At 68.3% G+C, this 54,817-nt stretch carries 64 protein-coding genes (2 of these 64 cut by a window edge); 15 read left to right on the forward strand and 49 right to left on the reverse strand.

The genetic code is table 11. The features are described from left to right. The 6 genes from A5688_RS13185 to secY form a co-directional block, all read right to left on the reverse strand. Positions 1 to 381 carry the beginning of an FAD-dependent oxidoreductase gene (locus A5688_RS13185; protein WP_067833866.1) on the reverse strand. It extends 831 nt beyond the left edge of the window, so 381 of the gene's 1,212 nt are visible here — the first part of the coding sequence; the start codon lies at positions 379 to 381; the stop codon falls past the left edge of the window. A gap of 16 nt (positions 382 to 397) precedes the next feature. Continuing rightward, the gene (locus A5688_RS13190; RefSeq protein ID WP_120312154.1) at positions 398 to 1,108 is read right to left on the reverse strand and encodes an anti-sigma factor family protein; all 711 of its coding nucleotides are present in this window, start codon (positions 1,106 to 1,108) and stop codon (positions 398 to 400) included. A gap of 39 nt (positions 1,109 to 1,147) precedes the next feature. Beyond that, a complete protein-coding gene (locus tag A5688_RS13195) occupies positions 1,148 to 1,690 on the reverse strand; it encodes a sigma-70 family RNA polymerase sigma factor (protein WP_082951200.1) in 543 nt (180 codons plus the stop codon). A 171-nt stretch (positions 1,691 to 1,861) separates the two neighbouring features. Continuing rightward, positions 1,862 to 2,665, reverse strand: coding sequence for a type I methionyl aminopeptidase (gene map / locus A5688_RS13200; protein ID WP_067908890.1), 804 nt, complete (start codon positions 2,663 to 2,665; stop codon positions 1,862 to 1,864). 2 nt (positions 2,666 to 2,667) lie between these two features. Then, positions 2,668 to 3,213 carry an adenylate kinase gene (locus tag A5688_RS13205; protein ID WP_067833854.1) on the reverse strand — a complete coding sequence of 182 codons (546 nt, stop codon included), beginning with the start codon at positions 3,211 to 3,213 and terminating at the stop codon, positions 2,668 to 2,670. Further along, positions 3,210 to 4,535: a preprotein translocase subunit SecY gene (secY, locus tag A5688_RS13210; RefSeq protein ID WP_067833851.1), complete on the reverse strand. Its 1,326-nt coding sequence runs from the start codon at positions 4,533 to 4,535 to the stop codon at positions 3,210 to 3,212. The genes A5688_RS13205 and secY overlap by 4 nt, the downstream gene beginning before the upstream one ends. A gap of 281 nt (positions 4,536 to 4,816) precedes the next feature. Here secY and A5688_RS13215 point away from each other — a divergent pair, with 281 nt between their 5' ends. Beyond that, on the forward strand, positions 4,817 to 5,731 hold the full coding sequence (locus A5688_RS13215) for a class I SAM-dependent methyltransferase (RefSeq protein ID WP_067833848.1): 915 nt from the start codon (positions 4,817 to 4,819) through the stop codon (positions 5,729 to 5,731). Between the two features lie 3 nt (positions 5,732 to 5,734). Here A5688_RS13215 and A5688_RS13220 read toward each other — a convergent pair whose 3' ends face one another. Beyond that, positions 5,735 to 6,403 carry a GNAT family N-acetyltransferase gene (locus tag A5688_RS13220; RefSeq protein ID WP_067833845.1) on the reverse strand — a complete coding sequence of 223 codons (669 nt, stop codon included), beginning with the start codon at positions 6,401 to 6,403 and terminating at the stop codon, positions 5,735 to 5,737. A 9-nt stretch (positions 6,404 to 6,412) separates the two neighbouring features. Beyond that, a complete protein-coding gene (locus A5688_RS13225; protein WP_067909000.1) occupies positions 6,413 to 7,774 on the reverse strand; it encodes a xylulokinase in 1,362 nt (453 codons plus the stop codon). Positions 7,775 to 7,804: 30 nt separating this feature from the next. Between A5688_RS13225 and A5688_RS13230 the strand changes: the two genes are divergently transcribed. Genes A5688_RS13230 through A5688_RS13245 form a run of 4 tightly spaced genes read left to right on the forward strand, consistent with a single transcriptional unit; the run spans position 7,805 to position 11,417 of the window. Further along, positions 7,805 to 8,785 carry an NAD(P)-dependent oxidoreductase gene (locus A5688_RS13230; protein WP_067908891.1) on the forward strand — a complete coding sequence of 327 codons (981 nt, stop codon included), beginning with the start codon at positions 7,805 to 7,807 and terminating at the stop codon, positions 8,783 to 8,785. Beyond that, positions 8,782 to 9,435 carry an L-fuculose-phosphate aldolase gene (locus A5688_RS13235; protein ID WP_067833840.1) on the forward strand — a complete coding sequence of 218 codons (654 nt, stop codon included), beginning with the start codon at positions 8,782 to 8,784 and terminating at the stop codon, positions 9,433 to 9,435. Before A5688_RS13230 ends, A5688_RS13235 begins: the two co-directional genes overlap by 4 nt. After that, positions 9,435 to 10,352, forward strand: coding sequence for an MBL fold metallo-hydrolase (locus tag A5688_RS13240; protein ID WP_067908900.1), 918 nt, complete (start codon positions 9,435 to 9,437; stop codon positions 10,350 to 10,352). Before A5688_RS13235 ends, A5688_RS13240 begins: the two co-directional genes overlap by 1 nt. 27 nt (positions 10,353 to 10,379) lie before the next feature. After that, entirely contained in the window at positions 10,380 to 11,417 is a 1,038-nt protein-coding gene (locus tag A5688_RS13245) for an NAD(P)H-dependent amine dehydrogenase family protein (protein WP_067908903.1), read from the forward strand. A gap of 3 nt (positions 11,418 to 11,420) precedes the next feature. On the opposite strand, the gene A5688_RS13250 is transcribed toward A5688_RS13245, so the two are convergent. After that, complete coding sequence (locus A5688_RS13250; RefSeq protein WP_067908906.1) at positions 11,421 to 12,653, reverse strand: zinc-dependent alcohol dehydrogenase; 1,233 nt, start codon at positions 12,651 to 12,653, stop codon at positions 11,421 to 11,423. A gap of 165 nt (positions 12,654 to 12,818) precedes the next feature. Between A5688_RS13250 and A5688_RS13255 the strand changes: the two genes are divergently transcribed. From A5688_RS13255 to A5688_RS13265, 3 genes are read left to right on the forward strand one after another with little or no spacing between them, the layout of a single operon-like run. Then, on the forward strand, positions 12,819 to 13,769 hold the full coding sequence (locus tag A5688_RS13255; RefSeq protein ID WP_067908909.1) for a class I SAM-dependent methyltransferase: 951 nt from the start codon (positions 12,819 to 12,821) through the stop codon (positions 13,767 to 13,769). Between the two features lie 12 nt (positions 13,770 to 13,781). Next, positions 13,782 to 14,696: a class I SAM-dependent methyltransferase gene (locus A5688_RS13260; RefSeq protein WP_067833825.1), complete on the forward strand. Its 915-nt coding sequence runs from the start codon at positions 13,782 to 13,784 to the stop codon at positions 14,694 to 14,696. Between the two features lie 23 nt (positions 14,697 to 14,719). Continuing rightward, a complete protein-coding gene (locus tag A5688_RS13265) occupies positions 14,720 to 15,634 on the forward strand; it encodes a class I SAM-dependent methyltransferase (RefSeq protein WP_067908912.1) in 915 nt (304 codons plus the stop codon). Between the two features lie 2 nt (positions 15,635 to 15,636). Here A5688_RS13265 and sppA read toward each other — a convergent pair whose 3' ends face one another. Further along, on the reverse strand, positions 15,637 to 17,421 hold the full coding sequence (gene sppA, locus A5688_RS13270; RefSeq protein ID WP_067833820.1) for a signal peptide peptidase SppA: 1,785 nt from the start codon (positions 17,419 to 17,421) through the stop codon (positions 15,637 to 15,639). A gap of 38 nt (positions 17,422 to 17,459) precedes the next feature. Between sppA and A5688_RS13275 the strand changes: the two genes are divergently transcribed. Further along, positions 17,460 to 18,386 carry an LLM class flavin-dependent oxidoreductase gene (locus tag A5688_RS13275; protein WP_067908916.1) on the forward strand — a complete coding sequence of 309 codons (927 nt, stop codon included), beginning with the start codon at positions 17,460 to 17,462 and terminating at the stop codon, positions 18,384 to 18,386. Here A5688_RS13275 and rplO read toward each other — a convergent pair whose 3' ends face one another. The 10 genes from rplO to rplN form a co-directional block, all read right to left on the reverse strand. Further along, positions 18,387 to 18,830 carry a 50S ribosomal protein L15 gene (gene rplO / locus A5688_RS13280; RefSeq protein WP_066869416.1) on the reverse strand — a complete coding sequence of 148 codons (444 nt, stop codon included), beginning with the start codon at positions 18,828 to 18,830 and terminating at the stop codon, positions 18,387 to 18,389. Further along, complete coding sequence (rpmD, locus tag A5688_RS13285; protein WP_067833815.1) at positions 18,827 to 19,045, reverse strand: 50S ribosomal protein L30; 219 nt, start codon at positions 19,043 to 19,045, stop codon at positions 18,827 to 18,829. Before rpmD ends, rplO begins: the two co-directional genes overlap by 4 nt. After that, the gene (gene rpsE / locus A5688_RS13290) at positions 19,042 to 19,725 is read right to left on the reverse strand and encodes a 30S ribosomal protein S5 (RefSeq protein WP_067833812.1); all 684 of its coding nucleotides are present in this window, start codon (positions 19,723 to 19,725) and stop codon (positions 19,042 to 19,044) included. Before rpsE ends, rpmD begins: the two co-directional genes overlap by 4 nt. 37 nt (positions 19,726 to 19,762) lie before the next feature. Next, entirely contained in the window at positions 19,763 to 20,131 is a 369-nt protein-coding gene (gene rplR / locus A5688_RS13295; RefSeq protein ID WP_083093559.1) for a 50S ribosomal protein L18, read from the reverse strand. A 41-nt stretch (positions 20,132 to 20,172) separates the two neighbouring features. Next, entirely contained in the window at positions 20,173 to 20,712 is a 540-nt protein-coding gene (gene rplF / locus A5688_RS13300; protein ID WP_067833806.1) for a 50S ribosomal protein L6, read from the reverse strand. A 23-nt stretch (positions 20,713 to 20,735) separates the two neighbouring features. After that, on the reverse strand, positions 20,736 to 21,134 hold the full coding sequence (rpsH, locus tag A5688_RS13305) for a 30S ribosomal protein S8 (RefSeq protein ID WP_066869401.1): 399 nt from the start codon (positions 21,132 to 21,134) through the stop codon (positions 20,736 to 20,738). An 85-nt stretch (positions 21,135 to 21,219) separates the two neighbouring features. Continuing rightward, positions 21,220 to 21,405 (reverse strand): type Z 30S ribosomal protein S14, encoded by a 186-nt coding sequence (locus A5688_RS13310; RefSeq protein ID WP_003873499.1) that lies wholly within the window; start codon positions 21,403 to 21,405, stop codon positions 21,220 to 21,222. A gap of 4 nt (positions 21,406 to 21,409) precedes the next feature. Further along, positions 21,410 to 21,982: a 50S ribosomal protein L5 gene (gene rplE / locus A5688_RS13315; protein ID WP_067833803.1), complete on the reverse strand. Its 573-nt coding sequence runs from the start codon at positions 21,980 to 21,982 to the stop codon at positions 21,410 to 21,412. Between the two features lies 1 nt (position 21,983). Continuing rightward, the gene (gene rplX / locus A5688_RS13320; RefSeq protein WP_067908920.1) at positions 21,984 to 22,301 is read right to left on the reverse strand and encodes a 50S ribosomal protein L24; all 318 of its coding nucleotides are present in this window, start codon (positions 22,299 to 22,301) and stop codon (positions 21,984 to 21,986) included. Further along, positions 22,302 to 22,670, reverse strand: a complete 369-nt coding sequence (rplN, locus tag A5688_RS13325; RefSeq protein WP_003403649.1) for a 50S ribosomal protein L14 — start codon at positions 22,668 to 22,670, stop codon at positions 22,302 to 22,304. A gap of 328 nt (positions 22,671 to 22,998) precedes the next feature. Here rplN and A5688_RS13330 point away from each other — a divergent pair, with 328 nt between their 5' ends. Then, the gene (locus tag A5688_RS13330; RefSeq protein ID WP_067833800.1) at positions 22,999 to 24,315 is read left to right on the forward strand and encodes an adenylate/guanylate cyclase domain-containing protein; all 1,317 of its coding nucleotides are present in this window, start codon (positions 22,999 to 23,001) and stop codon (positions 24,313 to 24,315) included. On the opposite strand, the gene A5688_RS13335 is transcribed toward A5688_RS13330, so the two are convergent. The 16 genes from A5688_RS13335 to A5688_RS13410 form a co-directional block, all read right to left on the reverse strand. Further along, positions 24,312 to 25,784, reverse strand: coding sequence for an HNH endonuclease signature motif containing protein (locus tag A5688_RS13335; protein ID WP_067908924.1), 1,473 nt, complete (start codon positions 25,782 to 25,784; stop codon positions 24,312 to 24,314). The two genes, A5688_RS13330 and A5688_RS13335, sit on opposite strands and share 4 nt — an antisense overlap. A gap of 102 nt (positions 25,785 to 25,886) precedes the next feature. Then, positions 25,887 to 26,777 carry a formylglycine-generating enzyme family protein gene (locus A5688_RS13340; RefSeq protein ID WP_067833794.1) on the reverse strand — a complete coding sequence of 297 codons (891 nt, stop codon included), beginning with the start codon at positions 26,775 to 26,777 and terminating at the stop codon, positions 25,887 to 25,889. Positions 26,778 to 26,861: 84 nt separating this feature from the next. Continuing rightward, positions 26,862 to 27,788: a DUF4436 domain-containing protein gene (locus tag A5688_RS13345; RefSeq protein WP_067908927.1), complete on the reverse strand. Its 927-nt coding sequence runs from the start codon at positions 27,786 to 27,788 to the stop codon at positions 26,862 to 26,864. 128 nt (positions 27,789 to 27,916) lie between these two features. Further along, positions 27,917 to 30,286, reverse strand: coding sequence for an arylsulfatase (locus A5688_RS13350; protein ID WP_067908930.1), 2,370 nt, complete (start codon positions 30,284 to 30,286; stop codon positions 27,917 to 27,919). A gap of 52 nt (positions 30,287 to 30,338) precedes the next feature. Next, positions 30,339 to 30,686, reverse strand: a complete 348-nt coding sequence (gene rpsQ, locus A5688_RS13355) for a 30S ribosomal protein S17 (protein WP_067833783.1) — start codon at positions 30,684 to 30,686, stop codon at positions 30,339 to 30,341. Continuing rightward, positions 30,686 to 30,919, reverse strand: a complete 234-nt coding sequence (gene rpmC, locus A5688_RS13360) for a 50S ribosomal protein L29 (RefSeq protein WP_007773580.1) — start codon at positions 30,917 to 30,919, stop codon at positions 30,686 to 30,688. The genes rpsQ and rpmC overlap by 1 nt, the downstream gene beginning before the upstream one ends. After that, complete coding sequence (gene rplP, locus A5688_RS13365; protein WP_007773582.1) at positions 30,919 to 31,335, reverse strand: 50S ribosomal protein L16; 417 nt, start codon at positions 31,333 to 31,335, stop codon at positions 30,919 to 30,921. The genes rpmC and rplP overlap by 1 nt, the downstream gene beginning before the upstream one ends. Positions 31,336 to 31,338: 3 nt before the next feature. Next, the gene (gene rpsC, locus A5688_RS13370; RefSeq protein ID WP_067833779.1) at positions 31,339 to 32,178 is read right to left on the reverse strand and encodes a 30S ribosomal protein S3; all 840 of its coding nucleotides are present in this window, start codon (positions 32,176 to 32,178) and stop codon (positions 31,339 to 31,341) included. After that, on the reverse strand, positions 32,178 to 32,732 hold the full coding sequence (gene rplV / locus A5688_RS13375) for a 50S ribosomal protein L22 (protein WP_067833776.1): 555 nt from the start codon (positions 32,730 to 32,732) through the stop codon (positions 32,178 to 32,180). Before rplV ends, rpsC begins: the two co-directional genes overlap by 1 nt. After that, on the reverse strand, positions 32,729 to 33,010 hold the full coding sequence (gene rpsS / locus A5688_RS13380) for a 30S ribosomal protein S19 (protein ID WP_007773585.1): 282 nt from the start codon (positions 33,008 to 33,010) through the stop codon (positions 32,729 to 32,731). Before rpsS ends, rplV begins: the two co-directional genes overlap by 4 nt. 17 nt (positions 33,011 to 33,027) lie before the next feature. Next, positions 33,028 to 33,870, reverse strand: coding sequence for a 50S ribosomal protein L2 (gene rplB / locus A5688_RS13385; protein ID WP_067833773.1), 843 nt, complete (start codon positions 33,868 to 33,870; stop codon positions 33,028 to 33,030). 28 nt (positions 33,871 to 33,898) lie between these two features. Beyond that, positions 33,899 to 34,201, reverse strand: coding sequence for a 50S ribosomal protein L23 (rplW, locus tag A5688_RS13390; RefSeq protein WP_007773589.1), 303 nt, complete (start codon positions 34,199 to 34,201; stop codon positions 33,899 to 33,901). Continuing rightward, positions 34,201 to 34,881: a 50S ribosomal protein L4 gene (rplD, locus tag A5688_RS13395; RefSeq protein WP_067833771.1), complete on the reverse strand. Its 681-nt coding sequence runs from the start codon at positions 34,879 to 34,881 to the stop codon at positions 34,201 to 34,203. Before rplD ends, rplW begins: the two co-directional genes overlap by 1 nt. Continuing rightward, the gene (rplC, locus tag A5688_RS13400; protein ID WP_067833768.1) at positions 34,881 to 35,534 is read right to left on the reverse strand and encodes a 50S ribosomal protein L3; all 654 of its coding nucleotides are present in this window, start codon (positions 35,532 to 35,534) and stop codon (positions 34,881 to 34,883) included. The genes rplD and rplC overlap by 1 nt, the downstream gene beginning before the upstream one ends. A 13-nt stretch (positions 35,535 to 35,547) precedes the next feature. Further along, on the reverse strand, positions 35,548 to 35,853 hold the full coding sequence (rpsJ, locus tag A5688_RS13405) for a 30S ribosomal protein S10 (protein ID WP_003873519.1): 306 nt from the start codon (positions 35,851 to 35,853) through the stop codon (positions 35,548 to 35,550). Positions 35,854 to 36,210: 357 nt separating this feature from the next. Beyond that, positions 36,211 to 36,780: a TetR family transcriptional regulator gene (locus tag A5688_RS13410; RefSeq protein WP_242660217.1), complete on the reverse strand. Its 570-nt coding sequence runs from the start codon at positions 36,778 to 36,780 to the stop codon at positions 36,211 to 36,213. A gap of 193 nt (positions 36,781 to 36,973) precedes the next feature. On the opposite strand from A5688_RS13410, the gene A5688_RS13415 reads away from it, so the two are divergent. Both A5688_RS13415 and A5688_RS27565 read left to right on the forward strand, forming a co-directional pair. After that, complete coding sequence (locus A5688_RS13415; protein ID WP_067908932.1) at positions 36,974 to 38,557, forward strand: MFS transporter; 1,584 nt, start codon at positions 36,974 to 36,976, stop codon at positions 38,555 to 38,557. Between the two features lie 152 nt (positions 38,558 to 38,709). Then, entirely contained in the window at positions 38,710 to 38,988 is a 279-nt protein-coding gene (locus A5688_RS27565; protein WP_131811904.1) for a hypothetical protein, read from the forward strand. 240 nt (positions 38,989 to 39,228) lie between these two features. On the opposite strand, the gene mftG is transcribed toward A5688_RS27565, so the two are convergent. From mftG to mftA, 7 genes are all read right to left on the reverse strand, one after another. After that, positions 39,229 to 40,668, reverse strand: coding sequence for a mycofactocin dehydrogenase MftG (gene mftG, locus A5688_RS13420; RefSeq protein ID WP_067908935.1), 1,440 nt, complete (start codon positions 40,666 to 40,668; stop codon positions 39,229 to 39,231). An 8-nt stretch (positions 40,669 to 40,676) separates the two neighbouring features. After that, positions 40,677 to 42,095, reverse strand: coding sequence for a mycofactocin biosynthesis glycosyltransferase MftF (gene mftF, locus A5688_RS13425; protein ID WP_067908938.1), 1,419 nt, complete (start codon positions 42,093 to 42,095; stop codon positions 40,677 to 40,679). Then, on the reverse strand, positions 42,092 to 42,823 hold the full coding sequence (gene mftE, locus A5688_RS13430; protein ID WP_067908941.1) for a mycofactocin biosynthesis peptidyl-dipeptidase MftE: 732 nt from the start codon (positions 42,821 to 42,823) through the stop codon (positions 42,092 to 42,094). Before mftE ends, mftF begins: the two co-directional genes overlap by 4 nt. Positions 42,824 to 42,987: 164 nt before the next feature. Next, positions 42,988 to 44,175, reverse strand: a complete 1,188-nt coding sequence (mftD, locus tag A5688_RS13435; RefSeq protein WP_067908944.1) for a pre-mycofactocin synthase MftD — start codon at positions 44,173 to 44,175, stop codon at positions 42,988 to 42,990. 2 nt (positions 44,176 to 44,177) lie between these two features. Then, the gene (gene mftC, locus A5688_RS13440; protein WP_067908947.1) at positions 44,178 to 45,383 is read right to left on the reverse strand and encodes a mycofactocin radical SAM maturase; all 1,206 of its coding nucleotides are present in this window, start codon (positions 45,381 to 45,383) and stop codon (positions 44,178 to 44,180) included. Beyond that, positions 45,380 to 45,706: a mycofactocin biosynthesis chaperone MftB gene (gene mftB, locus A5688_RS13445; RefSeq protein WP_207546661.1), complete on the reverse strand. Its 327-nt coding sequence runs from the start codon at positions 45,704 to 45,706 to the stop codon at positions 45,380 to 45,382. Before mftB ends, mftC begins: the two co-directional genes overlap by 4 nt. Beyond that, on the reverse strand, positions 45,691 to 45,780 hold the full coding sequence (gene mftA / locus A5688_RS13450) for a mycofactocin precursor MftA (protein ID WP_007773607.1): 90 nt from the start codon (positions 45,778 to 45,780) through the stop codon (positions 45,691 to 45,693). The genes mftB and mftA overlap by 16 nt, the downstream gene beginning before the upstream one ends. Positions 45,781 to 45,879: 99 nt before the next feature. Between mftA and mftR the strand changes: the two genes are divergently transcribed. After that, positions 45,880 to 46,476: a mycofactocin system transcriptional regulator gene (gene mftR, locus A5688_RS13455; RefSeq protein ID WP_165607474.1), complete on the forward strand. Its 597-nt coding sequence runs from the start codon at positions 45,880 to 45,882 to the stop codon at positions 46,474 to 46,476. Further along, positions 46,473 to 47,516, forward strand: coding sequence for a DUF2332 domain-containing protein (locus tag A5688_RS13460; RefSeq protein WP_067908953.1), 1,044 nt, complete (start codon positions 46,473 to 46,475; stop codon positions 47,514 to 47,516). Before mftR ends, A5688_RS13460 begins: the two co-directional genes overlap by 4 nt. Positions 47,517 to 47,574: 58 nt before the next feature. On the opposite strand, the gene A5688_RS13465 is transcribed toward A5688_RS13460, so the two are convergent. Further along, on the reverse strand, positions 47,575 to 48,417 hold the full coding sequence (locus A5688_RS13465) for an aldo/keto reductase (protein WP_067908956.1): 843 nt from the start codon (positions 48,415 to 48,417) through the stop codon (positions 47,575 to 47,577). Between the two features lie 502 nt (positions 48,418 to 48,919). Here A5688_RS13465 and A5688_RS13470 point away from each other — a divergent pair. Next, positions 48,920 to 49,747, forward strand: coding sequence for an inositol monophosphatase family protein (locus tag A5688_RS13470; RefSeq protein ID WP_067833735.1), 828 nt, complete (start codon positions 48,920 to 48,922; stop codon positions 49,745 to 49,747). A gap of 30 nt (positions 49,748 to 49,777) precedes the next feature. On the opposite strand, the gene A5688_RS13475 is transcribed toward A5688_RS13470, so the two are convergent. The 5 genes from A5688_RS13475 to tuf form a co-directional block, all read right to left on the reverse strand. Further along, positions 49,778 to 50,965, reverse strand: coding sequence for an NAD(P)/FAD-dependent oxidoreductase (locus tag A5688_RS13475; RefSeq protein ID WP_067833732.1), 1,188 nt, complete (start codon positions 50,963 to 50,965; stop codon positions 49,778 to 49,780). Positions 50,966 to 50,990: 25 nt separating this feature from the next. Further along, entirely contained in the window at positions 50,991 to 51,818 is an 828-nt protein-coding gene (locus tag A5688_RS13480) for a mycofactocin-coupled SDR family oxidoreductase (protein WP_067833730.1), read from the reverse strand. A 90-nt stretch (positions 51,819 to 51,908) separates the two neighbouring features. After that, on the reverse strand, positions 51,909 to 52,745 hold the full coding sequence (locus tag A5688_RS13485) for an SHOCT domain-containing protein (protein WP_067908959.1): 837 nt from the start codon (positions 52,743 to 52,745) through the stop codon (positions 51,909 to 51,911). 91 nt (positions 52,746 to 52,836) lie between these two features. After that, positions 52,837 to 53,604 (reverse strand): PE family protein, encoded by a 768-nt coding sequence (locus A5688_RS13490; protein ID WP_067908962.1) that lies wholly within the window; start codon positions 53,602 to 53,604, stop codon positions 52,837 to 52,839. A gap of 161 nt (positions 53,605 to 53,765) precedes the next feature. After that, positions 53,766 to 54,817, reverse strand: partial view of an elongation factor Tu gene (gene tuf / locus A5688_RS13495; RefSeq protein WP_044483827.1) — the 3' portion only. 139 nt of this gene lie beyond the right edge of the window; 1,052 of the gene's 1,191 nt are visible here — the last part of the coding sequence; its start codon lies off the right edge, out of view; the stop codon is at positions 53,766 to 53,768.

Raw genomic sequence — 54,817 nt, forward strand, 5'->3', positions numbered from 1 at the left:
GCAGTTGCACCGGATGCGCTCCGCGTCAAACCCTTCGAGGAGCCGATCCAGCAGAACGCGACGCGGAACCATCCGGACGGGCGCGCCCAGGCGGCGCACCATCGCGGTGACGTCCAGGGTGGCGACCCGGCGACCCGTCGACGTCACGGCCCGCACGGTCGCCAGCAGCCTGCCGGCGCCGCCCATGTCGACACCGAGCTGGTTGAGCACCGTCTCGCCGTTGGACCAGATCGTCACCGCGCCGCCGGCCGCCCGCACATCCGGCCGCCGCTCGAACACGGTGACGTCATGTCCGTCGCGCAGCAATCCCCGGGCGACAGAGATCCCGGCGACACCGGCGCCCACAACGAGCACCCGAAGCGGACGCGCGTAGCCGGACACGCTGGCTCCGATCGTTCTACAAAGAGCGTTGCAACAGCACCTGGCCGCTATCGGCGGAAACCACCTGCACGGCGGCGATCTGGTCGACCGGGGTCGAGATGGCGCCCGCGGGCGTCGCGGTGTGGCCGGGCACGGCCACCCACGTCGCCAACCGGGTCTGGCTGCCGTCACGGCCCACCACCACCATCGCGAGCGTGTCGTGGTGCGCGTTCAGCGGAGCCAGGCACACGCAGCGCAGGTTGATGGACGTCCCCCAGTGCTGGCTGCTGACCGCGACCGTCGAGGTCAGCAGGCTGGTGCCCACCTGCGCCATCGGCTCCGACGACGCGGTCACCTGCTGGGACGGAGTCGACGACCACCCCTCGAGACCGACGAACACCCCGATAGCCAACACCGCGGCCGCGGCGGCCGACGCCACCCAGGTCACCACCCGGGTGCGGCGCCGGCGCCAGCGAACCGTCGCCAGCAGGGACGGCAGCAATTCCGGAGACATCTCCGGGGCCGGACCGGATTGGTCGATCGCGGCCACCTCGTCACGGTCGAGCTGTGACAGCAGGGCGGGCACACCGCTGAGATCGGCGACGGCCGCCCGGCACGTCGGGCAGTGGGCCATGTGCGTCTCGAATTCGCGGCGCTCCGCGGCCGACAAAGATCCCAACACGTATGCGGCATCCCACATCGCGTAGCGGTCTTCGGGAGGGCCGAGATCCTGCACCGGCGTCCTCATTTCATCCATTCTGCTCACCCCTCAAGCGTCCGGAGCCCCTCATCGGGTTACTCCGAGTTCCTGCAGAGTGAGTCGCAACGCCCGCACGGCATAGTGTAGTCGCGACTTCACTGTTCCCTCGGCGATGCCGAGGTCTGCGGCAATCTGTGTGGTGGTCCATCCGCGGTAGTAGGACCGTTCGATCACTGCTCGGTGTTCGGCGGACAACTGGGCCATCGCGTCCGCTATCAGCAACCGGTCCAGCGCCGCGTTGACCTCATCCGGCGTGGACTGTTCGGGCGCCCCCGATACGTCTGTGGAGCCGACGACGTTGCGGAACCGCGCGCTGCGGCGGTCGTCGATGATCATGTTGCGGGCCACGGTGAACAACCACGCCCGCGCCGAGCGCTCGGTGTCGCCGACGACTTCGGGATGCTGCCAAGCCCGCAGCAACGTCTCCTGCACCACATCCTCGGACTGGCTCGCGTCCCCGGTCAGCCGCAGCGCGTAGCGCCACAGCACCGCGGCGTGTTCGTCGTAGAGCCCCTTCATCAGAGCGGCCTCGGCAGCGCCGGACGCCCTGGTGCCAGCCACACGAGCCACTCGATCACCTCCGACTACTGAAACGAGGCGAGTGGGTGCTGGGTTCAATTGGCCCCGACCCGCTACACCCGGCTTCGCCGCGCTTGCGATCGCGGCCAGTTCAATTGGCCTCGACCCGCTACACCCGGCTTCGCCGCGCTTGCGGTCGCGGCTGGTTCAAGGCTAGCCCGACTACAAAGCCGAGGTCAGGATGCGTGGCCCGGCGTCGGTGACGGCGACGGTGTGCTCCCAGTGCGCGGCGCGCGACCCGTCGACGGTGACGACCGTCCACTGGTCGTCGAGCACCGCGGTCTTGCCGGTTCCCAGCGTCAGCATCGGTTCGATGGCCAGCACCGACCCGGCGGCCAGCAGGGGGCCGCGTCCGGGAGAGCCCTCGTTGGGCAGGAAAGGGTCCATGTGCATCTGCCGGCCGATGCCGTGGCCGCCGTAGCCCTCGACGATCCCGAACGCGCGCGAATGGCGGGCCGCGGCGTCGCGCGTGCCCATCTCGATGGCGTGCGAGACGTCGGTCAGCCGGTTACCGGGCACCATCGCCGCGATCCCGGCCTCCAGCGACTCCCTGGTCGCCTGCGACAGCGCTTCGTCGGCCGCACTCAGCGTCCCGACCCCGAAGGTGACCGCGGCGTCACCGTGCCAGCCGTCCAGCACCGCGCCGCAGTCGATGGACACCAGGTCACCGGACGCCAGGATCTCGGCGGCCGAGGGAATCCCGTGCACCACCCGCTCGTTGACCGACGCGCAGATCGACGCGGGGTAACCGTGATAGCCCAGGAACGACGGCACCGCGCCGGCGTCCCGGATCACCGATTCGGCGATCTCGTCCAGGCTGAGCGTCGACACCCCGGAACTCGCGGCCGCCCGGACCGCCCGCAGCGCGGCGGCCACCACCGCGCCCGCCGCGGCCATGGCGTCGAGTTCGCCGGCAGTGCGCTGCGCGACCACCTTGCGACTCCGCAGCCGCGCCAGCGGGTTCATTCCTACTTGCCCAGCGCCTGCAGCGCGCGGGCGAACACTTCGTCCATGGTGCCGATGGCGTCGACCGTCTTGAGTTCGTGGCTGTAGTAATCCAGCAGCGGTGCGGTCTCGTCCCGGTAGACCTTCATCCGGTTCAGGATGACGTCCTCGGTGTCATCGGCACGGCCGCGGCCCTTGAGACGTTGCAGCAACTCGTCTTCGGACACCCGGAACTCCAGCACCGCGTCGATGTCGGTGCCGCGGCGTCCGAGCATGTCGTGCAGCGCCTTGGCCTGCTCCGCCGACCGCGGAAAGCCGTCCAGAATGAACCCCTTGGCCGCGTCCGGGTCGCTCAGCCGGTCGTCGACCAGCTGGTTCGTCAGCTCCGAGGGCACCAGGTCGCCCGCGTCCAGATAACGCTTGGCCTCCAGGCCCAGCTTGGTGCCGTTCTCGATATTGCTCCGGAACAGCTCACCGGTGGAGATGTGCGGGATCCCAAGTTTTTCGGAGAGCTTCTCGGCCTGCGTCCCCTTGCCCGCCCCCGGCGGACCCAGCAAAACGACTCTCACTTGAGGAACCCTTCATAGTTGCGCTGCATGAGCTGGCTCTCGATCTGCTTGACCGTATCCAAGCCCACGCCAATCATGATCAAAACCGCGGTGCCGCCGAACGGCAAGTTCTGGACCGCTCCGCCATTGCCGATCTGCAAGAACAAGTTGGGCAGCACCGAGATGGCGCCGAGGTAGATCGAACCCGGCAGCGTGATCCGGCTCAGCACGAAACGCAGGTAATCGGCCGTCGGCTTGCCCGGCCGGATGCCGGGAATGAACCCGCCGAACTTCTTCATCTCGTCGGCACGCTCGTCGGGGTTGAACGTGATCGACACGTAGAAGTACGTGAAGAAGATGATCAGCCCGAAGTAGATGCTGATGTAGATGGGGTCGCTGGGGTCGGACAGATAGCTGCCGACGAACTTGTCCCACCAGCTGTTGCCCACGCCTCCGCTGCCGCTGCGGATCAGCTGGGTGATCAAGTGCGGGATGTAGATCAGCGAGGACGCGAAGATGACCGGGATAACACCGGCCTGGTTGACCTTGAGCGGCAGGTACGTCGAGGTCCCGCCGTACATGCGCCGGCCGACCATGCGCTTGGCGTACTGGACCGGGATCCGGCGCTGGCCCTGCTCGACGAAGACCACGCCGACGATGATGACCAGCGCGGCGACCAGGACGGCGGCGAAGATCATCCCGCCGCGGCTGTCCAGGATCGACTTGCCCTCGGCGGGGATGCGCGCCGCGATGCCGACGAAGATCAGCAGCGACATGCCGTTGCCGATGCCACGCTCGGTGATCAGCTCACCCATCCACATCACCAGCGCCGCGCCGCTCGTCATCACCAGGACGATGACGACGAGGGTGAAGATGCTCTGGTCGGCGATGATGTCCAGCGAGCAGCCCTGCAGCAGGCCGCCGTTGGCCGCCAGGGCCACGATGCTGGTGGCCTGCAGGATCGCCAGCGCGATGGCCAGGTAGCGGGTGTACTGCGTCATCTTGGCCTGGCCGGATTGGCCTTCCTTGCGCAGCTCCTCGAACCGCGGGATGACCACCGTGAGCAGCTGCACGATGATGCTGGCGGTGATGTAGGGCATCACCCCGACCGCGAACACGGTGAGTTTGAGCAGCGCACCACCCGAGAACAGGTTGATCAGCGAATAGATCTGACCGGCGGCGCCGCCGCTGGCCTCTTTGATGCACTGCTGGACGTTCGGATAGTTGACGCCAGGGGACGGTAGCGCGGCGCCGACCCGATACAAGACGACGATGCCAAGCGTGAAGAGGATCTTCCGTCTCAGGTCGACTGTCCGCAGCGATGAGATGAAAGCGGAAAGCAACTCTTCCTCCTGCGCAGCCGGGGGTTTCTCGCATCACGCGCCCAACACCCGCAGGCCAGGACGTACGGCGTCGCGCGTCAAACCGTGTACGAGACTAACAGCTGGTTTGCCCGCATCTGGTCAGGGCCATTGCGGCGGCCCCGGGGAAGCCCCCTCGGGGTGCCGTTAACCGGGTGTTCGCACCCCCGCCGCAACGCGCCCGGAGAAACACAGGAAGCCGTAAGCCGCGCGGCGTAGAGTTCCCCTGACTCGTTGCATTTGCTAAATAACTTGGGAGCAGCATGACACGCACTGACCAAGACAGCTGGGACTTGGCCTCGAGCGTCGGTGCGACGGCCACGATGGTCGCCGCGGCGCGCGCACTGGCGAGCGAGGGCACCCACCCGATCATCAACGACCCCTTCGCCGCGCCCCTGGTGCGCGCGGTCGGGCTGGATTTCTTCCGGCGGCTGGTCGACGGCGAGGTGACCGAATCCGAGTCCCTTGGGGGCGGCGGGAAGGACCTGGGGCTGGAGACCGACTCCATCGCCGTGCGCACCCGCTTCTTCGACGACTTCTTCCTCAACGCCGCCCGCGACGGGGTTCGCCAGGCGGTGATCCTCGCGGCCGGCCTCGACGCCCGCGCCTACCGGCTGAGCTGGCCGCCCGGGAGCGTGGTCTACGAGGTCGATCAGCCCGCCGTCGTCGAGTTCAAGAGCACCACCATGTCCGACCTGGGTGCCGCCCCGGCCGCGGAACGGCGCACGGTGAGCGTCGATCTGCGCGACGACTGGCCGGCCGCGTTGCGCGACAGCGGCTTTGACGCCACACAGCCGACGTCGTGGAGCGCCGAGGGCCTGCTGATGTACTTGCCGCCGGACGCCCAGGACCGGCTCTTCGACAACATCACCGAGCTCAGCGCCCCCGGCAGCAAGTTGGCCACCGAATACCACCCCGCCACCGCCGGCACGACGATGGCGCAACGCGCCCAGGAGTTCAGCGACAGGTGGGCCAAAGTCGGCTGCGACATCGACCTGTCGGGCCTGTTCTTCGACGGCGAGCGCAGCAACGTCGTGGACTACCTCACCGGTAAGGGCTGGCAGGTGGCGTCCCGGCCGCGCCGCGAGCTGTTCGGCGAGTACGGCCTGCAATTCCACGATGACGAGGCGATCGCGCAGTTCCGCAACATCGTCGCCGTGACCGCCGTCCGGCAGTAGCGCTCAGCTGGGATTGGCCGCCGGCGCGCGCACCACCATCGGCACCGCGGGGAAACACCACGCCATCTCCGAGCGCGACTTGCGCAGCGCGGCGGTGCCGTAACCCCGCTTGCGGTAGTCGGGGTGAATCCAGATCCGGACATCGACCTCGCCGCGCACCAGCTCGCCGAACACCATGCCGACCTTCTCGCCGGAGTCGATGGCGACGAACCACGCGGCCTCTTCGTCGTCGACCCGGGCCAGCGCGGCTTTGATCTCGTCGTCGAGGTTGCCCGCCTGCCCACCGGATCCGTCGCCCGAGACGCCACCCATGTCCTCGGTGCGCACGCCGAAAATGTCGCGGTCCTCGCTCGCGGAGAACGGCCGGAGCTCGAGGGTGTCCCCCGAGCTCGCCGGACGCTCGCCCAGGGTGAAGCTCAGCTGCTTGTTCAGGTCCTCCAGCTCGGCCTGGATCGTCCTGCGCGAATCCTTGGTGAGTCGGTCGAAGGACAAGCCGAACACCGCTTCGGCACCCGTGTGCGACGTGCCGAGCAAACCGGCGATGGCCTCGACGGCCTCCGCGTTGTTGTCGGCCTCCACGATCAGGTCGAGCACTTCGTGCCGTCGTTCGAGGGCTTTCAACAGTGCGTCGGCGATTTCGCGGCGAGCGGCTTTGCGGTCCTGGTCGGTCATTGCACCAGCCTAGAACGCCGGGGGTCCGACCGCGCTACATCTGCGGTTTCCCAGCTCCAGGAAGCGCTGGTACCGGTCGGAGACCGCGCTCGCCCAGGCGGGGTCGGGCTCGACGGTCCGTTCGGTGCGCACCCATCGGGCGGCGTCGGCGATCGTCGTCTCGAGGCCGGCCGCCATCCGCGCCAGAAAGGCCGCCCCCAGCGCGGCCCCCTCCGCCACCCCGGACACCTCGACGGGGCGCCCGGTGGCGTCGGCGATGGCCTGCAGCCACGGCCCCACCCGGGTGCCGCCGCCGGTGGCCACGACGCGCGACACCGGCGACCCGCTGAGTTCGATGAGCTGGCGGACCACGAATCCGGAGGCCTCGTAGGCGGCCCGCCGCAGCGCGGCGGCGTCGTGGGTCAGGTCCAGCGCCTCCAGCACGCCCCTGCGGTCCGGGTCGTGGTACGGGGTGCGCTCGCCGCGCAGATAGGGCGACCACACCGGGACGCGCCCGGGTTCGACGACGGCCGGATCCGCCTGTGCCACAACGCGATCCACCCAGCCCAGGAACAGCCCGCCGGCGTTGCTGGCCCCGCCGATCTGGCTCTTGCCCGGCGTGGTGTGCGGAATGGTCCACAGGCCGGGCATCTGCCGGGCCTCGGCGATGGTCGTCCACACGATCAGCGTGGTGCCGCACATCACCAGCACGTCGCCGTCGTGGTCGGCACCGGCGACGATCTGTTCGCACAGCGCATCGATGGCGCCGGTGGCCAGCGCGGCATCGGTGCCGCGCACCTGCCCGACGAGGGCCCCCATGCTCTCTACCCGCGGCATCTGCCCGACGGTCGCGCCGCGCTCGGCGCATGCGTCGGGATTCCAGCCGGTCCCGTCGAACAGGGGGAACGCCGTGGCGGCGGTCGCGATGTCGATCACCGCCTCGCCCGCCAGCGCGTGGTTGGCCACCGCCGGCGCGGGCCAGTAGCCGGCGGCGCCCGGGGCCTGCGCGGCCGTCCAGCGCAGGAACTCGGCGGCCTCGCCCAGGGCGGGCAGCGGCTGTGTGTCACCGCCGGGCGTGCGGCCCCGGCCGTCGCCGTAGAGCAGTCCCGGCGTGATGGGCGTGCCGGTGTCGTCGACGGCGGTCATCGACGGCACCATCGCCGAGACGGCCACCGCCGCGACGCCGGGTTGGTCGATCAGTTCGTGCAGGGCCGCGGCCGGCCCACGCCGCCATGCCGCATCGGCGTCGTGCTCCAGCCGGTCGGGTGCCGGCACCCGCAGCTCGTGGGGGATGCGCACGCGGGCAGCCACGTTGCCGTCGGCGTCGGCGGCTATCGCCTTGACCGCGGTGCTGCCGACGTCGATGCCGATTGTGACGTCTTTGCGTGACACGGGCGTCACCGTACGCCAGCATTGGCTTTCGTGACGTCCAAACCACGCGCCTTGGTGACCGCCCCGTTGCGGGGGCCGGGCTTCGCCAAACTGCGAGAGCTGGCCGACGTGGTGTACGACCCCTGGATCGAGCAGACCCCGCTGCGCATCTACAGCGCCGAGCAGCTGGCCGAGCGGATCACCGGCGAAGCCGCCGAAATCGTGGTAGTGGAAAGCGATTCGGTGCGCGGCCCGGTGTTCGAGCAGGGCGTGCGGGTGATCGCGTCCACCCGCGGCGATCCCAACAACGTCGACATCGCCGGTGCCACCGCGGCCGGCGTCCCGGTGCTGAACACCCCGGCCCGCAACGCCGATGCCGTCGCCGAGATGACGGTCGCCCTGCTGCTGGCCGCCACCCGTCACCTGCTGACCGCGGACGCGGATGTGCGCAGCGGCAACATCTTTCGCGACGGCAGCATCCCGTATCAGCGGTTCCGCGCCGCCGAGATCGCCGGGCTCACCGCCGGGCTGGTGGGCCTGGGTGCCGTCGGCCGCGCGACACAGTGGCGGCTGTCCGGGCTGGGCCTGCGGGTCATCGCGCACGACCCCTACAACCCCGATGCCCGGCACAGTCTCGACGAGCTGCTGAGCGAGGCCGACGTGGTCTCGCTGCACGCCCCGGTGACCGACGACACGGCCGGCATGATCGGCGCGCGGCAGTTCGCGGCCATGCGCGACGGCGTGGTCTTCCTCAATACCGCCCGCGCCCAGCTGCACGACACCGATGCCCTGGTCGACGCCCTGGCCGCGGGCAAGGTGGGCGCGGCCGGGCTGGACCACTTCGTCGGCGAATGGCTGCCGGCCGATCACCCGCTGATCAGCATGCCCAACGTGGTGCTGACGCCGCACATCGGCGGCGCCACCTTCGACACCGAAGCGCGCCAGGCGCAGATGGTGGCCGATGACCTGGAGGCGCTGCTGGCCGGCAGCGCCCCCGTGCATATCGTCAACCCGGAGGTGCTGGGGTCATGAAGTTCGTCGACAACCCGGAAACCGCGGTGCTGGACGCCGCCAAGGACATGTTGCGCCGCGGCCTGGTCGAAGGCACGGCCGGCAACATCTCGGCGCGGCGCGCCGACGGCGGCATCGTCATCACGCCGTCGTCGGTGGACTACCGCGACATGCGGCTCGACGACCTCGTGCTCATCGACCCGGACGGCGCGGTGCTGCACGCCGCCGAGGGCCGGGCACCGTCGTCGGAGATGCAGCTGCACCTGGCCTGCTATCGGGCCTTCGACGACATCGGCAGCGTCATCCACAGTCATCCGGTGTGGGCGACCATGTTCGCCATTGCGCACCAACCGATTCCGGCATGCATCGACGAGTTCGCGGTGTACTGCGGCGGGGACGTCCGGTGCACCGAGTACGCCGCGTCCGGCACCCCCGACGTGGGCGCCAACGCCGTGAAAGCGCTCGACGGCCGGGGCGCCGCGCTGATCGCCAACCACGGGCTGGTGGCGGTGGGACCGCGCCCCGACAAGGTGCTGCACATCACCGCACTGGTCGAGAGGACCGCCCAAATCGTCTGGGGCGCACGTGCTCTCGGCGGCCCGGTGCCGATCCCCGAGGACGTCAACCGAAACTTCGCGTCCGTCTACGGCTACCTGCGCGCCAACACCTGATGCGCCCGGTCCGGTTCGGCCACGCGGGCGTGGCCCGGGTGGTCGAACTTCAATTCGACCTGGGGACACGCCTTTTCCCGCAGACGCCGCCATCCGGTTGGCAAGACAATGCCGACCTGCTGGTGCCGGACTTCTTCGACCCCTCGACCGATCAGTGGCACATCGCGATCCAGAGCTGGGTCATCGAGGTCGACGGGCTGACCGTCGTCGTGGACACCGGAGTCGGCAATGACCGCCAGCGCCCGCACATGCCGGCCCTGGACCACCTGGACACCGCATTCCTGGCCGCGCTGCGGTCCGCGGGCGTCGACCCCGACGCCGTCGACGTGGTGGTCAACACCCACATCCACTCCGACCACGTCGGGTGGAACACCATGCTGCGCAACGACATCTGGGTGCCGACGTTTCCCAACGCCCGATACCTGGTGCCGGCCGCCGACCACCGCCACTTCGCGCCCGATGGCCCCGCCGCGCGGCGGACGCCGCGCAGCGAAGAGGACGCCGCCCAGCAGCGCGGCGACCAGCTGGTGTTCGCCGACAGCATTGCGCCCGTCGATGCGGCCGGGCAGCTCGTGCAATGGTCCGATGACTATGAGCTCAGCCGGTCGCTGCGGCTCCGGCCCGCACCCGGACACACGCCGGGCTCCTCGGTGCTGTGGCTGGATGCCGGCGAGCCGGCGGTCTTCGTCGGCGACCTCACCCACAGCCCGCTACAGCTGCGCCGGCCCGCCGACGCCTGCGCCTTCGACATCGACGCGCCGGCCGCCGCGGTCACCCGCCGGCGGATATTCACCGAGGCCGTCCGGGCGAAGGCCGCCGTGATCCCGGCGCACTACCCCGGTCGCGGCGGGGCGACCATCCGCGGCGTCGCCGACCGATTCGACGTCGATGAATGGCTGGATTTCGAGCCACTCTGAGCATCGCCGGGCGTTACGGTTGACGCCATGCCGCCCTATCGCGTGGTCCAGTGGTCGACCGGCAACATCGGCCGTCGGGCGCTCGGCGTCCTGCTGGACCGCGACGACTTCGACGTGGTGGGCGTCCACGCATTCGGTCCGGACAAGGTGGGCCGCGACGCCGGGGTGCTGGCCGACCGGCCCCCGATCGGTGTGGCCGCAACCTCCGATGCCGACGCGTTGATCGGGTTGCGACCGGACTGCGTGAACTACATGCCCCGCGCCATCGACTACGAGCTGGTGGAAAGGATGCTGCGCTCCGGCATCAACGTCGTCACGACCGGAGACTTCCTCACCGGCACCCATCACCCGGCCGAACTCCCGGCGCTCGAGGAGGCGGCGCAACGGGGCCAGGCCACCTTCCTGGGCACCGGCTTCGAGCCGGGCTTCATCAACGTGGTCGCCGGGTTTCTCACCGGCGCGTGCCGGGAGGTCCGCAACGTCAAGCTCGTCGAAACCTTGGACTGCACCACCTATCCCGTATGGGAGGTGTGGCGGGTGCTCGGGTTCGGCAGAACACCCCGCGAGCCCGTGACGCATCTCGACCCGGCGACGCAGCGATACGGCCTCGGCTACTTCGAGACCCTGGACATGATCGCCGCCATGCTGGGCGTCGAACTCGAGTCCAAGGACGCGTTCGTGGAGCCCGCCGTGCTGACCCGGGATCTGAATCTGGGGTGGGTGGACTTCGCGGCAGGCACCATCGGCGGCCAGCGTCGCACCTACCGCGGCCATCGCGGTGGCCGACCGGTGGTCGAGCTGGCCATCTGCTGGACCATGAGCGACGACGCGCTCGACCCGCACTGGACCGATCCCAAGGGTTTCAGCGTGGTGATCGAAGGCCGGCCACACGTCGACGCGACGATCCGGTTCGGCCACCCCGGCGAGGACGTGATGACCGTGTTGATGGACAGCACCGCGGTCGCGGCCGTCAACGCCATACCGTTCGTGTGCGAGGCCCAACCGGGCGTCATCACCCCGATCGACCTACCCATCACCGGGTCCCACGGCGCGCTGACGGTCTGACGGCTAGCGCTGGTCGAAAGCCACCTTGACCGCACCACTTTCGGCCTGATCGGCGAGCACCCCGAAGGCGTCGCGCCACTGCTCGAGGCCGAACGTGTGAGTGAGCATGGGGCGCAAGTCAATTCGCCGAGCGCCGGCCAGGTCGAGGTAGTGGGCGATGGCGTGCTTGCGCTGCCCGTCGACCTCCTCGATCCCGAACGCGTTGGAGCCGACGAGGGCGATCTCCTTGAAATACAACGGACTCCACTCCCACCGGCCGGGCGCATGGACACCGGCCTTCACCAAGGTCCCCCGCGAACGCAGCACCCGGACCCCGACTTCGAATGTCTCGGGCTTGCCGATGGTGTCGTAGACGACGTCGACGGCGCCGGGGTGAGCCATCGGCAGACCCCGCAGCGGCCGGTGCAGCCGCCCGCCGCCCCAGGCGACGAGCTCCTCGATGAGGGCCGCCCGCGGTTCGTGGGCGAGCACACTGGCCGCGCCGAACCGCCGGGCCAGATCCGCCTGCGCCGCGAAGCGCGCCACCACCGCGACGGCCACGTCGGGATACAGCGCCCGCAGGATCGCGACCGCGCACAACCCGAGCGAGCCGGCCCCGTACACCAGCACGGAGCCCGAGCGGGGCGGCGGGTGGCGGGTGATCGCGTGCAGCGACACCGAGAACGGATCGGCGAACACCGCCATCTCGTCGGGAATCGAGTCCGGCACACCGAACAGCATGCTGTCGTGGGCGGGCATCAACTCGGCGTAGCCACCCGTCACGTCGGCCGACACCCCGGTATGGATGCCGGGTTTGAGGTCGCCGTCGGTGAACCCCCAGCACAGGCTGTAGTCGCCGGCTTCGCAAGCGGGACAGGGCGGTTGGATGCCTCGCGGTCCGCAGGACAGCCACGGGTTGAGCACCACCCGCTCCCCCACCTGCAGTCCGCGCGCCCGGGGTCCCAGCGCCACCACATCGGCGACCACTTCGTGGCCCATGACTTGCGGGAACGAACAGAAGGCGGCCATGGCGTTGTCGCCGTCGCCCTCACCGAAATCCATCAGGATCTGCTTGGAATCCGACCCGCAGATGCCGGTCAGCCGCGGCCGGGTGATCACCCAGTCCTGGTGCGGCAGTTGTGGATCCGGCAGTTCGCGCAGCGCGGTCGGGGTGCGGGCCAGGTTCCGGGTCAGCGGACCGGCGTCATCGGGGACCTCGACGGGCTCCGGTGGCACACCGAAGACCAGCGCCTTCATCGGGCCGCACCCCATCCCGACCAAGCACGCGCGATGAGCACCCGCTGACCGCCCGTCGCGTACGCCATCAGTACAGGTTGCCGCGAATCGCGGGAAGCGTACAGTGGGAGAAGCTTGTTATATCGGCTAAATATTAGATTGACTACTTCCGATAGGGGCACATACATGACTTCCACCAGGTACGAAGGCGACACCTGGGACCTGGCGTCGAGCGTCGGGGTGACCGCGACCATGGTCGCGGCCGCCCGTGCCATGGCCACCCGCGCCGACAACCCACTGATCAACGACCCGTTCGCCGAGCCGCTGGTCAAACTGGTCGGCGTGGACCTGCTGTCCCGGCTGGCCACTGGCGAGCTGGATCCCGCCGAGCTGAACGACGTGCACGACGGCGCCGCGGGGTCCGCCGGGGCGATGTCGCGGATGGCCGACAACATGGCGGTCCGCACCAAGTTCTTCGACGAGTTCTTCCTGGACGCGACGAACGCGGGCATCAAGCAGGCCGTGATCCTGGCTTCCGGGCTCGACGCCCGCCCCTACCGGCTGGCGTGGCCGGCCGGGACGGTGGTCTACGAGGTGGACCAGCCGCAGGTCATCGAATTCAAGACCCGCTCGCTGGCCGACCTGGGCGCCGCCCCCACCGCCGAGCGCCGGGTGGTGGCCGTCGATCTGCGCGAGGACTGGCCCTCCGCGCTGCGCGCCGCCGGGTTCGACCCGGCCCAGCCGACCGCGTGGAGCGCCGAGGGCCTGCTCGGCTACCTGCCGCCCGACGCGCAGGATCGCCTGCTGGACACCATCACCGAGCTCAGCGCGCCGGGCAGCCGGCTCGCCACCGAAAGCGCGCCCAACCCCGAGCCCGGCGACGAGGAGAAGATGAAGGAGCGCATGCAGACGCTCTCCGAGCGCTGGCGCACGCACGGTTTCGAGCTGGACATGGCGGGCCTGGTCTACCTGGGCGATCGCAACGAGGCGGCTCCCTACCTGGCCGCCCGAGGTTGGCGGCTGAACAGCGTCAGCATCCGGGAGCTGTTCGCGGCCAACGGAATCGACCCGCTCACCGACGACGACATGCGCATGGGCGAGATGCTCTACACCAGCGGCACCCTGACCGAGAAATAGGAGCTGACCCCGATGACCACTGACACGGGCAGAACCGAGGGCGACAGTTGGGATTTGGCGTCCAGCGTGGGCGCGACGGCCACCATGGTCGCCGCGTCCCGCGCGGTTGCGTCCCAGGGACCGAACCCGCTACTCGACGATCCATTCGCCGACCCCCTGGTCCGCGCGGTGGGACTGGCCCCCTTCGTTCGCATACTCGACGGGGAAGTCGATTTCGACGATGACCCACTGCTGAACCGCAAGACCCGGACCGAGCAGATGGCCGTGCGGACCAGGTTCTTCGATGACTTCTTTGTGGGCGCCACGAAAGACGGTGTGCGACAGGCGGTTATCCTCGCTTCCGGCCTCGACACCCGAGCATATCGATTGCAGTGGCCGGCCGGGACGGTGGTCTACGAGATCGACCAGCCGCAGGTCATCGAATTCAAGACCAACACCCTGGCCGATCTCGGCGCCGCGCCGACCGCCGAGCGCCGGACAGTCGCAATCGATCTGCGCGAGGACTGGCCTGCGGCGCTGCGGGAGAGCGGATTCGACACCACGCAGCCGACCGCGTGGAGCGCCGAGGGGTTGTTACCCTACCTGCCCCCCGAGGCCCAGGATCGTTTGTTCGACAACATCGCCTCGCTGAGCGCGCCGGGAAGCCGGCTGGCCACCGAGCACGTGCCCGACCCGAACGCATTCACCGAGGACCGACTGCAACGCATCAGCGAGCGGTGGCGGCGCGCCGGTTTCAATCTCGACGCGGCGGACCTGTTTTATCAGGGCGACCGCAGTGTCGTCGTCGACTACCTGACCGACCACGGTTGGCAGGTGACTGCCCATCCCGTCAGGGAACTCTACGCGCGCAACGGCTTCGAGTTTCCGGAGGACGAGATGGCGGCCACCTTCGGTGAGATGAGTTACGTCGCCGCCGTCCTCAAGTAACGCTCGGGTTAGGGTTTGAGACCATGTCACGCACTCACGACGATGAATGGGATCTGGCGTCCAGCGTCGGCGCGACCGCGACCATGGTCGCGGCGGGGCGCGCGATGGCGACCCGGGATCCCCGCCGTTTGATCAACGATCCGTTCGCCGAGCCGCTGGTGCGCGCGGTCGGGGTGGATTTCTTCACCAAGATGATGGACGGCGACCTCGATCTGGACGCCATCGAGAACGCCACCCCGGTGCGTATGCAGTCGATGGTCGACGGAATGGCGGTGCGCACCAAATACTTCGACGACTACTTCGTCGACGCGACCGGTGGCGGGGTGCGTCAGGTGGTGATCTTGGCGTCCGGGCTGGACTCGCGCGCCTACCGGTTGCCCTGGCCGGCCGGCACCGTGGTCTACGAGATCGACCAGCCGCGGGTGATCGAGTTCAAGAGCAGCACGCTGGCCGGCGTCGGCGCCGAGCCGACCGCGGCCCGGCGCACCATTCCCATCGATCTGCGGGCGGACTGGCCCACCGCGCTCAAGGCTGCGGGTTTCGATACCGCGGCGCCGACGGCCTGGCTGGCCGAGGGCCTGTTGATCTACCTGCCGCCGGAGGCCCAGGACCGACTGTTCGACAACATCACCGCGCTCAGTGCGCCCGGCAGCACCATCGCCACCGAATTCGTGCCCGGCATCGTGGATTTCGACGCCGAACGGGTCCGCGGGATGTCCGGTTCATTCCGGGAGCACGGCGTCGACATCGACATGGCGTCGCTGGTCTACACCGGCGAACGCACCCACGTCGTCGACTATCTGTCCAGCATCGGGTGGCAGGCCGAGGGCGTGACGCGAACGGAACTCTTCGCACGCAACGGCATCGAGGCGCCGGCCCCCGAGCACGACGACCCGCTCGGCGAGATCATCTTCATCAGCGCCAAGCTGACGGGCTAGCCTCAGAACCGCCAGGAGCCCAGCCACAACGCGCTGGCCCCGCTGTAGGTCCGTTCGGCGTTGTCCACGATGGCGCCGATGGTGCGGCCCAGCAGCGCGCCCAGCGCGTCGGGCACCGACGCGGCGGCCGGTTGCGAGGAGGCCCGCGGGCGCAGCATGTCCAGCAACGAGCCGCCCGGGTACGTGACGACGCGCACGTCGGCGTCCTCGTCAAGTCCGGCAAGGATTTTCGCCCGGCGCAGCGCGGTCCGGAAGCCGCCCAGTTCGTCGACCAAGCCCCGCTCGCGGGCGTCGGCACCGGTCCAGATCCGGCCCCGGGCGACCCGATCGACGGCCTCGGTGGTCAGGTTGCGGCCGTCGGCGACCCGCTCCAGGAAGTCGGCGTACACCAGGTCGGCCTCGGCCTCCCGCCGGGCGCGCTGCTCCGGGGTGAACGGCGTCTCGATCGACCACGCGTCGGCATTAGCGTTGGTGCGCACGGTGTCCAGCCCGACGCCCAGGCGCTCCAACAGATCCCGGATCACCAGCTTGCCGGTGAGCACGCCGATCGAACCGGTGATGGTCGCGGGGCTGGCCACGATCGCGTCGGCGGCCGCCGCGATGTAGTAGCCGCCGGACGCGGCGACCGCACCCATCGACGCCACCACCGGCTTGCCGCGTTTGCGAGCCCTTTTCACCTCGCGCCACAGGGTTTCCGATGCGGTCACCGAGCCCCCGGGGCTGTTCACCCGCAGCACGATCGCGGACACCGACTCGTCGGCGGCGGCCTCCCGCAGCGCCGGGGCGATGGTGTCGCTCCCGACGGTGGAGGCGCCGAACGGCAGGAACTGGGGTCCGCCACGCCCGTCGACGATCGTGCCGTCGACGTTGATGACGGCCACCGTCGGCTTGGGGCGCCGTCCGGGAACCGACGGCACCGGCGGGGACAGCCGGGACCGGGCCGCACCGGCGTAGCGCGACAGGTACAACCTGGGTGGTGCGTTCTCGTCGGAAACATCTTGCACCCCAACCAGTTCCGCCATCCGGTCGTAGGCCTCGTCCCGGAAGCCGATCCGGTCGACCAGGCCCGCGGACACGGCCTCCTCGCGCAACAGCGGGGCGCGGTCGGCCAGCGCGTCCAGCGCGCCGGCATCGAGCTTGCGTGATTCCGCGACCGCTGCCCACACCTGCTCCTGCACGCTCTCCAGCATCCGGGTGACGGCCTCGCGGTGGGCCTCGGTGAAGCCGTGCTCGGTGAAACGGTTTGCGGCCGACTTGTATTCGCCGCGCGCAACGAATTGCGCTTCGATTCCGGCCTTGTCGAACGCGTCGCGCAGGAAGGTCTCGTTGCTGGCGAAGCCGATCAGCCCGACGCTTCCGGCGGGCTGCATCCAGACCTCGCCGAACGCCGAAGCCAGGCAGTACGACAACGTGCCCGGGTAGGTCTCGGCCCAGGCCAGGGACGGCTTGGCGGCGGTGAACGCGACGATGGCCTCGCGCAACTCCTGCACCGCGGCCGCCGGCGATGCGGTGAGCTGCACCCGGGCAATCAGCCCGGCGACCCGCGGATCCTCGGCCGCCCGGTAGATCGCGGCCACCATGTCGCGCAGCGCTACCGGCCGGCCCCCGCTGATGAGGGCCAGCGGGTCGAAGCCCGTCGTCTCCGGCGGCATCGAGCGCAGGTCCAGCTCGAGCACACAGCCGTTGGGCACGCCGTGATGGCGGGCGGTATCGACCCGGCCGGCCAGGGCCCGAACCTCGTCCGCCCCTTTTGACAAGCCGGGGATCGAAGGCAGGAAAGCGAACATGTCTGCAGACTACAGAGGGACGCCCGTACGGTGGTCGGGTGAGGTTCTCCATCGCAATCCCGCAGTTCGACTACGACGGTTTCGACGGGGCGGGGCTGCGCGCTTTCCTCGCGCGCGCCGAGGAGCTCGGGTTCGAGGGCGGCTGGCTGCTCGAACAGATCATCGGGCCCGCACCGTTGCTGGCGCCGCTGGAATTGCTGGCGTATTGCGCCGCCTGCACCGAGCGGCTGCGCCTGGGCGTCGGCGTCCTGGTGACCTCGCTGCACGACCCGCTGCAGTTGGCCTCGGCCGCCACCGCCGTCGACCGACTCAGCCACGGCCGGCTGGACATCGGCGTCGCACCCGGCGGCGGCAGGCGGAAGTTCGCCGCCTTCGGCGTCGACAAGGACACCTTCATCTCGTATTTCACCGAGGGGCTGGAGCTGATGAAGGCCGCCTGGTCCGACGAGCCGAGGGTGACGTTTCACGGCCGGTTCCGCGACGTCGACGACCTGCCGATGGCGCCCAAGCCGGTGCAGCGACCGCACCCGCCGATCTGGTTCGGCGGCCTCGCGCCCAAGGCGTTGGCCCGCGCGGTGCGCCACGGTGACTCATTCCTGGGCGCCGGCTCGTCGACCACCGAAGCGTTCGCCGGCGCCGTGACCGTCGTGCGCCGCGAACTCGACGAGCAACACAAGGACCCCGCCGGCTTCACCATCGGCAAACGGGTCTATTTGATGGTCGACGACGACGCCGCCAAGGCCCGTGAACGTGTGCTCGCCGGGCTGGACCGCATCTACGGGCGGATGCCCGGTGTGCAGGACGTGCCGGTCTCCGGCACACCCGACGACGTGGTGCGCGGGCTGCGCGAGGTCATCGACGCCGGGGCGCAGATGGTGCTACTGAACCCCGTCGGCACCGATGCCCGCGAGAACCGCGAGCAGATGGAACGCCTTGCCGCAGAAGTGATTCCGCAGCTGAGCTAGCTAGGACAGCTCGGTCGCCGAACCGCCTGCGGCGGTGATCTTCTCGCGTGCGCTGCCGCTGAACTTGTGCGCGGACACCTCGACCTTGACCGTCAGCTTGCCGTCGCCGAGGACCTTGACCAACGAGTTGCGGCGAACCGCACCCTTGGCCACCAACTCGTCCACGCCGATCGAACCGCCCTGCGGGAAGAGCCGATTGAGGTCACCCACGTTGACGATCTCGTACTCGGTGCGGAACCGGTTGCGGAAGCCCTTGAGCTTGGGCAGCCGCATGTGGATCGGCATCTGGCCACCCTCGAAGGTCGCCGGCACGTTCTTGCGCGCCTTGGTGCCCTTGGTACCGCGACCGGCGGTCTTGCCCTTGGAGCCCTCACCGCGGCCGACCCGGGTGCGCGCGGTCTTCGACCCGCGCGCCGGCTTGAGATCGTGCAGCTTGATCGTCATTTCTTGCTACCTCCGGAACCCGCGGCCGTCGCTTCGGCCGGCTCCACCTCGACGAGGTGGCTGACCACCGCGATCAGCCCGCGGGTCTGCGCGTTGTCCTCGCGGACCACTGATTGGCGAATCTTTCGCAGGCCCAGGGTGCGCAGGGACTCGCGCTGCTTCCAGCGGGCCCCGATGGTGCTGCGCACCTGGGTGATCTTCAGTTGACTGCTCATGGCTGCGCCCCCGAGGTCTGGGCCTCGCGTGCCGCAGCACTGGCCATCGCGTCACTTTCGCGGCGCGCCTTGAGCATTCCGGCCGGCGCAACGTCCTCGATGGGCAGGCCACGGCGGGCGGCCACCTCCTCGGGGCGCTGCAGCAGCTTGAGCGCGGCGACCGTCGCGTGCACCACGTTGATCGCGTTGTCGCTACCCAGTGACTTGGCCAGGATGTCGTGCACGCCAGCGCATTCCAGCACCGCACGGGCGGCGCCACCGGCGATCACACCGGTACCCGGGCTGGCCGGACGCAGCAGCACCACGCCGGCGGCCGCCTCACCCTGCACCGGGTGGGTGACGGTCCCGCGGATCAGCGGCACCCGGAAGAAGCCCTTGCGGGCCTCCTCGACGCCCTTGGCGATGGCCGCGGGAACTTCCTTGGCCTTGCCGTAGCCGACACCGACCATGCCGTTGCCGTCACCGACAATCACCAGCGCGGTGAAGCTGAATCGCCGTCCACCCTTGACCACCTTGGAGACACGGTTGATCGCGACAACCCGCTCCAGGTAGTTGCTCTTGTCGCCGTCGCGGTCGCGGCCACCACGACCGCCGTCGCCGCGCCGACCGCGGTTGTCGCGGTCACCGCGCGAGTCGCGGCTGTCGCCGGCGCCATGTCCGCCGGTCGGCTGCTCCGCCATTATGCGGTCCTTCCAGTCGTGTTCAAGTTCTCAGTCATCAGAATTGCAATCCGTTCTCGCGTGCGGCATCGGCCAGCGCCGCGATCCGTCCGCCGTAGGTGTATCCGCCACGGTCGAAGACCACGCTGTCGATGCCGGCGGCCTTGGCGCGCTCGGCGATCAGCTGGCCCACCCGCACGCTGCGGGCTTTCTTGTCTCCCTGCAGGCTGCGCACGTCGTCCTCGATCGAGGACGCGGCGGCCACCGTGGTCCCGGTCTCGTCGTTGACCAGTTGCACGTGAATGTGTCGCGCGGACCGGTTGATCACCAGCCGCGGACGCTCCGGGGTACCGGCGATCTTCTTGCGCAGCCGGGCGTGCCTGCGCAGCCGGGAGACGCGTCGAGTCGCGGATACGCTCTGCCCCACCGGCTTTCGCGCGGCGGTGCCAGCTTGTGTTTGCGCCATGATTACTTACCTGTCTTTCCGACCTTGCGGCGGATCTGCTCACCCTCGTAGCGCACGCCCTTGCCCTTGTAGGGGTCGGGGCGGCGCAGGCGGCGGATGTTCGCCGAGATCTGGCCGACCTTCTGCTTGTCGATCCCGGTGACGGAAAACTTCGTCGGCGACTGGACGGCGAACGTGATGCCGTCCGGAGCCTCGATCACCACGGGGTGGCTGTAGCCCAGCGCGAACTCGAGGTTGGATCCCTTGAGCTGCACCCGGTAACCGACGCCGAAGATCTCCATCTTGACGGTGTACCCCTCGGTCACGCCGGTGACCAGGTTGGACACCAGGGTGCGCGACAGTCCGTGCAACGAGCGGTTGCGCCGCTCGTCGTTGGGACGGGCGACCACGATCGCGCCATCGTCGTTGCGCGACACGGTGATCGGCTCGGCCACCGTCAGGTCCAGGACGCCCTTGGGCCCCTTCACCGACACGTTCTGGCCGTCGATCGTCACGTCGACTCCGGACGGGACCGGAACCGGCTGCTTACCAATGCGAGACATAGTCTTTCGTTACCTCCCCGCCCTTACCAGACGTACGCGAGGACTTCGCCGCCCACGCCCTGTCGGGCTGCCTGGCGGTCGGTCAGCAGACCCGAGGAAGTGGAGATGATCGCCACACCCAGGCCACCGAGCACGCGCGGCAGATTGGTGGATTTCGCGTACACCCGCAGACCGGGCTTGGACACGCGGCGCAGGCCGGCGATGCTTCGCTCCCGGCTCGGCCCGTACTTGAGCTGAACGATCAGCGACTTGCCGACCCGAGCATCCTCGGTCCGGAAATCGCTGATGTAGCCCTCGCTCTTGAGGATCTGGGCGATGTTTGCCTTCAGCTTCGAGTGCGGCAACGTCACCTCGTCGTGATACGCCGAATTGGCGTTGCGCAGACGCGTCAAGAAGTCTGCGATCGGGTCCGTCATCGTCATGACAGCGTTGGTACCTTCCTCGCGATGGTTCCCGGTCCGGGCCTGTCGCGCACCTGTTCTGGGTTGGTCTTAGGGGTTGGGGCTGTTACCAGCTGCTCTTCTGCACGCCGGGCAGTTCGCCCGCGTGCGCCATCTCGCGCAGGCAGATCCGGCACAGGCCGAATTTGCGGAAGACCGCGCGGGGGCGGCCGCACTTGTTACAACGCGTGTAGCCGCGCACCGCGAACTTCGGCTTGCGTGCGGCCTTGTTGACCAGTGCCTTCTTTGCCATCTACTCAGTTCTCCTTGAAGGGAAAGCCGAGGGCCCGCAACAGCGCTCGTCCTTCGTCGTCAGTCGTCGCCGAGGTGACGACGTTGATGTCCATGCCGCGGACCCGGTCGATCTTGTCCACGTCGATCTCGTGGAACACCGACTGCTCGGCCAGGCCGAAGGTGTAGTTGCCGACACCGTCGAACTGCTTGGGCGAAAGCCCGCGGAAGTCGCGGATACGGGGCAGCGCGATCGAGGTGAGACGGTCCAGGAACTCCCACATCCGGTCCCCGCGCAGGGTGACCCGCGCGCCGATCGGCATGCCCTCACGCAGCTTGAACTGCGCGATGGACTTGCGTGCGCGGCGGATTTCGGGCCGCTGCCCGGTGATCGCCGCCAAGTCGGTGACAGCGCCGTTGATCAACTTCGCGTCCCGCGCCGCGTCCCCGACACCCATGTTGACGACGACCTTGGTCACCGTCGGGATCTGCATGACGTTGGCGTAGCCGAACTGCTGCTGCAACGAATCGCGAATCTCGCTGCGGTAGCGCTCTTTCAGGCGCGGCTGAGCTTTCTCTTTAGCCTCTGCTGTGGTCATGCTAGATGTCCTTGCCGTTGCGCTTGGAGATACGGACCCGCTTGCCGGTCTCCTCGTCGAGCCGGTAACCGACGCGGGCGGGCTTACCGTCCGAGCCGACGACCATCACGTTGGAGACGTGGATGGGGGCTTCCTGGGTGACGATGCCGCCCGACTGCGCTCCGCGCTGGTTGGTCGAAATCGCGGTGTGCTTCTTGATCCGGTTGACGCCCTCGACCAGCACTCGGTCGCGTTCCGGGTAAGCCTGCAGCACCTTGCCTTTGGCGCCCTTGTCCTTGCCGGCGATGACCAGGACGGTGTCGCCTTTGCGGACCTTCATTTACAAAACCTCCGGGGCAAGCGAGATGATCTTCATGAACCGCTTCTCGCGCAGTTCGCGACCAACCGGCCCGAAGATGCGCGTCCCGCGCGGGTCGTTGTCGGGCTTGATGATCACCGCGGCGTTCTCGTCGAACTTGATGTAGCTGCCGTCAGGACGGCGGCGCTCCTTGACCGTGCGCACCACGACGGCCTTGACGACATCCCCACGCTTGACGTTGCCGCCGGGGATGGCGTCCTTGACGGTGGCGACGATGACATCACCGATGCCGGCGTAGCGTCGCGACGAACCGCCGAGCACACGGATGCACAAGATCTCCTTGGCGCCGGTGTTGTCGGCGACCTTCAGTCGCGATTCCTGCTGAATCACTCGATCTCCTGACCTGGTTGCGTGTGCACGGCAGGAGAACCCACCGGGGTGGGCATTCGGCGGGCATGACCCACCAAAAACCTGACGTGCGCGGTCTTTGTCACCGAAGGGCACGCGGGGCCGATTCACACCGGCCGAGGTCTGCCCAAGGCAACCCCTAGAGTCTAGGGGACGACCAGCTCAGAGCCAAATTCTGCGCACGGGCGATCGAGATCGGCCGGGTCGTCATCATATGGTGGCACCGAATCTCCGGGGATCACGTCAGCGGAACGCTCTTGAACAGCGGAAACGCCTGGAGACGCCCTCCTTCGGGAACTACACTTCCGCAATGTTCTCGGAGACGCGCTATGCCCGCAACGGGAACTTGCGCGTCGCCTATCGGGCATCACCTGAGGGTGAGCGTGACATCGTGCTCGTCGCCAACTGGTTCACAAATTGTGAGGTTCTTCCGGAGCTGCCGTCGCTTAAAGGGTGGGTCGAGGCGATGACATCGCTGGGTCGGCTCATCTTGTTCGACCAGCCGGGCACCGGGTCATCCGATCCCGTCACGCCGGGCGCGATGCCGACCCTGGAGCAATGGGCCGACAGCATCACCGCGGTGCTCGACGATCTGGGTAGCCGAGAAGCGGTCCTCCTCGCGATCGTCGGTGCGGTGCCACCAGCGGCCCTTTTTGCAGCAACATATCCGTCCCGCACCACTGCGCTCGTCGCGCTGGAGGGCTACCCGAATCCGCTGGCGGAGCGTACCGACGAGGGACCCACATCCGAACAGATGACTGCGGCCACGGTCGCCATGTGGGGAACGGGTGAATACCAACGCGTATTGAATCCGGACATGCCGTGGAACGAGGAGATCCGGGCATCGCTGGCACGCTGGGAGCGGGGGGCGGCCAGCCCAGGGACGGTCGCCTTGATGCTGCCTCTGGTGGCCGAAATGGACGTGCGGGCGTTGCTTCCCTCAATCCGCGTGCCCACCCTTGTCATCCAGCATGCTGACGACTTGTTGATCCCGCCCGAGTGGGGCAAGGCTCTTGCGGATCGCATACTGGGCGCGAAATACGTTGAGCTTCCAGGACGCAACCTCATCCATTTCTTCGAACCGGACTGGCGCGCATCATTTCAGGAGATTGCCGAGTTTCTCACCGGCGAGCAGGCCGACGTCGCCGATGATCGGGTTCTGGCCACAGTGCTGTTCACCGACATCGTGGACTCCACGCGCCGCGCCGCGGAAATGGGCGACCGGGACTGGCACGCGTTACTCGATGCGCACGACGCGATCGTGCGCGTGCAACTCGCTCGCTTCCGGGGCCGCGAGGTGAACACCTCGGGCGACGGTTTCCTGGCGATGTTCGACGGCCCGCAGCGGGCGATCCGCTGCGCCATGGCGATCCGCGACGCCGTGCTAGCACTCGGTATCGAGGTGCGGGCCGGGTTGCACACCGGCGAATGCGAAATCCGCGGCGATGACATCGGCGGCATCGCCGTGCACATCGGCGCGCGGGTGAGCGCACTGGCGGGGCCGAGTGAGGTGTTGGTGTCCAGCACGCTGCGCGACCTGGTGATCGGATCGGGCCTCGACTTCGAGGAGCGCGGCGCGCACCAGCTCAAGGGTGTGCCCGGCGACTGGCGGCTGTTCGCCGTCTAGAAAGGCGGCGGATCATCGTCGCCGTCGGCCGGCGGGGCGGGACCGGCGTAGCTCGCGCACTCTTCCCGTCGGGCTGCGCGGGCCTCGCGATTGTGCTTGCGCTCGACCGCAATTCGCGCGGCCCGGTTTTTGGCGCGGGTGCGGGTGCGCAGGGGCATCATGGCGGTGCGCTCGGCGCACCGGTCGGGTGTCGGTCCGGCGGGTGGGGGCGGGTCACCGGTCGGGGCGCACAGGCTGGGGAACAGCAGCGCGCTGCCCGGGGTGGTCACGTAGGTGTGCCCGTCGGGCAGGGTCCAGATGACCGTGCCGTCGGGCAGCTGGTGATCGCGCCAGCCCCAAAACGTCTTCATCAGGTGATGACCACGACACAGCGCCTTGAGGTTCGACGCATGCGTGGGCCCGCCGTCGGCGTAGGGGATGGTGTGGTCGAGGTCGCAGGCGCTGGCCGGGCGCTCACACCCCGGGGCCCGGCAGGTCAAATCCCGGCATCGCACAAAATCAGCCAACGCAGCCGAGGGGGCATACCGGGGTTCAGCGGCTGCCGGTGGGCGCAGCGGCACCAGGCGCGCCGAGGCGGCCAGCTCGGTGAGCACCTCGGCCGGCAAGAGGCCCTCCACCCCGGACACCACCGCCGGGGCGGGGCCGCGGCCTTCAACACTGGCCTGCTCGGCGACCACGTGGATCATTACGTTGCTCTTGGGCGCCGGTGCCGCCGCGGCGCAATCCGCGCGCCCGCACCGGCACACCAGCCGCGCACCGCCGGCGGCCAACACTCCCAACGCATCCGCGCGGCGCTGCTTGGCGGTACGCGGATCGGCGCCGCACACCGTGGCGGCCACCTCATCAAGCCGGCGATCCAGGGCCAGGCCGTCGGTGCCCAACAGGCTGCCGGTCACGTACGCCATCCCGGACTCATTGGCGAGCACATCGAGGTAGCGATCAGCGACCGCGTCGCGGGCGCGGCGCACCGCATCGGCGTCCAGGGCGGCCACCACCCGGTCCACCGCGGCGGCCAGCCCACCGCGGGTCAGCGAGGGGCGCCGCGACAACAGCGCCGCCAACTGCGCGTCCACCTTCGCCAGCACCGCGGGGTCATCGATCAGATCGGTGCGAAACACGATCGTCTGAAACGCCCGATAATCGATGCGGCCGGCCGCAAACACCTCACCCACCCGCGGCACCCGATCGCGCATCGCCATCGCATACCGCAAGTAGCTATGCCCCATCGCGACGCTGCACCCCAACGCCGCCCCCAGCTGCGCGGCCACCACCTCCCAGGCATCGGCCGACCAGTCCGCGCACTCCCCGGACTGCCGACAGCACAACACCAGCAACTCCCCGGCTGCTACCAACCGGTCTGCGGCCGCGCGCGCCTCGGCACGCCCGGCCTCGCGCACCCGATCCAGCAACGCCGACGACTCCGGCGACGGACGCGACGCATACCACCACTCGAACATACGTTCGATCATGCCACCGGGGTCCGACAAGTACGGACCTACCGGCCATGCGGAAGCAACGTCAGCGGCCGGCAGCGCCCGAGTGCAATCGGACGATTCATCACGTCGAATTTGCTAGCCCGATGGCAGATCCGCCACGCAGCGAAACCCGATGTGCGTCGTCGCGGAGTCCTGAGATTGCGGTGACCGGGCCGCCGGACGGTAGCGGTGGCAGTACTCCGGCGCGCACAGGTGGCTGCCGCCCTTCAACGTCTGGTTGACGGACGGGTCGGCGGGACCCGACGGGGTGCAGCAGGACTTGGGCGGCGCCTCGAGCCGGTGGTGCGCGGAGAATTCGGTAGCCGTCCACTCCCACACGTTGCCGATCATGTCGACAAGCCCAAATGCGTTGGGGGCGAACGTGCCGACGGGCGACGTCCCCACCCAGCCGAGCGCCCCGTCATTACGGTACGGGAAGCTGCCCTGCCAGGTGTTGGCCATCAGCCGGCCACCGCTCGTGGCCTCATCACCCCATGAGTAGGTCGTCGTGGACCCGGCCCGGGCGGCGTACTCCCACTCGGCCTCGGTCGGCAGCCGCCGCCCCGCCCAGCGCGCGTAGGCCGCGGCGTCCGGATAGGCCACCTGCACCACCGGATGGTCGGCACGGTCCGCGACATCGCTGTCGGGCCCGAACGGATGGCGCCAGCTCGCCCCCGGCATCCAATGCCACCATTGCCGCCAGTCGCGCAGGTCGACCGGCCCCGCCGTCGGCCGGAAAACCATTGCGCCAGGGCATAAATCGCTGGGATCCGCTCCCGGATACAGCGCCGGGTCGATCGGCTGCTCGGCTACCGTCACATAGCCGGTGGCGGCGACGAATTCGGCGAACTGCGCGTTGGTCACCGGGTGCCGTTCCACCGCAATGGGACCCACCGTCACGGTGTGGATCGGCGCCTCTTCGGGGTAGAAGCTGGTCGACCCCATGCGGAATGACCCGCCCGGCAGGTCGACCAGCTCGCTCAGCACCCCGTCAGGCTACGCCGGCCCCTATTCGGATTGCCGATACCAGGTGAGCATGTAGAGAGCCATCGCCGCGACGAGCGCGAATGATCAGCTCTTGGTGGGCGTTTTTCGATCTCGTTGTCGCCACCAGCCGACCAAAAACAGCGTCAACGCGGTGACCAGCCCGATCAACACCCACAGCACGATGGCCTGGTCGACCCAGGAGCCGTACGGTGGGCTGCCGGGCAAAATGTTGCGCAGCGGGACGATGGCGAAAAGCATTGCGCCGTACCACGTGGTGAGCGGCGGCAGGAAGGACGTCCTGCCCAGCGCCACGGGAATGGCGACCCACAACGCCAGGACGGGCAGCGAGATCAAGACCAGGCAGATGCCGACGTCAAAGATCAACTGCCCCTTGGCCCGGTGCAACGTGATGACCACGTCGTCCTTGAGATCCGGGTTGGTGTCTTCCGCGTCGTGGACCCGGGTGACGGTGGTGTCCCACCCGTCCAGCCCTCCGGTGGCTTCGACGCGGGCGGCCGTCTTCTCCTTGTTTGCGCCGGATCCGGTGAACACATCGGCCGAAATGACCCCGGTCCGGTACGAATCGAACGGCCAGTTCGCGGGATCGCCGTGCGCCTCGATGGTCGTGGTCACCTGTGCGGGCGCCTTGCCGACCGGGTATTGCAGGTCACCCAGGTCGTTGTCGGGATACAGCCGGACAGCCGCGTCGGTCGTCAGCACGCCGAAGTTCTTGTCGTACAACGTGTCTTTGGGGTAGACGAGCACGTTGACCGTCAAGCGGTTCGCGACGGTGTCCAGTTTCTCCAGCCGCACCTGCACGACGCTGTCTTCGGCCTCGACCTTGCTCAGGTCCACCGCGGGCAGTGGCGGCGCCGATTTGGCCAACAGATGCACGGCGATCAGCGACAGCGCGTAGATGACGATGAGGGTGGCGACGATCCCGAACGCGATCGCGATTTGCCGTCCTCGTGCGCCGGTCGGCGCGGGCGGCGCCGGCGGCCCGGCGGTCATTGGGGCATCACGCTGCGAGATGCTAGCAGCGCGGGCCCGACTTTTCAGCGGATAGCGATGACACGGTTTCGGGGCCACCGGTTTGCTGAGCCGGCGACCGAGCCGGCACCCTCGCGTCCGCCGCCGGATCAGTCCCGCGAAAAGGCAAGCGCGATTTCGGTTTCCACGTCCACGTAGGGCCGGCCCGACAGGTCGACGGTGACCTGGGCGATGGTGCCACCGGTGAACGCGAAGGGCGCCTTGTAGCGGCTGGACACTCGGGATCCGCCGTTGTGCCCGACCGTGATACCGGCTCCCGCCAGTCCGAAGGTGCCGGGGTGGGTGGTCACTCCGGCCAGTGAGCCGACGACCTCGTCGTCGATGAAGAGCGAGACGTCGCCCAGCGGCGTGTGACTGTTCTCGACCGTCCCGGTGCGTGAATAGCTGGCGCCGAACAGATGCCTGCCCAGGGGCACGGCGACGGACGAGGAGACCTCCTGCTGGCGCTCGCCGAGGAAGTTGTACACATAGTGCAGCCGGCCGTCCTGGATGAACAAAACATGCCCGCCGTGCGCGCCGCCCTGCTTGAACAACACGCCCTCGGCGCCGGTGGTGTCGATGGTCACGTCGGCCAGCACCGAGAACGACCGGCCGCGGATTTCGGCGGCGGCACCGATGCTCACATCCGCGCAGCCGGGATAGTAGATGTAGCTGTCCCGTTCGCTGACCAGATACGGCCGTGACCGCGTCATGGTCTCCAGGATGTTGAGATCCGACAGCGGCAGGCCGTTGTATTTGGCCGCCTCCGAGAACCACAACGCCTTGAGTTCCTCAAGCCTGTCCGGGTTTTCGGCGGCCAGGTCGTGGCACTGGCTGCGGTCCGCCTCGATATGGAACAGTTCCCAGCGGTCGGCATCGAAATGCGACCAGCCGGCCGGTGTCGCCGCATGCACGGTATTGGCGAACCAGCCCCGGTGCCAGATCCCGCGGGTACCCAGCATGGTGTAGAACTGGGTGCTCTTGCCGGTGTCGGCGCTCGGATCGGCAAGGGCCGCTTTGAAACTCACACCGTCCAGCGGCTTCTGGGTGATGCCCTTGACGGTTTCCGGCGGCGTCATGCCCAGCAGATCGTAGACGGTCGGAGTGATGTCGCAGACGTTGACGTAGGTGTCGCGGACCTCCCCGTGTGCGGCAATTCCGTTGGGCCACGAGATGATTGCCGTGTCGGCGATGCCGCCCTCATGCGAGGCGTACCGCTTGTACAGCTTGTAGGGCGTGTTGAACGCCATCGCCCATCCGATGGGGTAATGGTTGTAGGTCTCGGGGCCGCCGAGATGTTCGAACAGCTTCATGCTCTCTTCGACGGTGTCGATGTAGCCGTTGAAGAACTTGCCCTCGTTGACCGATCCGTTCGGGCCGCCCTCACCGCTGGCACCGTTGTCGGAGATCACCACGACGATGGTGTTGTCCAGCTGACCCGATTCCTCGAGATAGTCCAGGATTCGGCCGATCTGGGCGTCGGTGTAGCTCAGGAAACCGGCGAACACCTCGGCCATCCGGGAGAACAGCTTCTTCTCTTCGTCGGCCAGGGAGTCCCAGGGTCGCACGGTATCCTGCAACGGCCACGGCTCACCGCCCGGTCCCTTCACGTCGAGATACGGGTTCACGGGCGACAATTCGGTCTCGGGTGGCACGATTCCCAGCGACTTCTGCCGCTCCAGAACCACCTCGCGGTAGCGCTCGTAGCCCATGTCGAAGCGGCCGGCATATTTGTCGGCCCATTCTTTGAAGACGTGGTGCGGCGCGTGCCCGGCGCCGGGGCACACATAGGAGAACCAAGGCTTCTCGGGCGCAATCACTTTCGCGTCGCGGATGAATTCGATCGTCTTGTCGGCGAGGTCCTTGGAGAGGTGGTAGCCGTCCTCCGGCGTGCCCGGCGGACTCACCGGGTGGTTGTCGTACACGAGGTCGGGATACCACTGATCGGTTTCGCCGCCCAGAAACCCGTAGAACCGTTCGAAGCCGCGCGAGGTCGGCCAGTGCCGCTTCGTCGACGCGAGGTTCGACTCCTCCAGCGGCGTCAGGTGCCACTTGCCCACGCAGTAGGTGTTATACCCCCGCTCGGCGAGAGCCTCGGAAAGCAGCCCGGTGTCAAACGGGATGCGGCCGTTGGCGTTGGGGAACCCCTCGGTGAACTCCTCGATGGTGGCCATGCCGACGGTCGTGGCGTTGCGGCCGGTGAGCAACGACGCCCTGGTCGGCGAGCACAGCGCGGTGGTGTGAAACTGCGAGAGCCGGATGCCGCGTTCGGCGATGCGCGACATCGCGGGCATCTCAACCAAACCGCCGAAGCAGTCCCAGGTTGCGATGCCCGTGTCGTCCCACACCAGGTACAGGACGTTGGGCGAGTTCGGGGGCGCGGTCGGTGCGGCATAGGGGCCCCAATCCGGTTCGGAATCCCGGATGTCGAGCTCGATCTTGCCGTTGAACTCCGCGGATTGCCCCGATCCAGCCACCATCGTCGCAGACTACACCCGGGACCGGGCGTCGTGGTGGTGGTATTAAAAGGGCTTACTTCGCCTTTTCCAGAATTTCGACGAGCCGCCAACGCTTGGTCGCCGACGTCGGGCGGGTCTCCATCAGCGAGACGCGGTCGCCGATCCCGGCGGTGCTGTTCTCGTCGTGCGCCTTGACCTTGGTGGTGGTCCGGATGATCTTGCCGTACAGCGGGTGACGCACCCGGTCTTCCAGCTCGACCACGATGGTCTTCTGCATCTTGTCACTGACGACGTATCCGATGCGGACCTTGCGGCGTCCACGCACCTTCGGGTTGGCCGGAGTGTGTTTGGGGCCCTTGTCCTTCGACGCGGCCTCGGTTGCGGCGGCCTTCTTGGGGGCAGCCTTCTTGGCTTCTGCCATCACGATTCCTTACCGTCGGGCCCGGAAGCCAAGCCCAGTTCTCGTTCGCGGAGCACGGTGTAGACCCGCGCGATCTCCTGACGCACCGTGCGGAGCCGGCGGTTGTTGGTGAGCTGACCGGTCGCCATCTGGAAACGCAGATTGAACAGCTCTTCCTTGGATTCGCGCAGCCGCTCGGCCAGCTCCTCTTCGGTGAGCTCACGCAGTTCGCCAGGCGAAATTCCCACTGCCATCAGAACTGATCCTCTCGAGTCACGATGCGTGCCTTGATCGGCAACTTGTGGATTGCGCGAGTCAGTGCCGCCCGGGCGGTCTGCTCGTTGGGGTAGCTGAGTTCGAACAGCACCCGGCCCGGCTTGACGTTGACCACCCACCACTCGGGCGAGCCCTTACCCGAACCCATGCGGGTTTCGGCGGGCTTCTTGGTCAGCGGACGGTCGGGGAAGACGTTGATCCACACCTTGCCGCCACGCTTGATGTGCCGGTTGATGGCGATACGAGCGGACTCGATCTGCCGGTTGGTGACGTAGGCGTGCTCGAGGGCCTGGATGCCGTAGTCACCGAAGTTCACCGCCGTGCCGCCACTGGCGATACCGCGCTGGCGGGGGTGATGCTGCTTGCGGTGTTTAACCCTGCGGGGAATCAACATGATTCAGCTCTCCGTGCTTTGTGGTTCTGCAGCGGGTTCGGCCTGGGGCGCGGCGGCTGCTGCGCCCTCTTCGGCGCTCGCGGCCGCGCGGCCGGCTTCGGTACTGGTGGCCGTGGTGCCCGACGCGCCACTGCGGCGCGGACGGGTGCCCGACGGACGCTCGCGGCGCGAACGCTCGGCGCCCGCCGGAGCGGCGGCGACCAATTCGCGCTTGCCGCCGACGACGTCGCCCTTGTAGATCCAGACCTTCACGCCGATCCGGCCGAAGGTGGTCTTGGCTTCGTACAGGCCGTAGTCGATGTCGGCGCGCAGCGTGTGCAGCGGCACCCGGCCCTCGCGGTAGAACTCCGAGCGGCTCATCTCGGCACCACCGAGACGGCCGGAGCACTGCACCCGGATGCCTTTGACGTTGGGCTGACGCATCGCCGACTGGATGGCCTTACGCATAGCGCGGCGGAACGCCACGCGGTTGCTCAGCTGCTCGGCGACGCCCTGGGCCACCAATTGTGCCTGCGACTCCGGGTTTCTGACCTCGAGGATGTTGAGCTGCACCTGCTTGCCGGTCAGCTTCTCCAGGTCGGCACGGATCCGGTCGGCCTCGGTGCCGCGACGGCCGATGACGATGCCGGGACGCGCGGTGTGGATGTCCACCCGGACCCGGTCACGGGTGCGCTCGATCTCCACGTCGGCGATCCCGGCCCGCTCCAGGCCGGTCGAGAGCAGCCGCCGGATCGCGACGTCTTCCTTGACGTAGTCCGCGTACTGCTTGTCGGCGTACCAGCGTGACTTCCAGTCGGTGGTGATGCCCAGCCGGAAGCCGTGCGGATTGATCTTCTGGCCCACTAGTCTGAGCCTCCCTTCGCGTCAGAGGTCTCAGACGTCTTGGCTTCGGCTTTCGTTGCGGCCTTCTTCGCGGGCGCTTTGGCCCCGGCCTTCTTCGCCGGTGCCTTGTTGGCCGGCGCTTTCTTGGCGGGTGCCTTCGCGGCGGCCTTGCTGGCCTCGGCGCGACGGGCCCGGGTCGACTTGGCCGACCCCTGGTCCTTACCCGGGCGGCTTTCCACCACGACCGTGATGTGGCTGGTGCGCTTGCGGATCCGGAACGCGCGGCCCTGGGCGCGCGGACGGATGCGCTTGGCGGTGGGGCCCTCGTCGGCGTAGACGGTGGCGACCACCAGGGTCGCCGGGTCCAGCCCGTTGTTGTTCTGCGCGTTGGCCGCCGCACTGGCGATCACCTTGGCCACCGGCTCGCTGGCGGCCTGCGGCGCCCAGCGCAAGATGTCCAGCGCGTCGGCCACCGAGCGGCCGCGCACCAGATCGATCACCCGGCGCGCCTTTCTCGGCGACACCCGCACGAACCGTGCTTTGGCCACCGCCGAAGGGAATTCCGTTGTGGTCATCGCCGTTTGGCCTTCCGGTCGTCCTTGATGTGTCCCTTGAAGGTGCGGGTGGGCGCGAATTCACCAAGCTTGTGGCCGACCATCGCCTCGGTGACGAACACCGGGACGTGCTTGCGTCCGTCGTGGACGGCGAAGGTGTGGCCGATGAAGTCAGGAATGATCGTCGAACGCCGCGACCATGTCTTGATCACCTGTTTGGTGTTCTTCTCGTTCTGCGTGTCCACCTTCTTGAGCAGGTGGCCGTCGACGAACGGGCCCTTCTTCAGGCTGCGTGGCATGTGCTACTCCTGACTTCCTAGCGACCGTGCTTCTTGCCGGTGCGCCGGCGTCGGACAATGAGCTTGTTACTGGCCTTGTTCGGGTGGCGGGTACGGCCCTCCGGCTTGCCCCACGGGCTCACCGGGTGGCGACCACCGGAGGTCTTACCCTCACCACCACCGTGCGGGTGGTCCACCGGGTTCATGACCACACCACGGACCGAAGGGCGCTTGCCCTTCCACCGCATCCGGCCGGCCTTACCCCAGTTGATGTTCGCCTGCTCGGCGTTGCCGACCTCGCCGACCGTGGCGCGGCAGCGCACGTCGACGCGGCGGATCTCGCCGCTGGGCATACGCAGCGACGCGTAGGTGCCCTCTTTACCGAGCAACTGGATGCTCGATCCGGCCGACCGCGCCAGCTTGGCGCCGCCGCCCGGCCGCAGTTCCACGGCGTGGATCACGGTACCGGCCGGGATGTTACGCAACGGCAGGTTGTTGCCCGGCTTGATGTCCGCGTTCGGGCCGCACTCCACCACGTCGCCCTGCGAGAGTCCCTGCGGCGCAATGATGTAGCGCTTCTCGCCGTCCAGGAAGTGCAGCAACGCGATGTTGGCGGTCCGGTTGGGGTCGTATTCGATGTGCGCGACCTTGGCGTTGACACCGTCTTTGTCGTTGCGACGGAAGTCGATCACCCGGTAGGCGCGCTTGTGGCCACCACCCTTGTGGCGAGTGGTGATGCGGCCGTGCGCGTTTCGCCCACCGTGACCGTGCAGGGGGCGCACCAGCGACTTCTCCGGCTCCGAACGAGTGACCTCGGAGAAATCGGACACGCTCGAGCCGCGGCGGCCTGGGCTCGTCGGCTTGTACTTACGAATTGCCATGTCTAATCAGGTCTTCCTCTCGCGGCGGCTACGCCGGTGCCCCGAACAGATCGATCGGCTTGCTACCCGGCGCCAGCGTGACGATGGCCCGCTTGGTGCTCTTGCGCTTGCCGAATCCGGTCCTGGTGCGCTTGCGCTTACCCTGCCGGTTCGCGGTGTTCACCGACGCGACCTTGACGGAGAAGATCTTCTCGATAGCGATCTTGATCTGCGTCTTGTTCGAATCGGGGTGCACCACAAACGTGTACACGTTGTCGTCGAGCAGCGAATAGGACTTCTCGGAGATGACCGGGCCCAGGATGATGTCGCGGGGGTCAGTGATGGTCGCCATCAGGCCGAAACCTCCACATCTTTATCGGCGGCCGCGCCGGTGGCCCCGGCGATGTAGGCGTTGAGCGCCTCAACGCTGAACACCACGTCGTCGGAGCGCAGCACGTCATAGGTGTTGAGCTGGTCGGGAGCCAGGATGTGCACACCGGGCAGGTTGCGCACGCTCTTGGCGCCGGCCTCGTCGCTGCGGCCGATCACGACCAGCACCTGCTTGCGGTCGGTCAGCGTGCCCAGGAACGCCCTGGCGCTCTTGGTGGACGGCGTCTGACCCGACACCAGTTCGGTGATGGCGTGGATGCGGCCGTTGCGCGCCCGGTCGGACAGTGCGCCGCGCAACGCCGCGGCGATCATCTTCTTGGGCGTGCGCTGGCTGTAGTCGCGGGGCTTGGGGCCGTGCACGACGCCACCGCCGGTGAACTGCGGGGCACGCGTCGAACCCTGTCGGGCCCGGCCGGTTCCCTTCTGCCGGTAGGGCTTACGGCCACCACCGCTGACGTCGCCACGCGTCTTGGTCGAGTGCGTGCCCTGACGCGCGGCCGCCCGCTGCGCGGTGACCACCTGGTGCATCAGCGCGATATTGGCCGGGGCATCGAACAATTCGGCCGGCAGCTCGACCGAGCCGTCGACCTTGCCGCCCGGCGTCTTGACGTCGATCTTGAGCGTCTTGGAGCCTTCTGCCATCACTTCTCACCTCGTTTGACCGCACTGCGGACCACGACGAGTCCACCGGTGCGGCCGGGGACCGCGCCCTTGATCAGCAGCACGCCGTTCTCGGTATCGACCTTGTGCACCAACAGGTTCTGGACGGTCACCCGATCGCTACCCATCCGGCCCGCCATCCGGGTGCCCTTGAAGACGCGGGCCGGAGTGGCGCAGCCGCCGATGGAACCCGGGCGGCGGTGCACCGCCTGGGCACCGTGGCTGGCGCCCTGACCGGAAAAGCCGTGGCGCTTCATGGTGCCGGCGAAGCCCTTGCCCTTGGAGGTGCCGGTGACGTCGACGTAGGCGCCGTCGGCGAAGATCTCCGCCGTCAGCTCCTGGCCGACCTCGTACTCGGCGGCCGCCTCGGGGTTGTCCAGGCGCAGCTCGGCGAGGTGCCGGCGCGGGTTCACGCCCGCGGCGCTGTACTGACCGGTCACCGGCTTGTTGACCTTGCGCGGACTGATCTCGCCGTAGGCCAGCTGCACGGCGCTGTAGCCGTCACGCTCGGGGGTACGGATCCGGGTCACCACGTTCGGGCCGGCCTTGACGACCGTCACCGGCACGACCCTGTTGTTCTCGTCGAACACCTGCGTCATGCCCAGCTTGGTACCCAGAATGCCTTTTCTTGCCATGAGTCTGGATCTCCTACTGGATGTTGACGTCGACACTGGCCGGAAGGTCGATGCGCATCAGCGCGTCGACGGTCTTCGGCGTCGGGTCGAGGATGTCGATCAGCCGCTTGTGCGTGCGCATCTCGAAGTGCTCCCGCGAGTCCTTGTACTTGTGCGGGGAGCGGATGACGCAGTACACGTTCTTCTCGGTCGGCAGCGGCACCGGACCTACGACGCTGGCACCCGTGCGGACGACGGTCTCGACGATCTTGCGCGCCGACGCGTCAATAGCCTCATGGTCGTAGGCCTTAAGCCTGATGCGGATCTTCTGTCCCGCCACGCTTCTCCTACCCTCACTCCTGTTGAGGCCCGAAACCGGGCCTGGTGCCACCGGCGCGCCGATCGGGCCGGCCAACTCTGGGCCGATCGAGCGCTGCGCCGGATATTGCGCCGCTGTTTACCTGTCGTGGTCCACCGGCCCCCGCGGTCGGGTGTGTCACCCTCACGCAGCCTCAGCACGACAATTTCAGGATCGAAATTCGTCGCTCTCAAAGGATGGGACCGGACGCGCCCGTTTGGACGCTGGTCGTATGCCCGACCAGGCGCAAACCCGGCTCAAGGCAACCTGAACAGTATGCCTCAGATCGTGGGTTTGGCCAAATCCCGGGAGGAGGCCGCCGACCTGGTTTTTTAGGCCTCAGGCGCCCGCGGATTCGATGTTCGCCGCGCCGGCCCGGTTGTGTGCGCGCTGGATATAGAGGAAACCGTCGACCGACGCCAGCGCGCACTCGCGGTAATCGAAGTCGGGAAGAGTGGACAGCCGGCCCAGCACCAAGGGGCCGATCAGCAGCGCGATCGCCCGGGATCGGTCCACCTCGCCCAGCTCGGCGGCCTCCGGGCTGTCGAAAATGGCGTCGAATGGCGCCGCGTACTGCTGGGCGATGCGCTCGCGCAGCGTGGTGATCGCCGTGCTGTCCGTGCTGTCCGTGGCGTGGCTGTCGCGGGGCTCCGGCATCTCGTCCAGGTCCCGGCCCAGGGCCAGCCACGACATGGCCGTCATGACCGCGGGCGCCTGGGCCACCGACTCGGCCTGGGCCAGCACCACCGCCACCAGGCGGTCCCGCAGCGAACCCTCGGCGGGCGGCGTGGGCGACGGCGGAATGAGGCTGTTGAAAGCCGCTGCCAGCAAATCGTTTCCGCTCGGGAAGTGCCGATACAGCGTCGCTCTCGCTACGTTGGCGGTACGGGTGACCGCGTCGACGGTCACCGCGCTGGGGCCGCCGGAACGCAGCAACGTGGCGGCCGCCTCGAGCAAACGGGCCCGGGAGCGTGCGGGCCGGGGATCGGTAGTACCGCCAGTAATTGTGACCCACCTCCCTGTTTGGGAACGAGACTATCGGTCTACCTACAAGACTATTGGTCTTGAAAGTCCGCAACGCCACCGTGAGGAGGCGCATCACATGGTCGAAACCCTGCTCCGGCCTGACCAGCGTACTGATGTAGTCAGCATCGGCGGTAGCCCCCGAGCCCGAAACTGGACGCTGGCCGTCGCCTGCATGGGTGTGGCCCTGGTGGTGGCGTCGATGACGGCGTTGAACACCGTGCTGGGCGATCTCGCCGTGGCCACGTCCGCGACCCAGACCCAGCTGACCTGGATCGTCGACGGGTACACCCTGGCCCTGGCCTGCCTGCTGCTGCCCGCCGGGGCCATCGGCGACCGCTACGGCAGGCGGGGCGCCCTGCTCGCCGGGCTGGTGGTCTTCGCGCTCGGCTCGATGGCGCCGGCCATGCTGCACAGCCCGGCGCAGATCATCGCGGGCCGGGCCGTCGCCGGGGTCGGCGCCGCCTTCGTAATGCCCGCGACGCTGTCGCTGCTGACGGTGGCCTACTCGAAGGAGGACCGCACCAAGGCGGTCGGCATCTGGGCGGGCACGGCCGGATCCGGCGGCGTGCTGGGCATGCTGGGCTCGGGGCTGCTGCTGCGCTTCTGGGACTGGCACGCAATCTTCTGGTCGCTGGGCATCGCCGGCCTGGTGATCTTCGCGCTGGGCTGCACCGTTTCCTCCTCGCGCGAAACCGATGCCCCGCGGGTCGATTGGCTCGGCGCGGTCCTCATCGGCGTGGCGGTTGCGATCGCGGTCTTCGCGATCCTGGAGGCGCCCGGTCGCGGCTGGACGGATCCCCTGGTCTGGGGCGGACTGATCGCGGGCGCGGTCATCGCCGTGGTTTTCGGCATCGTCGAATTCCGGCGGCGGCAGCCACTTTTGGATGTCCGGCTGTTCGCCGACCCCAATTTCGCCACGGGTGTCGCGGCGATCGTCGTGCTGTTCGGCGCAACGTTCGGGTTCTTCTACATCGGCATGCAGTACGTGCAGCAGATCATGGGCTACTCCCCGCTGGCGACGGCGATCTCCTTCGGCCCGTTCGTCGTTCCGCTGGGGATCTTCTCGGCCCTGTCCTTCTGGTACGTGCCGAAGCTGGGTCTGCGGCTGGTGCTGTTCATCGGCACGCTGCTGATGGCGGCCGGCTTCGCGTGCATGTACCGACTGGACCTGCACTCGTCCTACTTCGAGTTCACCTGGCCGACGCTGATATTGGCCACCGGTATCGGAATCTGCACGGCGCCGACCACGTCGGCGATCATGGGTGCGGTTCCCGACCACAAGCAGGGGGTGGCCTCCGCGGTGAACGACACGTCACGGGAAATGGGTGGCGCGTTGGGCATCGCGGTGGCCGGCTCGATCCTGGCCGGTCGCTATTCGCACGAGCTCGCCCCGAAGTTGGCGGACTTTCCCGGGCCGGTCCGCGGCCCGGCGGGCGATTCGCTGGCCAAGGCCATCGAGGTGGCCGCCAAGCTCGGGCCGGCGGGCGGCCGGCTGGCCGACGTCAGTAAAGGCGCCTTCCTGGCGGCCATGCACGCGTCCACCGTCACGATGGCCGTGATCGTGGCCGTCGTCGCCGTCATGATCGGACTGTGGGCGCCCGGCCGCGACGGCCGTCAGCTGCGCCCGGTGCGCGCCCTGCTGTCGCGGCGTCACAGCTGAGCCACGCTGCATCCAATAGTGTTGTCCGACAGCGGCTTCACCGTGTATCGGTCCGAAGAACGCTTGAAAACCTCAGCCGCTTCTGGTATCAGAAATATATATCGACAGATACAGATCATCTCTGCGAGGCGACGAGGTGCGACGTGGTGTTGATGAGCGAGACGAGCGTGGCCGAGCCGGCATGCCCCGCGCTGAGCGAGGCGGCGGCGATCGTGGAGGCCGAATGGATTCGCCTGGGGCGACTGGGCGGGCCGGCTCGGCACGCCGTCTGCGAGCTTCCCGCAGCGCGACAGTGCCGCCCCCGCACAGGCACCGCAGTGTCCACCGAGCCGGCGGGCCGCCGACGCAACACACCCACCCGCGGTCGCAGCGCCCGCCTGCCGGTCTTCCTGGTGTGGGCGCGGCAGCGTTCACCTCCGCTACGAGCGTGACTGCCTGCGTGTTTTCGATCGAAAGGGGGTATCGGCCGGAGTAAGCAAGAGCATGTGAACAGCGAGCCGGCGGTCGTGCCGTCCACGAATATTGCGACGCATTGTCCGCGCGACGCACAAGGTCTGCGCGTGCACCGCCACTTGTCGTGGCCATCTACGTGGATCGCATGAACATCCGCCGCTCGTTTCGGGCGGGCTCCGGGCCGCACACCTGGGGCCCGCCCGCACACGCCTACGGCGTCACTGAACGAACTCCGCGGCCCGGTGCCCGATCATCACGATGGTGGCGTGCGGACCGCGGCTGGTGATTGCGGGCAGGATCGAGCCGTCGATCACCCACAGGTTGTCGACGCCCAGCACCCGGCACCGCGAGTCGACGACGGCACGCGGGTCGGTGCCGGTACCCATCGGCGTGGTGCCACAGAGGTGTTGCGAGGTGGACCAGACGGAGGCGCCGACATAGGTTGCGTTACCGGCTAATTCGCGGGCCAACTCGGCCCCGCGCCCCAGCGCCGCGATGTCGTCCGGCTCGCTGTCGTAACGATGCTCGATCCTAGGGGCCACGTCGGGATCCGCCGACGCCAGCGTGATCCGCCCGCGCGCCCGCGGCTGCATGAGTGCCACCCCGATGTGCGGCCAATCCGGGTGCCCGGCGGTGCCGTCCCCGGTCATGGCGACGAATCCGCCAGTGTAGGGCCTGATCTCGAGATCGTCGGCGGTGCTGAGCACGACCTCGAGCACCGGCCGGCCCGGAGCCACCGCCCAGTCGGTGGGCAACACCCACTCGGGGTGATCGGAGAACGACGCCCCCACCGGCAGCGGCGCCAGCACGGGTACGCCGGCGGCCCGCAACCCGTCCGGTACGCCGATGCCGGAGAGCATGAGCAGCTGCGCCGTTTGAATGGCACCGGCGCACAACACGATTCGGTCGGCGGTCATGAGGGTGCGACCGTGCGGGCCGATCGCGTCGACACCCACGGCGGTGGTGCCGGCGAAAAGCAACCGCGCCGCGCGCGTCCGCGCCCGCAACGTCAGGTTCGGCCGGCTCAGGGCCGGCACCAGATATCCCGCGCCCGATCCGGTACGCACGCCGTCGACGATGTTGAGCGGGACGGCGCCCATTCCCGGAACAGGCTCGGGCCCAACGTCATTGAGGTCGTCGATCCAGTCGAATCCCGCATGCTGCGCGGCGGCGATGAAACGCTCGGTGGTTCCGGTCATTTCGTGCGTGCGGCGCACCCGGATGGGACCGTTGCGGCCATGTGCCGGGCCATCGAAGTCCAGGTCGGTCTCGATGGCGCGGAAACTGTCGAGGACGTCTGACCACGCCCAGCCCGGCAGCGCCAGGCGATCGAAGTCGCGCGGCAACCCACGGCAGAAGTAGCCGCCGTTGATCGCGCCCGATCCGCCCACCGTCGCCCCGCGCACCAGGGGGTGCACCCGGGCGGGTTCGTCGGTGAGGCGGGTCTGATAGCGCTGGACCAGCGGACTGCCGACGCCTATCGGCAACTGCAACCCGTTGGCGGTCTGGGCCAGCAGTCCCGGCTCGTCGAGCGCCGGCCCTGCCTCGAGGACGGTCACCGTGCACCCCGGATCGGCGGAAAGACGTTCCGCAACAACCGATCCTGCACTGCCGGCGCCGACGATCAGCACATCGCTGTGCGAGACGGCTGTGGTCAAGGTGGTGGTTAGCTCCGGATCTGGGGTTTCAGGGCGCGCACGTTGCGCTCCCGCAGCACGCCCCACCACAATCCGAGCCCGTAGGCCAGGTCGTCGACGCGCTTGAGCAGCAGGTAGGCGGGCAGCCCGATCGGTTCGACGTCGTCACTGAGGGCGTCGCGGCGGTGCAGCCAGTCGACCACCCCATCCATCACGGCCGCGACCACGACCACCCGCCTGAAATGGCGCGACATGGTGGCGGCCACCAACGCCAGCGGCCAATAGTGCCGGCACAGCGCCGACGCCAGCTGCAGCGCCGCCGACCACAGGCCGCGGCCGGCGATCATCGCGACATCGGTCATCGACGTCTCGGCGGTACGCATCGCCCGGGCGATCCGGCGTCCGGTCAGTACCGCCAGCACGATGGACGCCAGCCGGGAAAGGGTGGACCCGAATGCCATCAGGATCCACGTCATCAGCGCCCAGCCGGAAATCACCACCGGCGCCGTCTTGTCCGGGTGGCGTACCGACAGCGGAGCCGCCGAGCCGCCGTAGAACGCCTTGCGCGCGAGCCAATCCCGCAATTCGGTGCGGTGGTCGTGGGCGACCAGCGCGATCGGTTCGTAGCGCAGCCGGGCGCCCGCCTCGATGAGCCTCCAGCACAGGTCGACGTCCTCGCCGGACTGCAGGGTCTCGTCGAACCCGCCGACATTGCGGATCGCCGAGCACCGGCAGATGATCGCGGCGCTGGGCACGTAGGACACCGTGCTGTGCGGCAGCACCGGCGCTTCACGCTCACCGAGGTCGAGCGAGGAGTGCAGCGCCTCGTAGCGCGCCACCGCGTTCTCGCTGTGCGACAGGCCGACGATGCGGGGCGCGACCAGGCCGACCGTGGGATCGCAGAAGTGACCGAGCAGGGCTTCGAGCCAACCGCGGCGCGGTGCGACGTCGGAGTCCAGGAAGGCGACGAAGTCCGTCCGGCAGGCGCTCAGCCCGGTGTTGCGGGCCGCCGCCGGGCCCTTGCTGCGGTGGTGGCGCAGCACCTCGATGTCGCAGTGCGTGCCGACGAAGTCTTCCGGCTCGATCGGGGGGGACGAGCCGTCGTCCACCACCACGACGCGCAGGCCGCGCAGTGAGCTCACCAGGCGACGCACCCCAGAAAGGTTGTCCCGCACCGGGATTATTACCGTGACGTCATGGTGCGAGGGGCCGCCCGCCGGCCGGGGATGCGCCACCGTGGCGTCCAGCAGGGTGCGGGCGAGTTGGGCGCTGAGGTCGTCACGCACCTTCAGCCGGCCATCCGAAAGCATCCCCTGTGCGGCCGGAGCCAACTTCAGCAGCCGGGTCGGTGAACCGCCGAGCAGCGCCGAGCCATCGCCGAGCACCCGCACGCGGCGATCGACCTGAACGGCGAACCCGTCCGGCAGCCGGGGCGCCGACGCGCTCATGTGAGCATCCCGTCAGGCCCGGGCCGCCACCGGGTGACGCGGCGGACACAGTCGTCGACCATCTCGGCGAAGATCCGCCCGCCCTCGGCGGCGGTGGCGGTGGTCGGGTCGCCGAGCACGCCGACCGGGCTGACCGCCGCGACTCCCCCGCGGCGCATCGATCCGAGCAACTCGGGCAGGGGCGCGGTGTTGCCGGCCACCCGCTGATCGGTCCGGACCACGGTCGGCGAGATATACAGCAACACCGATGTTTCGGTATGGCCGGCGTGGGCGTCACCGCCGACGGTCAGGCAGGGGCACCAGCCGACGTCGCGGCCCTCGGTGCGCAACAGCGCCACCGCGCCGTTGCACGCCGCGACATTGCCGCCGTGGCCGTTGACGAAGACGAGGCGCTGGGCCCAGCCGGCCGCCGACCTGCCGTACTCGACCAGCAGCATCGTCAACGCCTCGGTGCCCAGCGAGATCGTTCCGGCGAAGCTCTGGTGCTCACCGCTGGCGCCGTAGGCGATGGCCGGCGCCACCAGCCACGGGTGCCCGAGGCGGGCCTGAGCGTCGCCGGCCACCGCCGTCGCGATCCGGGTATCGGTGTCCAGCGGCAGGTGCGGACCGTGTTGTTCGGTCGATCCCAGGGGAACCATTACCGACGGCGCCACGCTTGATAGCTGGCTCGACGTCGCGGCTCCCAATTCGCCGAGTACGGACACTCGGTGATGGTAGGACGAATTCACCTGGCGTGCACCGATTGTTGAAGCTTGAAAATAAGTTTTTTTCTGGGTCGTTCACTGGGCGTTCGGAATGTGGACTCGTTCGTCACGGATACCTCGCCCGTATCACGGTTTGCGCGGGCGTCACATAATCTTGGATAAAGCCGCCCTGAACAGCCCGGCTTTAGCTACGCGCCGCCCGAGGCCACGCCCAGCACCCGGCCGAAACCGGGCGGCACCAGGATGTCGTCGGGTCCGAGGTCGTGGACCGAGGAACGCCCCAGACCCATCAGCGCCGAGTCGATGCCGCCGCGCAGGATGTCGAGGACGTTCTCCACGCCCGGCTGGCCGGCCGCGGCCAGGCCCCACAGGTAGGCCCGGCCGATCATCACCGCGCGCGCTCCCAGCGCCACGGCCTTGACGACATCGCTGCCGCGCCGGACCCCGCCGTCGAGCAACACCTCGATCTGATCGCCGACGGCCGCGGCCACCGCGGGCAGGGCGCGGATCGAGGCCGGCGTGCCGTCCAGGTTGTTACCGCCGTGGTTCGACACCGAGATCGCCGAAACTCCCGCATCTACCGCCCTTTTGGCGTCATCGACACGCATCACGCCCTTGAGCATGAACGGCCCGCCCCACAGTTCGCGAAGCCAGGCGATGTCCTCCCAGGTCGGCGGCGGCGTGCCCATCCACTCCCCGTAGGCCTGGAAGAAGGGGGGCCCGGGCTCGCCGCGGCGGCCCTGGTTGGGTACCCGCAGCTCCGGCGGCCGCATGGTCTTCGCCCACTGCAAAAACCAGCGCGGCTTGGTGATGACCTCCGGGCTCATCTTGACGATGGTCTTTAAGTCCATCTTCTCCGGGATCGACGGGCTGCCCCAGTCCCGGCCGTGCGAGAAGCTCCAGTCGGTGGTGACGATCAGGCCCACCGCCCCGGCCGCCCGGGCGCGCTCGACCCGCGCGGCGATCGCGTCGCGGTCGCCCAGCCAGTACACCTGGAAAAACACCTTGGGGTTGGCCGCGATGACCTCTTCGATCGGTTTGCTGGCGAACGAGGACAACCCCATGGCGGTACCGCGGGCGGCGGCGGCGCGCGCCACGGCGACCTCACCATCGGGGTGGACCGCCTGCACGCCGGTCGGTGAGATCAGCACCGGCAGCGAAATCTCTTGCCCCATAACGCTGGTCGTCATGTCGCGCTTTTCCTGCGCGCCGACCACGTGCGGCGCGAAACCGAGTTCGCTGAAGGCTGCCACGTTGTCGGAGACCGTGACTCCCTTTTCGCTGGCCGAGATCAGCGACGAGTAGGCCGATTTCGGCAGCCGGCGCTTGGCGCGTTGCTGCGCGATGGCAACGGTTTCAAACCATGCGTCGGCCATTGTCACACCGGACTTTCGTTACACATGCGGGCGGGCGGCGCGGCCGGCGTGACCGTAGGCGGTCGCAGCGACAGGGTCAGCGGCACCGGTTGGCGGATGCGCTTGCCACGGGAGTGATCGGCCCGGGGGCGCGGCGTCTCGCGCTCGTGGGTCAGCGCCGTCGCGCTGTGGCCCTGGACGCATTCGGGGTCCGGGCCGTCCAGGGGGAGGCCGGTGAAGAACTTGGCGGCCATGCAGCCGCCCCGGCAGCTGTCGTAGTGTCCGCAGCTGCCGCAGGCGCCGGCCGACTGGGGTTCGCGCAGCTCGCGGAACAGCGGGGCGTTCTTCCAGACGTTGTCGAATCCCCCGTCCGACACCACGTTTCCGGCCAGGAAGCGGTCGTGGATGGCGAACGGGCAGGCGTACACGTCGCCGACCGGGTCGATCAGGCATACGACGCGGCCCGCGCCACACATGTTCAGGCCGGCCAGGGCGCCGGATTGGCCGAGCGGGGCCAGGTGGAAGAACGAGTCGCCGGTGAGCACCCGCTCGCCCTTGGCCACCAGCCAGTCGTACAGCTGCACCTGCTGGTCGGCGGTGGGGTGCAGCTCTTCCCAGACGTCGGCGCCACGCCCGGACGGGCGGAGCCGGGTGATCCGCAGCGTGGCTCCGTAACGGCTTGCCAGCGCGGCGAACTCGTCGAGCTGGTCGACGTTGTGCCGGGTGACCACCACGGAGATCTTGGCGTCTTTGAATCCGGCCGCGGCCAGATTCTCCAGGGCACGCACCGCCATGTCGAACGAGCCGGGCCCGCGCACGGCGTCATTGACCTCGGCGGTGGCGCCGTCCAGCGAGATCTGGACGTCGACGTAGTCGCTGGCCGCCAGCCGCGCGGCGACCTCGGGCGTGATCCGGACGCCGTTGGTGGAGAACTTCACGCCGACGTGGTGGGCGGTCGCGTAGTCGACCAGTTCCCAAAAGTCCGGGCGCACAGTGGGTTCCCCGCCGCCGATGTTGACGTAGAACACCTGCATGCGTTCCAGCTCATCGATGATGTCCATGCATTGCCGGGTGGACAGCTCGCGCGGGTCCCGCTTGCCCGACGACGACAGGCAGTGCACGCAAGCCAGGTTGCAGGCGTACGTCAGTTCCCAGGTGAGGCAGATGGGCGCATCTAGCCCGTGCTCGAACTGCTCGATCAGCCGGGGTACGGGGGCCGCTGTTGTCATTGATCGTCCTTCCGGGGGACCAGCATGTTGGACTCGACGAGCACACCCAGCGCATGCAGGTACGGCGCCTGCGCGGCGTCGTCCACTCCGGCCGCGCGGCAGGCGGACCGGATGTCGGCATGGTCGGCCAGCGACTGCACCACCGTGAGAATGGTGCGGTTCTTCAGGAACGAGAGCTTGCGGGTACCGAAGTGGTAGAGCAGCGCGCCGAACGGCTCCGGCCGAACCGCTACCTGCGGGTGCAATCGCCAGCCGCGATCAGGATCGAACGGGGCTGCCGTGCGATCCTGCGCGGGCGCGGGCACGGTCAGTAGACCCCGCACATGCCGTCGATGGACACCTCTTCGACCAGGGTCTCGGTGACGAGCTGGGTGTCAGTTTCGGTCTCGTGGTCCACGGGGCCTTGCCTTTCGTCCGGTCTTGACAACGATGGGTTCTGAGTCACACTCGCCGTCAGAATATGGCATCGAGTGCCGAAATGGAAGGGCGGGGTCCGATGATGCCGCAGCCGCGGGTGGGCAGGCGCCGCTCGACCACCCCGCACCACATCACCGACGTCGCGATCGACATGTTCACCGCCCGCGGTTTCGCCGAGGTGAGCGTCGACGACGTCGCCCAGGCCGCCGGCATCTCCCGCCGGACCCTATTCCGGTATTACGCGTCCAAGAACGCCATTCCCTGGGGCGACTTCGACAATCACCTTGCCCACCTGCGCGATCTGCTCGACAAGGTTGGATCCGACGTGCGGCTGGGTGATGCGCTGCGCTCAGCACTGTTAACGTTCAACACCTTTGACGAATCCGAGACGGCCCGGCACCGCCAGCGCATGCGCGTGATCCTGCAAACCGCTGAGCTGCAAGCGTATTCGATGACGATGTATGCCGGCTGGCGAGAGGTGATCGCCGGGTTCGTGGCCCGCCGCCTGGACTGCAAGACCACCGATCTGCTGCCCCAGACCGTCGCCTGGACGATGCTCGGGGTGGCGCTGTCGGCCTACGAACACTGGCTCAGCGATGAGTCCGTCCCGCTGCCGGTTGCCCTGGGCAACGCCTTCGACGTTGTCCGCGCCGGGCTGGACGGGCTGGACAGGTGACCGAGCACCTGGTGCACACCCTGCGGTCGCAGGGCAGGTTCTGCGACTCGTCGGGCTCGCGGATGTATGGCGAACTGTGCGAGCTGGTGGCCGGCGACGTCGAGGCGGGCGGCGTCTTCGCAACCGTCCTGTCCGGGCGCGAGGACGCCCCGTCGGGTGACGCGGTACCGCTGCGGTTGCTCGGCGGGCTGCACCGGCTGGTGCTCGACGGCCGGGCGGCGCGCCTGCGCCGCTTCTATCCCAGCACCGGGGGCGCGTGGGACGCCGGGTCCGCGTGGCCGGAGATCCTGGACACCGTGGCCGGTCACGTCGACGTGCTGCGCGCGGCGCTGGGCCGGCCACCGCAGACCAACGAGGTGGGCCGGTCGGCCGCGCTGATCGGCGGACTGCTGCACATCAACTCCGAATTCGGCTTGCCCATAAGGCTTTTCGAGATCGGATCGAGTGCGGGCCTCAACCTGCGCGCGGACCACTACCGCTACCACTTCGCCGGGGGCTACTGGGGACCGGCCGACGCAGCGGTGACCATCGACGACGCGTGGCGCGGCGCGCTGCCGCCCCGGCGCGAATTGCGGATCGTGGCGCGCCACGGATACGACATCGCGCCCATCGACGTCGGCCACACCGACGGGGAGATGACCGTGCTGAGCTACGTCTGGCCCGACCAGGGCGCCCGGCTGGCGCGGCTGCGCGGCGCCATCGAGGTCGCCCGCCGGGTCCCGGCGGGACTGGAGCGCCGGAGTGCGGCCGAAGCGGTCGCCGGCCTGACACTGACGGATGGCGCGCTGACCGTGTTGTGGCACTCGATCACCTGGCAGTATCTGTCCGCCGACGAACGCGGCGCGGTGCTCGCCCACGTCGACACGCTGGCCGGACGGGCCGATGCGCGCTCGCCGTTCGCGCACCTCACAATGGAGCCCGCCCGCGACGGCCCGGGCGCACCGATCAAGTTCGTGGTGCGGGCGCGCTGCTGGCCGCACGGCGATCCGCAGGTTCTGGGCGAATGCCATCCACACGGGCCGCCGGTGGACTGGCTATGACCTGGGGTGGCCGAATGGCGAACTGCAGCAAGGCATTTCGGCTGCAACCGGCTCGGGGCTAGGTCCCCATGAAGGTCATCGGATCGTGCAGCACGCGGGTGCCGTCGTGCAACCCTTCTATCGCTTCCATGTGCACGGGGTCGAGGGTGAAGTCGAACACGTCCAGGTTCTGGGCGACGCGCTCGGGCTTGGACGATCGCGAGACGACGACGTTGTCCAGCTGCAGGTTCCACCGGACCAGGACCTGTGCGGGCGTGCGGCCGTACTCGGCGGCGATCGACGTCACGACCGGTTCCTCGATCAGCCGGCCGACGCCCAGCGGGCTGTAGGACTGCGTGGTCACCTCGTGCTGGGCGTGGGCCTGGCGCAGCGCGGCCTGGTTCAGCCGCGGGTGCAACTCGACCTGGTTCACCGCGGGCACCTCGTCGGCTTGCTCGATGACCGTCGCCAGCAGCTCCTCGGTGAAGTTGCAGACGCCGATCGAGCGGACGTGCCCCTCTTCGCGGGCCACCTTCATGCCCTCGAAGCTCTCCACATACTTGCCCAGCTTCGGCGCCGGCCAGTGGATCAGGTAGAGATCGAGATAATCCAGCCCGAGTCGGTCCAGGCTCTGCTTGCACGACTGCTGCGCGGTGTGGAAGCCCTGCTTGGAGGTGCCCAGCTTGGTGGCGACGAACAACTCCTCGCGGGGGACGCCCGAGGCGGCTATCGCGCGCCCGACGGCCTCCTCGTTTCCGTAGGAGGCGGCGGTGTCGATGAGACGGCAGCCGGCCTGAAGCGCCGCGAGTACCGAGCCTTCCGTCTCCTCATCCGACAACTTGGCCACCCCCAGGCCAAGTACGGGCATCTTCGCCTCGTCATTGAGAGCGACGGTCGGAATCGCGCCGGGCGAGCCGTACATCTCATCGATCACTGTCACTTGCCAATCACCTGCCTGCCTATTTGGGTTACTGGGTTTTCTGGGCAAGAACGATGATTCGGTGACGGCCGCGCGGCCGTGCGGTCAGCCGACCCGTCGCATAGTGCGACGCCCCCCGACATCGTTCGCCTGCAGACAGTAACCAAGCCTCGCAAGCGGCGCAGAGGGCGCGACGAGGCATGTGGGCACAGCAAAATTCGCCACCCCGAAGAGTTACGGGTTTCCAGCACAATGCGTTTGGCGTTGCCGGTGCTGGCAATTGTGTGACAAGGACTACAGCGTCTCCGCATCGGCCATCGAGCGTTTTAAGTGATTGGCCGGTGAGGCGTATCACCATCGAATTGTGCTGTGGTGTATGCCCAATTCGTGCCGCTTTGGGCTAATACCCGATTCGCCCGGGGTGCGCGCGACGCGAAATGGCCGAACGCTTATGCTCGAAAAACGCCGAACGCACCCAACACTGGAAGCGAGGCAGATCTGTCTCATGAAGACAATGCAAGAACTTTTCGAAATAGCTTGGCAGGCAACACAAATCGGTGCCACCACGCTCAAGAAATCACAGCCGAGCTCGGTACAGCACAAAGGTGACCGCGACACGGTCACCGATGTCGACCTCACCATCCAGCGCGATATCGACGACTACCTGGCCCAGATCACACCCGATATCGCGCTACTGGCCGAGGAGTCCGAGCACCAGCCCGACATCGAAACCTCCGAGTGGCTGTGGGTGCTCGACCCCATCGACGGCACGTCCAATTTCGTCCACGGCCTGCCGCTGTGCGCGGTATCGCTGGCCCTGCTGCACGCCGGCCGCACCGTACTGGCCGTCACCCACGCCCCCCTGCTCGGCAAGACCTACCACGCCATCGAAGGCAAGGGCGCGTTCGTCAACGGGCAACGGATCACCGCCAGCGCCACCGACAGCCTCAGCGGGGCCATCGTGTCCCTCGGCGACTACGCCGTCGGCCAAGACGCCGGCCGGCTCAACGCGCGCCGGCTGGCGCTCACCACCGAGTTGGTGCCCCGCGTCGAGCGCATCCGGATGATCGGTGCGGCCACGCTCGACCTCGCCCTCGTCGCCGAGGGTGCCCTGGACGCCTGCGTGATGATGTCCAACAAGCCGTGGGACACCGCCGCGGGGACACTGCTCGCCCGCGAAGCGGGAGCGCTGCTCACCGACGCGCGGGGCAACCCGCACACCCACAAATCCGCGTCGACGATCGTCACCGCGCCGGGCATCGCCGAGCAGCTCGCCACGGTGATTCGCAACACCGGCATCCCCAGCGACCGGCACGCGGTGGCCGTCGGCTAGCGGGGGGCGCGTACCGGTAGTGAGCTTGCCTCAGCCGAGCACTTCGGCGATGGGCACGGCCGCGGCGATCTTGGCACGCGCCTTCATGACCTTGCCGGGCATCCCGCCGCCAACCACCCCGACCAGGGCGCCGTCGCGTTCGTAGTAGGCCAGGAACTTGCGGCCGTCGTCCTCGACGACGTGCACGATGTCATCGGCCTCCGGCTCGCCCAGGCACTGGATCTTGACGTCGTACTGGTCGCTCCAGAAGTACGGGACGACCACCACCGGCGGCACATCCTGGCCCAGCATCGCGGGCACGACGGCGCGGGCCTGGTCGGCGACGTTGCTCCAATGTTCAACGCGCCCTTGGTGTCCCGTCGCGTCACGCCACGACGCGACGTCACCGAGCGCCCACACGTTCGGCGCGCTGGTGCGTCCGGCCTCGTCGCAGATGACGCCGTTGTCGACCTCGACTCCGCTGCCCTCGAGCCATTCGGTCGCCGGGCGCGACCCGATTCCGACGACCACAATGTCCGCCGGCAGTTCGGTGCCGTCGCTCAGCACCACCGCCTCGACGTGTTCCTCACCGCGCACCTCCGCCACCCCGACGCCGAGGCGGACGTCGACGCCCTCGGCGCGGTGCAGCCGGGCCACCAGCTCGCCGATCTGCTCGCCGAGCACCGCGGCCAGCGGTGTCGGCTGCGGCTCCACCAGAACCACGTCCACGCCCAGGCTGCGCAGGCTGGCCGCCACCTCGCAGCCGATGAAGCCGGCGCCGATGACGACGGCGCGCTGCGCCGCGGACGCGTGCTTGCGCAGCGCCATGCTTTCGTCGAAGGACCGCAGCACACGGATTCCCTCGAGATCGGGGATCGCCGGGATGCGCCGCGGCACCAGGCCAGTGGCGATCACCAGTTCGTCGTAGCCGAGCGTCGTGCCGTCGTCGAGAGTCACCGTCTGCGCCGCGGTGTCCAGACTCCTCGCGGCCGACCCCAGTCGCAGGGTGATGTCGTTCTCGTCGTACCACTCGCGGGGTTTGAGCGCGGTGTCGTCGACCTCTTTGCGCAGCACCTCTTTAGACAGCGGCGGGCGGTCATACGGCAGGTGCACCTCGTCGCTGACGATCGTGATGGGCCCGGAATACCCCGACTTCCGCAGCTGCTCGGCGGTGCGCGCGGCGGCCAGTCCGCCGCCGACGATCACGATTCCGTGGTTGGCGCTTTCGTCACTACTCACGTGGAGTTCTTAGCACGATGGGCCGTCAGTACTTTAGGGCGCCCTTATCCACGGGGATCTGGGTGCCCGTGAGTGTGCCCGAACCGGCGCCGGCGAGCCAGGCCACCACGTCGGCCACCTCGTCGGCCGACATGAAGCCGTTGGGCTGCACCGGCATTGGCGGAAAGCTGTGCACGAAGCTGGGATGCCGGGCAAAGATCTCCATCATCGCCTCGGGCTCGATCATCGGGGTGTCCACCGAGTACGGGTGAATCGAGTTGACCCGGATGCCGTATTCGCCGAGCTCGATGGCCAGCGTGTTGGTGAGCGCGGTCAGGCCGTGTTTGCTGGCCGAATAGTGGCCGTTGCCCGGTGTGGCCTTGATCCCCGCCGACGAGCTGACCACGATGATCGATCCGCCGTTTCCCGCCTCGATCATCGCGGGCACGGTGGCGCGCAGCGTGCGCCAGGTGCCGGTCAGGTTGACGCCGATGACCGTGTCCCACTGCTCATCGGTGAGCTCCCAAATGCGGCCCCAGCTCAGCACTCCGGCGTTGGCCACCACGATGTCGAGCCGGCCGAACTGCTCGACGCCGTCGGCCACCAGGTCCCGTAGCGCCGCGTCGTCGCGGATGTCGACCTCGCGGGTCAGGACCTTGCGGCCTTCGTTCTCCACCAGCCGGGCGGTCTCGTCGAGGTCCTCGGGGCCGGCCGGCGGGTACGTCACGCTGGGGGACGCCGGCGCGCAGATGTCCAGGGCGATGATGTCGGCGCCCTCGCGGGCCAGCCGCACCGCGTGCGAGCGTCCCTGCCCGCGTGCGGCCCCGGTGATGAACGCCACCCGTCCCTGCAGTGATCCGGCCTGTCCAGCCACCTGTAACCCCTTCGACCGCCGATAGACCAAGCCAGGCTAGCAGCGGAACTGAAACGTGTTCTAATTCACCCGGCGTTGCCGAGCGGCACTTCAGATTTCGGCGATGATCGCGGCGCGGCGGCTGGCGTATTCCGCGTCGGTCAGCGCCCCACTGGCGTGCAGAGCCTGCAGTTCTTGCAGCCGCCCGGCGATCGACGGCTCGGGCGGCGTGACGACCGCCGCCGCCGCAGGCGCCGCGGCCGGCGCCGGTTGGGCGGCCGGGGCCTGTTGCTCGACCGCGCGTCGCACCACGGCCTGAATCTGGGCGCGCAGCGCGGGGTTCGAGCGGATGTCGAGCATCTGATTGAGCGCGACGTTGTTGGCCTTGAGGATCTGCAGGATCTCCATCAGCGGGCCCGCCTGTCCGCTCAGGTCATAGGTCTTGTTGTCTTCGGCCACCGTGAACTGTGCGGGCACCAGACCGTTGACCAAAGCGCTTCGCTCCCAGTCGATTCGATATTCGTTGGTGGTGGGGTTGACCAGGACCACCACCTTGCGGGCGTTGAGGTTGCCCAGCCGGGTGACACTGGCGATGACCCGGTCTTCGCTGTCGAACGGCAGGAAGCCGGGACCGGCGATGTGCAGGTGCACCTTGACGACCTGTTGGTTGTTGACCCACGTCCCCGTCTCGGTGATCCCGGTGATCTGCGCGAGCGCCAGCACCCCGCTCTGCTCGAGCGCAGCCACCTTCGCCGACGACTTGGCCCCGTAATTCGCCAACGCCAGCGCGACCAGCACGTCGGCCACGGTGATGAGCAGGCCGACGTAGAACATCCACTGCAGCAGGCTGCCGAGCCCGAGGGTGAAGTACACGATCAGGAAAATCGGTCCGACCAGACCGCCGCACAGCAAAACCACCAACTGTGCCTTCAGGTAGCGCGCCAACACTTGCCCCTCCTCGGCTTACTGGGGAATCCGTGACAGAGTAGCGCTCGCGGTGCCGTGGCGAATGCGATACGCGCAAACCGCTTCCGGTCGCTTACACCATCTCTGGGGGAACGATCGGCACCCGGCGTACCGGCGTCGTCGCCTGTTGCGCCGGGTGCGCCGGGTGCGCCGGGGCGGCAGGGGTCGCAGCGGTACGCGCCGATACCGGCATCGCCGGGGCCGCCGAGGTCTGCGGCGGCACCGCCGTCTGCATGGCCGCCGCGGGAGGGCCGGCCGGCGTCGCCGCCGACGCCACCGGCTGGACGGCGGCCGGAGAACTGGCCGGGGCGTAGGCCGGGGTGACCACCCGCGCCGCACCCGCCGGCATGGTGGCCGAGGCCAGCGTCGCCGATCCGGCCGGAGCCGCCGCGACCGGCGTGCCGGCCGGTGCGGGCATCGCCGCGGTGGCGGCGGGTGCCACCGCCGCCATCAGCGGGCCCGCGGGTGCGGCCGGAGCGGAGGGACCGAAGGCGCCGCTCACCGCCGGTACCTGCGCGGCCACCGATGCCGGGGCCGCCGCGGTCTGCAACGGCGTGGTGTTGGCCGCCTCGGCCAACGCGTACTGCGTTGCACCGCCGTTCATCAGTTGCACGAACTGGCTGTGGAACGCGGCCGCCTGCGCGCTGAGTGCCTGATAGACCTGGGAGTGCGCGTCGAACAGTGCGGCGATACTCGCCGACACCTCGTCGGCGCCGGGGGCCAGCACAGCCGACGTCGGACCCATTGCAATGGAGTTGGCGGAGCTGATCGTCGTCCCGATCCTGGCCAGATCCCCCGCAGCGGCCGCGACGAATTCCGGCGTCGCTTCAACGAAGGACATCAATACCTCCCCGCCGAACCCTCAGGAGAATGATGAGCAAATCCTAAACCAGGCGCCGCCGTCGCCGCATGATTTCCTCCTCGTTGCCCCGGGCCGACGCCGACCGATGCACAAAGCCCGGATTGCCGAGTCGGCAATCCGGGCTCTGCGGTGGTTCGAAACTACTTGATGATCTTGACGACCCGGCCGGCGCCGACGGTGCGGCCACCCTCACGGATCGCGAACCGCAGACCGTCGTCCATGGCGACGGGCTGGATCAGCTTCACCGAGATGTTGGTGTTGTCACCGGGCATCACCATTTCGGTGCCCTCCGGCAGCGTCACCACACCGGTCACGTCGGTGGTGCGGAAGTAGAACTGCGGACGGTAGTTGTTGAAGAACGGCGTGTGCCGGCCGCCCTCGTCCTTGGACAGGATGTAGACCTGGCCCTCGAACTCGGTGTGCGGCGTGGTGGTGCCGGGCTTGGTCACGACCTGACCGCGCTCGACATCCTCACGCTTGATACCACGCAGCAGCAGCCCGACGTTGTCGCCGGCCTGACCCTGGTCGAGCAGCTTGCGGAACATCTCCACACCCGTGACCGTGGTCTTGGTGCTGGTCGGCTTGATGCCGACGATCTCGACTTCCTCGTTGACATTGATGATGCCGCGCTCGACACGACCGGTGACCACGGTGCCACGACCGGTGATGGTGAAGACGTCCTCGACGGGCATCAGGAACGGCTTCTCCGTCTCGCGGACCGGGTCCGGGATGGACTCGTCGACGGCCTCCATCAGCTGCTCGACGGACTCGACCCACTTTGCGTCGCCCTCGAGCGCCTTGAGCGCCGAGACCCGAACCACCGGGGCGTCCTCGTCGAACTCCTGGGCGGCCAGCAGTTCGCGGACCTCCATCTCGACGAGCTCGAGCAGCTCCTCGTCGTCGACCATGTCGGCCTTGTTCAGCGCGACCAGGATGTAGGGCACACCGACCTGACGGGCGAGCAGCACGTGCTCGCGCGTCTGGGGCATCGGGCCGTCGGTGGCGGCGACGACCAGGATCGCGCCGTCCATCTGGGCCGCACCGGTGATCATGTTCTTGATGTAGTCGGCGTGACCCGGGGCGTCGACGTGGGCGTAGTGACGCTTCTCGGTCTGGTACTCCACGTGGGAGATGTTGATCGTGATACCGCGCTGACGCTCCTCGGGCGCGTTGTCGATCTGGTCGAATGCGC

The sequence above is a fragment of the Mycobacterium mantenii genome (assembly GCF_001667865.1).
GTDB lineage: Bacteria > Actinomycetota > Actinomycetes > Mycobacteriales > Mycobacteriaceae > Mycobacterium > Mycobacterium mantenii_A.

What these genes read in the sequence shown, in the direction of transcription:
- A5688_RS13250 (WP_067908906.1), bottom strand. Translation starts at nt 12,653, where the DNA reads ATGAAGGCGCTGGTCTTCGGTGTGCCACCGGAGCCCGTCGAGGTCCCC.
- A5688_RS13235 (WP_067833840.1), top strand. Translation starts at nt 8,782, where the DNA reads ATGAAGTTCGTCGACAACCCGGAAACCGCGGTGCTGGACGCCGCCAAG.
- mftF (WP_067908938.1), bottom strand. Translation starts at nt 42,095, where the DNA reads ATGAGCGCGTCGGCGCCCCGGCTGCCGGACGGGTTCGCCGTTCAGGTC.
- mftR (WP_165607474.1), top strand. Translation starts at nt 45,880, where the DNA reads ATGATGCCGCAGCCGCGGGTGGGCAGGCGCCGCTCGACCACCCCGCAC.
- A5688_RS27565 (WP_131811904.1), top strand. Translation starts at nt 38,710, where the DNA reads ATGAGCGAGACGAGCGTGGCCGAGCCGGCATGCCCCGCGCTGAGCGAG.
- A5688_RS13415 (WP_067908932.1), top strand. Translation starts at nt 36,974, where the DNA reads ATGGTCGAAACCCTGCTCCGGCCTGACCAGCGTACTGATGTAGTCAGC.
- map (WP_067908890.1), bottom strand. Translation starts at nt 2,665, where the DNA reads ATGAACCCGCTGGCGCGGCTGCGGAGTCGCAAGGTGGTCGCGCAGCGC.
- rplX (WP_067908920.1), bottom strand. Translation starts at nt 22,301, where the DNA reads ATGAAGGTCCGCAAAGGCGACACCGTCCTGGTCATCGCCGGCAAGGAC.
- rpmD (WP_067833815.1), bottom strand. Translation starts at nt 19,045, where the DNA reads ATGAGCAGTCAACTGAAGATCACCCAGGTGCGCAGCACCATCGGGGCC.
- A5688_RS13260 (WP_067833825.1), top strand. Translation starts at nt 13,782, where the DNA reads ATGACCACTGACACGGGCAGAACCGAGGGCGACAGTTGGGATTTGGCG.
- A5688_RS13470 (WP_067833735.1), top strand. Translation starts at nt 48,920, where the DNA reads ATGAAGACAATGCAAGAACTTTTCGAAATAGCTTGGCAGGCAACACAA.
- rpsQ (WP_067833783.1), bottom strand. Translation starts at nt 30,686, where the DNA reads ATGGCAGAAGCCAAGAAGGCTGCCCCCAAGAAGGCCGCCGCAACCGAG.
- rplV (WP_067833776.1), bottom strand. Translation starts at nt 32,732, where the DNA reads ATGACCACAACGGAATTCCCTTCGGCGGTGGCCAAAGCACGGTTCGTG.
- A5688_RS13330 (WP_067833800.1), top strand. Translation starts at nt 22,999, where the DNA reads ATGTTCTCGGAGACGCGCTATGCCCGCAACGGGAACTTGCGCGTCGCC.
- A5688_RS13350 (WP_067908930.1), bottom strand. Translation starts at nt 30,286, where the DNA reads ATGGTGGCTGGATCGGGGCAATCCGCGGAGTTCAACGGCAAGATCGAG.
- rplF (WP_067833806.1), bottom strand. Translation starts at nt 20,712, where the DNA reads ATGTCTCGCATTGGTAAGCAGCCGGTTCCGGTCCCGTCCGGAGTCGAC.
- mftC (WP_067908947.1), bottom strand. Translation starts at nt 45,383, where the DNA reads ATGACAACAGCGGCCCCCGTACCCCGGCTGATCGAGCAGTTCGAGCAC.
- rplD (WP_067833771.1), bottom strand. Translation starts at nt 34,881, where the DNA reads ATGGCAGAAGGCTCCAAGACGCTCAAGATCGACGTCAAGACGCCGGGC.
- rplB (WP_067833773.1), bottom strand. Translation starts at nt 33,870, where the DNA reads ATGGCAATTCGTAAGTACAAGCCGACGAGCCCAGGCCGCCGCGGCTCG.
- rpmC (WP_007773580.1), bottom strand. Translation starts at nt 30,919, where the DNA reads ATGGCAGTGGGAATTTCGCCTGGCGAACTGCGTGAGCTCACCGAAGAG.
- A5688_RS13245 (WP_067908903.1), top strand. Translation starts at nt 10,380, where the DNA reads ATGCCGCCCTATCGCGTGGTCCAGTGGTCGACCGGCAACATCGGCCGT.
- rpsS (WP_007773585.1), bottom strand. Translation starts at nt 33,010, where the DNA reads ATGCCACGCAGCCTGAAGAAGGGCCCGTTCGTCGACGGCCACCTGCTC.
- A5688_RS13335 (WP_067908924.1), bottom strand. Translation starts at nt 25,784, where the DNA reads ATGATCGAACGTATGTTCGAGTGGTGGTATGCGTCGCGTCCGTCGCCG.
- mftD (WP_067908944.1), bottom strand. Translation starts at nt 44,175, where the DNA reads ATGGCCGACGCATGGTTTGAAACCGTTGCCATCGCGCAGCAACGCGCC.
- A5688_RS13215 (WP_067833848.1), top strand. Translation starts at nt 4,817, where the DNA reads ATGACACGCACTGACCAAGACAGCTGGGACTTGGCCTCGAGCGTCGGT.
- A5688_RS13310 (WP_003873499.1), bottom strand. Translation starts at nt 21,405, where the DNA reads ATGGCAAAGAAGGCACTGGTCAACAAGGCCGCACGCAAGCCGAAGTTC.
- A5688_RS13255 (WP_067908909.1), top strand. Translation starts at nt 12,819, where the DNA reads ATGACTTCCACCAGGTACGAAGGCGACACCTGGGACCTGGCGTCGAGC.
- A5688_RS13265 (WP_067908912.1), top strand. Translation starts at nt 14,720, where the DNA reads ATGTCACGCACTCACGACGATGAATGGGATCTGGCGTCCAGCGTCGGC.
- rplO (WP_066869416.1), bottom strand. Translation starts at nt 18,830, where the DNA reads ATGACGATCAAGCTGCACGATCTCAAGCCGGCGCGCGGGTCGAAGACC.
- rpsH (WP_066869401.1), bottom strand. Translation starts at nt 21,134, where the DNA reads ATGACGATGACGGACCCGATCGCAGACTTCTTGACGCGTCTGCGCAAC.
- rpsE (WP_067833812.1), bottom strand. Translation starts at nt 19,725, where the DNA reads ATGGCGGAGCAGCCGACCGGCGGACATGGCGCCGGCGACAGCCGCGAC.
- A5688_RS13190 (WP_120312154.1), bottom strand. Translation starts at nt 1,108, where the DNA reads ATGAGGACGCCGGTGCAGGATCTCGGCCCTCCCGAAGACCGCTACGCG.
- A5688_RS13240 (WP_067908900.1), top strand. Translation starts at nt 9,435, where the DNA reads ATGCGCCCGGTCCGGTTCGGCCACGCGGGCGTGGCCCGGGTGGTCGAA.
- rplC (WP_067833768.1), bottom strand. Translation starts at nt 35,534, where the DNA reads ATGGCAAGAAAAGGCATTCTGGGTACCAAGCTGGGCATGACGCAGGTG.
- A5688_RS13345 (WP_067908927.1), bottom strand. Translation starts at nt 27,788, where the DNA reads ATGACCGCCGGGCCGCCGGCGCCGCCCGCGCCGACCGGCGCACGAGGA.
- rplP (WP_007773582.1), bottom strand. Translation starts at nt 31,335, where the DNA reads ATGTTGATTCCCCGCAGGGTTAAACACCGCAAGCAGCATCACCCCCGC.
- rplE (WP_067833803.1), bottom strand. Translation starts at nt 21,982, where the DNA reads ATGACCACAGCAGAGGCTAAAGAGAAAGCTCAGCCGCGCCTGAAAGAG.
- rplW (WP_007773589.1), bottom strand. Translation starts at nt 34,201, where the DNA reads ATGGCGACCATCACTGACCCCCGCGACATCATCCTGGGCCCGGTCATC.
- sppA (WP_067833820.1), bottom strand. Translation starts at nt 17,421, where the DNA reads ATGTTCGCTTTCCTGCCTTCGATCCCCGGCTTGTCAAAAGGGGCGGAC.
- A5688_RS13465 (WP_067908956.1), bottom strand. Translation starts at nt 48,417, where the DNA reads ATGTACGGCTCGCCCGGCGCGATTCCGACCGTCGCTCTCAATGACGAG.
- A5688_RS13490 (WP_067908962.1), bottom strand. Translation starts at nt 53,604, where the DNA reads ATGTCCTTCGTTGAAGCGACGCCGGAATTCGTCGCGGCCGCTGCGGGG.
- A5688_RS13220 (WP_067833845.1), bottom strand. Translation starts at nt 6,403, where the DNA reads ATGACCGACCAGGACCGCAAAGCCGCTCGCCGCGAAATCGCCGACGCA.